We start from the raw sequence: 57,671 nt of genomic DNA on the forward strand, positions 1-57,671 counted from the left end.
AAAAGAAAGAATTAGTTTCTATGTGTCCAAATTTATGGGGTTAATCCGGATTATTCAATAATAAATAGTGCACTTGTTAGACCAGCTCCATTTGTAAATAAAATGATTCAACCTGCCATCCGGTTAACTTATGGGCTAATAAAAAATCGAACTTTCTCGAAGCTTCAAGCCAAACAGTTATACATTGGTGAGGAAATGTTTGAAACCTATTATAAAGAAACCAGTAACATGGATATGAACCTTCTTATTCAGATTTTAGAAGAAAACATGTCTTTTCGTATACCAACAGATTTCAGCAAGTCTACATCAAAGATTTTAATTACGGTTGGGGAAAAAGAGAAGAAAATGATGAGGAAATCCTTATTAGACATCGTAGATAACACAATCCATTGTAAAGGCGTTATCATACCTAATGTTGGTCATGGAGTATCTCTTGCCCAACCTGAGTTATTTAACAAGCTTGTTGAAGCCTGGATTCATGACCGAGAATTACCGTATGGACTTACCCTCGTAAGGTAATGGATTGACATCCGGAGAAAGGTTTGCTTACTCAAAGAAAGGTTGGCGCTAAAATTGCGGATATGGTTTTTATCAGGCTTTTATTACAGTAACGAGTTAATCTTTACGAGTGTATATAAGGAGAGACAAAATTGATAATTTGTTTTTACGATAATTCCGAGATTAAGGACGAACCAATTATTAATATTGATCGTGTATATTGTTTGGATTTTGAGAAATTCACTAACGATTCATGGGATAGATTGGCTGAAATTTATTCTTTGCTCCCATCTCAAATAATTATGAATCATATTGGTCAGCCATGTTGGTTTGGTGAAGAAGGTAAAACTGACTTCTTTCTATGGGCATCAGTAGAACCATCAGGGCTGCAGATTGCAGGGACTCTGAGATCAGGTGATTGGAACGAATGGGAAGGTAAATTTAATAAGTACATAGCTGTGTTTCCCTTTTTTGAATGTTAGCGATTACAGGAATCGATAGGAACTCGAAGAGAGTCATGGCCTCATCTAACACCATAGAGAAGACTATTTTTCCTTGAATGTCAGATGTATAATCATGGAAGGCGCCAACCACTTATAACACCATCTACGCAGCGAAATTTTCCAAGAACGTCATATCTATTATCAAGTAACGAATAAGGGGACGAGCGGATATGAAAGGAATTACGAATGAAAGATTCGCTGTTATAAGACGTTCCTTTCCATTTTATTTATGTGCTTTATATCTAATTTTAGAGGTCGTTACGATATGGCACTTAAGTAAAGGCGATCATCCAAAAGAAGTGAACTACTTTCAAATAACTGCTGATAACGGTGTTGTTCTTCATGTGCTGAAGACGGAGCCGAGTCGTATTTCGCTTCATAGCATAAACGACAACGTCGTGAAATCGGGAACCAATGGGATAAATGGTGGATTCTTTTGGGGAAATCAGTTGTTAAGCATCGCGGCTATGGATGGTATGCCCGTAAGCGGAAGTCCGAAAGAATACGGATCAGGCTGGTTTAATGTCAAATATGCTCGGGGAACCATCGTTTATGATCGGGTCACAAAAATAGTCGACGTGCAACGAGCTACAAGCGTCGATGATCTACATATCTCAGATGCTGCGAACTTCTGGGCTCAGGGTGGAATCAGTATGAATATAAAGGACGATAGCAACTGGTATAGAATTGCGGTTGAAGAAGAAGGGTTGCCGTTTCCCGATGACGAGCGCCTTCGCAGTGGTATGGTCTATGATAATTATGGGGAATTATACCTGGTTGTTACTTCTACCAAATGTACGGCAGAAAAATTTCGTACTGCGATTAAGGGAAGTATTGCCAATGGGGAGTTGAATGAGGCCATATTTCTAGACGGGGACGGGTCTTCACAACTACTCGCTGGTAACATCGAACTGAAGGGTGACGGCCGACCGGTGGTGCAGATGATCGCGGTAAATGGAGAATAACAAGAATAACACGATCAAGGCTATCGCCCTTTGATTGTAAGCTGTATAATCGTGGAAGGAATGATGACTTAGCCTAAGATAAGAGCATAGGCTGGGTCATTTCGTGTATATAAAAACATTAGACGAAAATTATCTGAAGCATGAAGGGAGATAAAGTGAAAATGAAATTGGATATTATATATGTACCATCGGTTTGGGGACTGAATTAAAACATAAACATTTCAGGAGATTCAAGTGGTTGGCATTTTGAGTCATTTTTGAATCGTTCTTGTATTCAGAATCTTAAAAGATGAAGGGATGACAATCCTATGGATTTTCTATGGTACGAGCTAGATGACATTTTACATGACAAGATTACGTTTGTTGTTATGATAGCAAAATATAAAAATGAACTAATTATAATTAGAAACAGGAATCGAGAAGTTTGGGAGCTTCCAGGAGGAAGAAGAGAAGAAGGAGAATTTATTATAGAAACAGCAAGCAGAGAATTGTATGAGGAAACAGGCTCCATAAAATTTGAATTATCACCATTAGGCATATATGCGTTTCATGATAGTTATGGGATGGCATTTTATGCAGAGGTAGAGGAAATAGATGAATTACCGGAATCAGAGATCGCTGAAATACGATTGATAAAATCATTACCCGAAGGACTGAACTATGGAGAAGTGTATTATAAGATGTATGAGAGACTAGATCTAGTAAGGAGAACAAATAAAGGATTGAAAACGTATAAAATCAATTACATGGATCGACCTGCTAAATATGAATTTTGAAAACAATTCAGAAAATATAATAATTCTTAAACACTTAGCTTCGTATTTCGAAGATCCATTTGGTGATATGTTGAATTTATTTGAGGGATTAGAAAAGCAAAAAATGCTTGTACATATTCATGGTGTTGTATATAGAAAGATTCTTCAGAATGAAGAATCATGTTGAATAATCAATCATTTGAAGGATGAATGCAGCATGGACACTTTAGGTATTTGGTCGTCAGGGAAATTTTTTTATGATTGTTTTGAGGACAGTGTAGTTGTTTTTACAGGGACGGATATTGGTTATATCGTGTTTTTCAACCTTATATGTGAGGATATTATCGTGTTTAAGCATCGAAAAGATGCTGATGGTGAGTATATAAGTACACGATTTGAATGTTCCTTCATGGACGGAGTACTTACGAAAATCGAAAGAGTGAAGCAAGAAGAGAAGTTTACATATAAGCAATATAAAGAAGAGATTTATACTGGGGAAGTTGTAGAAGTTATCGAATTTGATAAGCCAGTCATTATGGATGATTCTAGATTCGGTCTTGAAACCCGAGATTTAGAATCGTATCGTATATTACTAACAATTCAGCAAAGACTTCAGTTAATACCAGAAGAATATAGAGCTCTTTTATAGTAAAGTAAATGTAATCTAGGAACAGTGAGGACATAAAGATGACGAAGAAGCTATATTATGAATCCGCCTATATCCGGGAGTGGAAGACACAAATCACTCGCAGATTGGAGCGGGAGGATGGAACCTATCTGGTATTGAATGAGACAGCCTTTTATCCACACGGTGGGGGACAGCCCTGCGATCTGGGGTGGATCAATAAAATTCCAGTTCTTGATGTCGTTCTCGAGGAAGGGGAAATTCTGCACAAAGTCGAGCATTCTCCTGAGGTGGAAGAGGTCGACTGCCGCTTGCATTGGGATAGAAGGTTCGACCATATGCAGCAACATAGCGGTCAGCATCTGCTGTCAGCTATGTGTCTGGAAGCATGCCAGGCGGAGACGCTCAGCTTCCACCTAGGTGAGGATTATGCCACGATTGATGTTGCCCGACCTGATTTGCCGAAGGATCAGCTTATGATGTTGGAACTGGAGGTTAATGATCAGATTTACCTGAATCGCAAGGTCACGAATTATGTTGTGACTCAAGCGCAAGCTGCGGAGCTGCCGCTTGTGAAGCAGCCCAAGGTAACTGACGATATTCGGATCGTTGAAATCGAAGGTATCGAGTATAACGCTTGTGGCGGCACACACGTCTCAGCAACAGGTGAGATTGGAATGATCAAGCTGTTGAGAGCTGAGAAGCAGAAGGGGCATATGCGTATCTATTTTAAGTGTGGATACCGTGCGTTGAACGAATTTAATGCCGGTGTGGAGATTCTCGGTAGTCTAGCGGCCCGATTCAATACGGGAAAGGAAGAGATCTTGGATCGGATTGAAAAATGGGATCAGGAGCAGAAGCAGCTGCAAGCTGAATTGAATGCGGTGAAGGCTGAGAATGATGCTTATCTGGCTGAGAAGCTGTTGGCAGACCGTCAGGGGAGCTTAGTTAAGCATGTATTCACGGATAAGATGCTGAAGGACATGCAGAACTTGGCTGCTAAGCTCACCGAACAAGGTGACGTTATCGTGCTTTTCATGTCCAACTCTGATCATAAGGTACTGCTCGCCCGAGGAGGAGAGGATGGTCTTGCCTGCGGTGCCTTCTTCAAACAGCATTTGGCCGATTATCGGGGCAAAGGCGGAGGCAGCGACAAGATGGCACAGGCCGGATTTGCTACTCGAGAGGATGCAGAGGCATTTTATCAATTTGCAGCAGAGTCATTATAAGGGAAATAGATTTGTTTAAAACAGACAACACGCGGCCCAGCCTAAGATACCAGCTATCTAAAGCTGGGTTGCGACGTATTTACACCTGTCATCGAGGGCATTGACTAGCAAATACATAAAATGTTCAGGCCAATGAAAAGGGACGATCAAATTGAAAATAGTAAAATTAGAGATATTGTTGTTATCTATGCTTTTTCTGCTGGTTGGCTGTACGACAAATGTCGAGCAAGAATTAACGAAAGAAGAAGCGATTCGATTGGCCATAGAAGGCGAAAACCAGTTATCGACGATTGTTGTATTTGGCCAGATGGATCGTAACAAAGCGTTAGATCCCGGGTGTGATAGCTTTCAATCAGAAGATCACTACTTTACTTATATTTGTGATGCAACAACTGAAGTGGACATTAGAAACAAGCTTGATCCATTTTACACTCCGAAGTACATTGAAGAAATCATGGGAGATTTCCGTATACAACATGATACAAACGGAGTTCTGGCGGAATTATTCGACGGAGGTTACTCCCAACAATCAAAGGATTCTATACGCAATGTTACCATCGAACAGAATGGGAACAGAACAAAGGCAATTCTTGATATGTATGTAGGCTTAGACGGAGAAAGAGACGTTAAAACTTCAAAAGTAGAATATGAATATATACAAAACGCAGGCTGGAGGATTGCATCGAACGGTTTATTATTCTCAGAAATGAAGCAATAATAGGGCAGAAAACACCCATCATGTTTTTGATCATACAATCGAAAGCTCTAGTTAAGAGGATGGTTAATGTCTTAAAACCATTGTCCCCCAAGAGCTCTTCATTACGAACATGAGGTTTGCAAGTGGATGGCAGATCGATCGCCTAACACAATATTCGCATGCGGGCAATGCGGCCCTTGATCTCTAGCAGATGTTTCGTAGAAGCCTTCATCAAGAGATACGTACATTACCCTGTGCCGGTGATTTGAAGATTAAATATCGTTAAGCTTGAACATAAATGTCGGCGGCTCGTGCCTTTAAGGTACGGGCTTTCTTTGTGTTACTTTCGTTTTTCTGGAGTGAAGCTGTTCATAACTCATATTTTGGATTGGTGGATGCACATTTTGGGTATAGATCATAAACTTTACAATTATGTCAAAAAAACAACAATTCGTATTGTGTTACAAAAAATTAACGGATTTCGACATGATTCTTAATAATTCCTTTATATAATTACAAAAGGTACCATTTGTCGCCACGATTAGGGCGACAAGGTGCCAGCAAATTGAAGGGAAGGAAGTGGTGACGTCCGTCTTGAATAGAGCGTCATTGATTATGAATTCAATAACTGTACTGTACGGATGTGAGGAAACAGAGTATGGGAACATGTAAAAAATCATATTCGGAAAGGGATGGTTTACTTGTCAAGTAAAACGTTTATCAAAACAATTCCGTTGTCAAAGGGACAAATCCCGCTTTTATCGCATGATTCGATGTATCCAAACAACACTTGCTACAATGAATCGTTTGCGTGGCATATTTATTCAAAGCTGGATATAGAAACTGTACAAAATGCTTTTATTGAATTCGTAAAACGTCATGAATGTTACCGAACTGTCTTTATAATGGAAGAAGAGCATGTGCAAAAAGTGTATAGCGAACCAGTTCTCGATTTCAAGTCAATCGCAGTAGGGGATTGGGGAGAGTCGGCAGTTAACCAGTACCTGTTGGCAGAGTCTCAGGAGAGTTTTGACCTGAGCAATGGGCCATTGTTTAAAGTCAGGTTGCTGTGTTTTAGCGAGGAACATTATGTGCTGTACATCATACTCCATCATATTGTTTTTGACGGCTGGTCTTTATCTCTGATATTAGATGAGTTTGGTTTATTGTATAAACGTTTATATAACGGAGATCTGCAAGAGAATACCCAACTGCAATGCGTGGAGTTCTCGTATTCGGATTTTGTCAGTTGGCAGGAAAGCCTGTTACAGAGCGAAGCCGGGCAAACATCAGCGCAGTTCTGGAAACATAAACTATCAGGCGAACTTCCTGTGCTGGAACTGCCAGTTGATAAGAAGCGTCCGCCTGTTCCTGCTTTTGCCGGGGGATTGGCGCCTTTTGCCTTGCAGGCGAAAACGAGCGAGAAGCTGTCTGCATTTTGCAATAAAGAAGACAAGTCTTTGAATCGCGTGTTATTAGCTCTCTACTCTGCTTTTTTACATCGGTTATCGGGGCAAAACGAAATTATCGTTGGAACGCCCAGATACGGTAGAAAAAATCGAGATTTCCATCATTCTTGTGGTTACTTTGTGAATTTACTTCCGATTCGGATGCGTTTTAGTGAAAATGACTCTTTTAAACAATTGCTTCTGCAAGTACAAGAAGAATTAACGGATTGTACCAATCATCAGGATTATCCCTTCTCGCTTATGGTTAGCGAAAACAGTCTTCAGCGTGATATGAGTATTCCAGCAGTTTTCCAAGCGGGGTTTGTACTGCAAAAAGCTTGCAAACAAGATGCGGCTATTTTTCTGGGCAATGCTACAAATGTTTTCGATTTGCACGGGTTAAAGCTCGCTCCGTTTCCTTTGGAAAAGAAGGTCTCCAAATTCGATCTGACTTTATTTGTTGAACAGGAAAGTAATGGAACGATTGCAGCGAATTTTGAATATAATAAAGATATTTTTCATGAAGATTCAATTCAAAGATGGATTCGTCATTTTGATCATTTTATTCATACGGTGCTGGATAATGCTGAAGAAAGAATGGCTGACATTCGTCTTTTATCTCAGGATGAGGAGCAGCAGCAACTGGTGGCATGGAACCGGACGAAGACGGCGTATCCACGGGATCAGGTGATTCAGGAGCTGTTCGAGGAGCAGGCGGCGGCACGGCCGGAAGCGGTGGCAGTCGTTGACGAAGCCCGCCAGCTGACGTATGGGGAACTGAATGCGCGGGCCAACCAACTGGCGCACTGTTTGCGAAAGAAGGGTGTGAAGCCGGAGACGCTGGTTGGAATCTGCATGGAACGCTCGGCGGATCTAATCGTCGGGATCATGGGGATCTTGAAAGCCGGGGGCGCATATGTGCCGATGGATCCGTCGTATCCGCAGCAGCGCTTGACTTACATGACTCACGATGCGGGGATTGAGTTAATGGTAACCCTGAACGAGGCAAGCGGATGGGTGCCGGAGCCTATCACGCGCATCTGTCTGGACAGCGCTGCCGATCAGAAAATGCTGTCACAGGAGAGCGATCGGAATCCGCCGGTCATGACGACATCGCAAAATGCAGCTTACGTCATGTATACGTCAGGATCTACTGGAAACCCGAAAGGCGTCGTTGTGGAGCAGCGCAACGTGGTTCGTCTGGTGAAAGAAGCGGGCTACATCCCTTTCAGCGCCGAAGATAGAATGGCTCAAACCGGTGCGATCGGGTTCGATGCCAGCACGTTTGAAGTGTTCGGCGCGCTGCTGAACGGAGGATCGCTGTATCCTATCCCAAGGGAAACGTTGCTGGATGCGCCCGCGCTGGCGGCGTTTGTACATCGTCATCAGTTGACGACGATGTGGTTGACATCTCCATTGTTCAACCAGCTCGTTCAAAAAGACGCTGCTATGTTCGCGGGTCTTCAGCATCTCATCATCGGCGGGGATGCGCTGTCGCCGGTTCATGTCAATCAGGTGCTGCGTTCTTCTCCTGAATTGTCGCTGTGGAACGGGTACGGTCCGACCGAGAATACGACGTTCTCAACTTGTTTCTTGATTGACCGTGCGTATGAGGAACAGATCCCTATCGGTAAACCGATCGGCAACTCGACGGCGTATGTGGTCAATCAGCACAATCACTTAAATCCTGTCGGCGTACCGGGAGAGCTTTGTCTGGGCGGAGACGGCGTTGCGCGCGGGTATTTGAACCAGCCTGACATGACAGCGGACAAATTCGTGTCCAATCCGTTCGTTGCGGGAGAGCGCATGTACCGGACAGGGGATTGGGTGAAGCGGATGCCCGATGGAAATCTGGTTTATTTAGGGCGGATGGACAAACAGGTGAAAATCAGAGGATTCCGGATCGAAGTTGGTGAGATTGAGGCGATTCTCAACCAACATCCGACTCTGCGACAGGCGACCGTCGTCGTGCGGGAAGACAGGCCGGGGGAAAAGCAACTGGCGGCATATCTGGTCGGAGAAGGCAGCACGCAGGAATGGCGGGCATACTTGAGCGAGCGATTGCCAAGCTATATGGTGCCAACATTTTTTGTGCAACTTGATAGTTTACCGATAACGCCGAACGGGAAAATCGATACGAGGGCGCTGCCGATTCCGACAGTGTCGTCGCAAGAGGACTATGCGGCGCCGCAAACTCCGGCGGAGGAGCTTGTTTCCGCGGTATGGAGCCAACTGCTTGGCGTGGAGAGGATCGGTATCTATGATTCCTTCTTTGATTTGGGAGGCCACTCGCTGCTGGCGACGCAAGCGGTTTCGCGTCTGCGCGAGGTGTTCGGCGTGGAGGTGGCGGTGCGCGACCTGTTCCAACACCCGACGATCGAAGGCTTATCCCGCCGATTAACGCTGTTAGCTCAAGGGGGAGAAGGGGCGAAGCGACCGCCGATTCAAGCGGTGGAACGAGGCGTAAATATGCCAGCATCGTATGCCCAGCAGCGGCTCTGGTTCCTCGATCAACTGGAACCGAACAGTCCGCTGTACAATATTCCATGCGCATGGCGGTTACAGGGAGCCTGGAAGCTGGACGCGTTGGAACAAGCCTACCATGCGCTGATTCAGCGTCATGAAGCGCTTCGCACTGTCATTGGCGAGGCGAACGGCGAGCCGGTGCAGATCATTCGCGAACATCAGCCTGAGCGTCTGCCTGTGACGGATCTTCGTCATCTGGCAAGCGAGGACAGGGAGCGCGAGCTGAAATCGCATATGCAAGCGGAGGCAGACAAGCCGTTCCAACTGGCTGAGGGACCGTTAATCCGGGCGCAGGCCATCGCGATGGGAGAGAACGATTGGGTGCTGCTGTGCACGCTGCACCATATCATATTTGACGGATGGTCGCTGGACATATTCGTTCGGGAATGGCTTGCACTATATGAGGCGTTTGCAGGAGGGCAGCCAGCGGCATTGGCACCGCTATCGTTGCAATATGCCGACTACGCGCATTGGCAGCGGAGCTGGATGAGCGAAGACGTGATGAACCGTCAGTTGGCGTACTGGGAGGAAGAGCTGGGCGGGGAGCTGCCTGTGCTGCAGCTGCCGACGGATCGTCCGCGTCCGGCGCAGCAAAGCTACCGGGGAGAGCGGTATGAAACTGATCTTCCGGCCGCTTTGCTCGTCAAGCTAAAAGCGCTCAGCCGTCAAGAGGGAGCGACGTTATTCATGACGCTGCTCGCCGCCTACCAAGGATTCCTCTCCCGCTATACGGGACAGACGGATATCACCGTCGGCAGTCCGATTGCGAACCGGCATTACGGGGAAATCGAGGAGATGATCGGATTTTTTGTCAACACCCTTGTGTACCGTGCAGATGTGTCAGCCAATCCGAGCTTCCGGGAGTTGATATCGCAAGTGCGCGGGAAAGCATGGAAAGCGCAGGAGCATCAGGACATCCCGTTTGAGAAGATCGTGGCGGCGCTGCAGCCGGAGCGGTCGGCGAGCTATTCGCCATTGTTTCAGACGATGTTTACGCTGCAAAGCCGTCCGAGCGAGCTGCCGATGAACTCGGAACGCCGGATGGACACGATAAGCAGCTTTATGTCGGTCGCGAAGTTCGACTTGACGGTAGGTGTGCAAGAAGTCGAAGAGGGGATGCGCGTCAGCTTCGAATACAGCACGGACTTGTTCGACGCGTCAACCATCGAGCGGATGGCGGCACACTTCGAGCGATGGCTGCATGAAGTGGCGGAGTATCCGGAGCGATCGATAGGCCAGATGCAGTTGATTAGCGAAGCAGAAACGAAGCAGCAACTGGAGATATGGAACCGGACGGAGACGGCGTATCCACGGGATCAGGTGATTCAGGAGCTGTTCGAGGAGCAGGTGGCGGCAAGGCCGGAAGCGGTGGCTGTTGTTGACGGAGACCGCCAGCTGACGTATGGGGAACTGAATGCGCGGGCTAACCAACTGGCGCGCTGCTTGCAAAAAAAAGGCGTGAAGCCGGAGACGCTGGTTGGAATCTGCTTGGAACGCTCGGCGGATCTGATCGTCGGGATCCTGGGGATCCTGAAAGCCGGGGGCGCGTATGTGCCGATGGATCCGTCGTATCCGAAGCAGCGTCTGACTTACATGGCCCACGATGCAGGAATTGAGTTTCTGGTGACCCAGAGCGAGGCAAGCGGATGGGTGCCGGAGCCGATCACGCGCATCTGTCTGGACAGAGCTGCGGATCAAGAGATGCTGTCACAGGAGAGCGATTGGAATCCGCCGGCCATGACGACACCGCAAAACGCAGCTTACGTCATGTATACGTCAGGATCTACCGGAAACCCGAAAGGCGTCGTTGTGGAGCAGCGCAACGTGGTTCGTCTGGTGAAACAAGCGGGCTACATCCCTTTCAGCGCCGAAGATAGAATGGCTCAAACCGGTGCGATCGGGTTCGATGCCAGCACGTTTGAAGTGTTCGGCGCGCTGCTAAACGGAGGATCGCTGTATCCTATCCCAAGGGAAACGTTGCTGGATGCGCCCGCGCTGGCGGCGTTTGTACATCGTCATCAGTTGACGACGATGTGGCTGACATCTCCATTGTTCAACCAGCTTGTTCAAAAAGACGCTGCCCTGTTCGCAGGTCTTCAGCATCTCATCATCGGCGGGGACGCATTGTCGCCGGTTCATGTCAATCAGGTGCTGCGTTCTTCTCCTGAATTGTCGCTGTGGAACGGGTACGGTCCGACCGAGAATACGACGTTCTCCACGTGTTTCTTGATTGACCGTGACCGTGCGTATGAGGAACAGATCCCTATCGGTAAACCGATAGGCAACTCGACGGCGTATGTGGTCAATCAGCACAATCACTTGAATCCTGTCGGCGTGCCGGGGGAGCTTTGTCTGGGCGGAGACGGCGTGGCACGCGGGTATTTGAACCAGCCTGACCTGACAGCAGACAAATTCGTATCCAATCCGTTCGTTGCGGGAGAGCGCATGTACCGGACAGGGGATTGGGTAAAGTGGATGCCCGATGGGAATCTGGTTTATTTAGGGCGGATGGACAAACAGGTAAAAATCAGAGGATTCCGGATCGAAGTCGGGGAGATCGAAACGGTGCTCAGCCAGCACCCGACTCTGCGGCAGGCATCCGTCGTCGTGCGGGAAGACAGGCCCGGGGAAAAGCAGCTGGCGGCGTATCTGGTCGGCGAAGGCAGCGCGCAGGAATGGCGGACATACTTGACCGAGCGATTGCCAAGCTATATGGTGCCGACGTATTTTGTGCAACTGGACAGTTTGCCGTTAACGCCGAACGGGAAGATCGATACGAGGGCACTACCGATTCCGACAGTGTCGTCGTGGAATCAAGAGGGCTATGCAGCGCCACAAACGCCAGCGGAGGAGCTCGTTGCGGCGGTATGGAGCCAGCTGCTTGGTGTGGAGAGGATCGGTAGCTATGATTCCTTCTTTGATTTGGGAGGCCACTCGCTGCTGGCGACGCAGGCAGTTTCGCGTCTGCGCGAGGTGTTCGGCGTGGAGGTGGCAGTGCGCGACCTGTTCCAATACCCGACGATCGAGAGCTTATCCCGTCGATTAACGCTGTTAGCGCAAGGTGGAGAAGGGGAGAAGCGTCCGCCGATTCAAGCGGTGGAACGAGGCGTGCATATGCCGGCATCGTATGCCCAGCAGCGGCTCTGGTTCCTCGATCAACTGGAACCGAACAGTCCGCTGTACAATATTCCATGCGCATGGCGGTTGCAGGGAGCCTGGAAGCTGGATGCGTTGGAACAAGCCTACGATGCGCTGATCCAGCGTCATGAAGTGCTGCGTACTGTCATTGGCGAGGCGAACGGCGAGCCGGTGCAGATTATTCGTAAACACCAGCCCGAGCGTCTGCCTGTGACGAACCTTCGCCATCTGGCAAGCGAGGACAGAGAGCGCGAGATGAAGTCGCTCATGCAAGCGGAGGCAGACAAACCGTTCCAACTGGCTGAGGGGCCGTTAATCCGGGCACAGGCCATCGCGATGGGAGAGAACGATTGGGTGCTGATGTGCACGCTGCACCATATTATATTTGACGGATGGTCGTTGGACATTTTTGTACGGGAATGGCTCGCGCTGTATGAGGCGTTTGCGGAAGGGCAGCCAGCGGAGTTGGCACCGCTATCTTTGCAATATGCCGACTACGCGCATTGGCAGCGGAACTGGCTGAGCGAAGACGTGATGAACCGTCAGTTGGCGTACTGGGAGGAAGAACTGGGCGGGGAACTGCCTGTGCTGCAACTGCCGACGGATCGTCCGCGTCCAGCGCAGCAAAGCTACCGGGGAGAGCGGTATGAAGCGGATCTTCCGGCCGATTTGCTCATCAAGCTAAAAGCGCTCAGTCGTCAAGAGGGAGCAACGTTATTCATGACGCTGCTCGCCGCCTACCAAGGTTTCCTCTCCCGCTATACGGGACAGACGGATATCGCCGTCGGCAGTCCGATTGCGAACAGGCATTACGGGGAAATCGAGGGGATGATCGGATTCTTTGTCAACACCCTTGTGCACCGTGCGGATGTGTCGGCCAATCCGAGCTTCCGTGAGTTGGTGTCGCAAGTTCGCGGGAAATCATGGAAAGCGCAGGAGCATCAGGACATCCCGTTTGAGAAGATCGTGGCGGCACTGCAGCCGGAGCGGTCGGCGAGCTATGCGCCATTGTTTCAGACGATGTTTACGCTGCAAAACCGTCCGAGCGAGCTGCCGGTGGACTCGGAATGCCGGATGGATACGATAAGCAGCTTTATGTCGGTCGCGAAGTTCGACTTGACGGTAGGCGTGCAAGAAGTCGAAGAGGGGATGCGCGTCGGCTTCGAATACAGCACGGACTTGTTCGACGCGTCAACCATCGAGCGGATGGCGGCACACTTCGAGCGATGGCTGCATGAAGTGGCGGAGCATCCAGAGCGATCGATAGGCCAGATGCAGTTGATTAGCGAAGCAGAAACGAAGCAGCAACTGGAGATATGGAACCGGACGGAGACGGCGTATCCACGGGATCCGGTAATTCAGGAACTGTTCGAGGAGCAGGCGGCGGCACAGCCGGAGGCGGTGGCAGTCGTTGACGAGGATCGCCAGCTGACGTATGGGGAACTGAATGCGCGGGCGAACCAACTGGCGCACTACTTGCGGAAGAAAGGCGTGAAGCCAGAGACGCTGGTCGGGATCTGCATGGAACGCTCGGCGGATCTGATCGTCGGGATCCTGGGGATCTTAAAAGCCGGGGGTGCGTATGTGCCGATGGATCCGTCGTATCCGCAGCAGCGTCTGACTTACATGGTCCACGATGCAGGAATTGAGTTGATGGTGACCCAGAGCGAGGCAAGCGGATGGGTGCCGGAGCCGATTACGCGCATCTGTCTGGACAGCGCTGCGGATCAGGAGATGCTGTCACAGGAGAGCGACCGGAATCCGTCAATCGCCACGACGCCGCACAACATGGCCTATCTGATTTACACCTCAGGAACTACAGGGAATCCGAAAGGGGTTATGGTCGAACATCACACACTGATCAACATGGTGTTCTGGCATCAGCAATTTTATCAAGTAACGGAACAGGATCGTGTGAGTCAAATAGCAAGCATCGCATTTGATGCTGCAGTTGCAGAAATATGGCCCTGCTTGAGCAGAGGCGCCAGTTTGTATGTGTGCAAGGAAAGCGTAAGAACGGATCCTGAAGCGTTGCAGGATTGGGTCGTTGACCAGCAAATTACGATCAGTTTTATGCCAACGCAGATGGCCGAAATCATGATTCATCTGCCCTGGCCGTCGCATACATCGTTACGCTGTTTGCTGACGGGGGGGGATATGCTGCGGCAGTCTCCGCCAGCTTCATTGCCTTTTGCACTCATCAACAACTACGGTCCTACAGAGTGTACAGTCGTGGCTACAGCAACAGAGGTCAGCCCTTTGCAGGAGGGCGTACCGCCGATTGGAGGGCCAATAGCGAATACGAAGTTATACGTATTGGATCGCCATCAACAACCTGTACCAATCGGTGTCGTCGGGGAGCTGTACATTGGCGGGGCAGGGGTTACCCGTGGATACTTGAATCGTCCAGAGCTGACGGAGGAGCGATTCCTTCCGGATCCTTTCAGCGGTGAGTCTGGAGCGAGAATGTACAGAACGGGAGATGCTGTAAAGTATCAGCCGGACGGCAACCTGATCTATGTAAGCAGGATCGACGACCAGGTGAAAATCAGAGGATTCCGGATTGAGCTCGGAGAGATTGAAATGGTGCTAAGTCAGTTGCCGACGATCAAGCAAGCTGTCGTCATCGTGCGGGAAGATAGGCCAGGGGAAAAGCAACTGGCGGCGTATCTGGTCGGAGAAGGCAGCGCACAGGAATGGCGGACATACTTGAGCGAGCGCTTGCCAAGCTATATGGTGCCGACGTATTTTGTACAACTGGACAGTTTGCCGTTAACGCCGAACGGGAAGATAGATACGCGGGCACTGCCGATCCCGACAGTGTCGTCGCAAGAGGGCTATGCGGCGCCGCAAACGCCAGGAGAGGAGCTCGTATCGGCGGTATGGGGCCAACTGCTTGGTGTGGAGAGGTTCGGTATCTATGATTCCTTCTTTGATTTGGGAGGCCACTCGCTGCTGGCGGCGCAGGCGGTTTCGCGTCTGCGCGAGGTGTTCGGCGTGGAGGTGGCAGTGCGCGACCTGTTCCAATACCCGACGATCGAGAGCTTATCCCGCCAATTAACGCTGTTAGCGCAAGGTGGAGAAGGGGAGAAGCGTCCGCCGATTCAAGCGGTGGAACGAGGCGTGCATATGCCGGTATCGTATGCCCAGCAGCGGCTCTGGTTCCTCGATCAACTGGAACCGAACAGTCCGCTGTACAATATTCCATGCGCATGGCGATTGCAGGGAGCCTGGAAGCTGGATGCGTTGGAACAAGCCTACGATGCGCTGATCCAGCGTCATGAAGTGCTGCGCACCGTCATTGGCGAGGCGAACGGCGAGCCGGTACAGATCATTCGCGAACACCAGCCTGAGCGTCTGCCTATGACGGACCTTCGCCATCTGGCAAGCGAGGACAGAGAGCGCGAGATGAAGTCGCTCATGCAAGCGGAGGCAGACAAACCGTTCCAACTGGCTGAGGGGCCGTTAATCCGGACGCAGGCCATCGCGATGGGAGAGAACGATTGGGTGCTGCTGTGCACGCTGCACCATATCATCTTTGACGGATGGTCGCTGGACATTTTCGTCCGGGAGTGGCTCGCACTATATGAGGCGTTTGCGGGAGGGCAGCCAGCGGCATTGGCACCGCTATCTTTGCAATATGCCGACTACGCGCATTGGCAGCGGAACTGGCTGAGCGAAGACGTGATGAACCGTCAGTTGGCGTACTGGGAGGAAGAGCTAGGCGGGGAACTGCCAGTGCTGCAGCTGCCGACGGATCGTCCGCGTCCAGCGCAGCAAAGCTATCGGGGAGAGCTGTATGAAGTGGATCTTCCAGCCGCTTTGCTCGTCAAGTTAAAAGCGCTCAGTCGTCAAGAGGGAGCGACGTTATTCATGACACTGCTCGCCGCCTACCAAGGTTTCCTCTCCCGCTATACGGGACAGACAGATATCGCCGTCGGCAGTCCGATTGCGAACCGGCATTACGAGGAAATTGAGGGGATGATAGGATTCTTTGTCAACACCTTGGTGTACCGTGCGGATGTGTCGGCCAATCCGAGCTTCCGGGAGTTGGTGTCGCAAGTGCGCGGGAAAGCATGGAAAGCGCAGGAGCATCAGGACATCCCGTTCGAGAAGATCGTGGCGGCGCTGCAGCCGGAGCGGTCGGCGAGCTATGCGCCATTGTTTCAGACGGTATTTACGCTTCAAAGCCGTCCGAGCGAGCTGCCAATGGACTTGGAACGCCGGATGGATACGATAAGCAGCTTTATGTCGGTCTCGAAGTTCGACTTGACGGTAGGCGTGCAAGAAGCCGAAGAGGGTATGCGCGTCAGCTTCGAATACAGCACGGACTTATTCGACGCGTCAACCATCGAGCGGATGGCGGTACACTTCGAGCGATGGCTGCATGAAGTGGCGGAGCATCCAGAGCGATCGATAGGCCAGATGCAGTTGATTAGCGAAGCAGAAACGAAGCAGCAACTGGAGATATGGAACCGGACGGAGACGGCGTATCCACGGGATCCGGTAATTCAGGAGCTGTTCGAGGAGCAGGCGGCAGCACGGCCGGAAGCGGTGGCAGTCGTTGACGAAGACCGCCAGCTGACGTATGGGGAACTGAATGCGCGGGCGAACCAACTGGCGCACTACTTGCGGAAGAAAGGCGTGAAGCCGGAGACGCTGGTTGGGATCTGCATGGAACGCTCGGCGGACCTGATCGTCGGGATCCTGGGGATCTTAAAAGCTGGTGGCGCGTATGTGCCGATGGATCCGTCGTATCCGCAGCAGCGCTTGACTTACATGACCCAGGATGCGGGAATTGAGTTGATGGTGACCCAGAGTGAGACAAGCGGTTGGGTGCCGGAGCCGATCACGCGCATCTGTCTGGACAGCGCTGCCGATCAGGAGATGCTGTCACAGGAGAGCGACCGGAATCCGTCAATCGCCACGACGCCGCACAACATGGCCTATCTGATTTACACCTCAGGAACTACAGGGAATCCGAAAGGGGTTATGGTCGAGCATCACACACTGATCAATATGGTGTTCTGGCACCAGCAATTTTTCCAAGTTACGGAGCAAGATCGTGCGAGTCAAATAGCAAGCATCGCATTTGATGCCGCAGTGGCAGAAATATGGCCCTATCTGAGCAGAGGCGCTAGTTTGCATGTGTGCAAGGAAAGCGTAAGAACGGATCCTGCAGCGTTGCAGAATTGGGTCGTTGACCAGCAAATTACGATCGGTTTTATGCCAACGCAGATGGCCGAAATCATGATTCATCTGCCCTGGCCGTCGCATACATCGTTACGCTGTTTGCTGACGGCGGGGGATATGCTGCGGCAGTCGCCGCCAGCTTCATTGCCTTTTGTACTCATCAACAACTACGGCCCTACAGAGTGTACAGTCGTGGCTACAGCAACAGAGGTCAGCCCCTTGCAGGAGGGCATACCGCCAATTGGAGGACCAATAGCGAATACGAAGTTATACGTGTTGGATCCACATCAACAACCTGTACCAATCGGTGTCGTCGGGGAGCTGTACATTGGCGGGGCAGGGGTCACTCGTGGATACTTGAATCGTCCAGAGCTGACAGAGGAGCGATTCCTTCCGGATCCTTTCAGCGGTGAGTATGGAGCGAAAATGTACAGAACGGGAGATGCTGTAAAGTACCAGCCGGACGGCAACCTGATCTATGTAAGCAGGATCGACGACCAGGTGAAAATCAGAGGATTTCGGATTGAGCTCGGAGAGATTGAAATGGTGCTAAGTCAGTTGCCGGCGATCAAGCATGCTGTCGTCATCGTGCGGGAAGATAGGCCAGGGGAAAAGCAACTGGCGGCGTATCTGGTCGGAGAAGGCAGCGCACAGGAATGGCGGACATACTTGAGCGAGCGATTGCCAAGCTATATGGTTCCGACGTATTTTGTGCAACTGGACAGTTTGCCGTTAACGCCGAACGGGAAAATCGATACGAAATCTCTCCCGAAAATCGACAGTGTACTGCAAACATCTGCAAGTTATATCGCGCCTCGTCATGCAACAGAGAGAAAACTTGTACAGATTTGGTCAAGCGTGTTAGGGATGAAGGAAACTTCAATTGGCGTCCACGATTCCTTCTTTGACTTAGGCGGGCACTCCATGAAAATTATGGAGGCATTGGCAAAAGGGCTGACAGAAGGATGGCATGTAACGGTTAAGGATTACTACGATCTGCAAACCATACAAAAAATCGCGCAAAAGATTGACCATGGTTCAAAAAAATACTTGCATTCCGATACATCTAGGCTGCAATTTCTCAAGCCTCCGAAGAAAGACATCGCTCATGCAACCTACGACCCTATCGGTAATGTATTGCTTACAGGGGTCACGGGTTACCTGGGCATACATTTACTTGCGGAGCTGCTGGATGGAACCAATAGCAGAGTATATTGTTTGATTCGGGGAAGAGACCCACGGAATCGGTTGTTGGAACAGATTTCCTTTTACTTTCATGACAAGTTTGAAAAGTATAAAGTTATGCTAAGCAGCCGGGTTGTTATCGTAAAGGGGGATTTATCTGAGAAACAATTCGGCCTAAGCGATGCTGAATATGCTCAACTTGACAGTACGATCAGTAGTGTCATCCATTCTGCCGCGTTGACCAAACACTTCGGTAATTACGCTGATTTTGAAAAAGCGAATGTAACAACGCTTGAAGAGCTTATATCGTTCGTAGGGCGTAATAAAAGACTGCATTATATGTCCACGATGAGCGTATCAGGTCATATTACATTTGGGGAAGAGCAGCATGTATTTACCGAAAATGATTTTTACGTTCAACAAAATTATGAGGATAATGTGTATGTGAAAAGTAAATTTTGGGCGGAACATGCACTGTTCCAAGCGATCTCGAATGGGGTGGACGCTGCCATTTACCGGGTGGGCAATCTGACCAACCGGCACAGTGATGGGCAACATCAACATAATATCGCGGACAATGCATTTATGAGCCGCTTCAAATTTATGTTGCAACATGGGGTTGCATCGAACCAATTCATATCTAATGATATAGAGTTTACTCCTGTTGATGCGTGCAGCAGAGCCGTCGTTGCCTTAATAAAAGCAGATGCAAGCGCTGGGGAAAACTACGTTTTCCATGTGTACAATCATCACAAAGTTGGACTTGGCGAGGTCGTGCAATTGCTACACAAGTCGGGGCATGAGATTGCTTTGTTGGATGGTGCGGCGTTCCAGGATCTTATGCTTCGATTATCTCAGGATGATAAGCACATTCATGACATTCAAATGTTAATGGCAGCAGGAGAACAGCTTGAAGGCGATTATGCCATTGTCAAGCATGATTCGTTACAAACACAAATCGCCTTAAGCAAGGCCGGATTTTATTGGCCGAAAATTGATGCACTGTATATGCAAAAAATCGTGACCTACTTGCAAAATTCCGGATACTTACCAGTGAATGAGATGAGAAGCTTGATCCAGCACGTGTAGTGCTATGGCTGTGTAACTTGGTTTCGATCTCACATGATTCCAGGATTGACATCTAAACTGAGCATATATTTAACCTCGCAGCAGCTCCCTTGTGATTGGAGCCTTGCTAAACTCTCGTCAAGTAGACATCACTAAAGAAGCAGCCTTTAAGCAACCTTAGTTCGGTATTGAACCGGACTAAGGTTGTTTAGTCTCTTTGAAAAGCGCTCGTTGTTATAGAACTCTTAAAACCTCTATCATTTACGTATGGCTTATTGTCTTTTCCATATAAATGCTTACAATAGGTCTTGTACCATTTGCTATTTCGAGGAACATTTTGTCAACGAAATTCATCTAAGGAAAAATAAAAATGAAAATAACATTTCGAATTAGACTTCTATGATCGAGAACTCTGGAAAAGATGAAAATCGCCTAAAAACTATCTACGCTACGCATCGGGCAAGAAAGGTTGAAAGAGATGGAAAAAATCAAAGCTATAAAAACCGAATTGGGTGAAATTCATGGAAGAGACGCGATTTTCCTTGATGATATTCAATTCAATTATCAAAAGAAAGAAGTTACATTAATTGGCGAGATAAGCGGAGGATTATGTACAGAATCAGATGATGATGAATTTATTAAATACGAATTACTATTTAAGAAAGTTTATTACTTTAATATGGTCGAGTTAGATGTAAGTTTACAGATGTTTGATCATCCATATCATGAAAGTAGTAGCTTCGTAGAAATAGGTAATACAAAAATACTTAGAGATATAAAGAATGCAAGAGGTCTGGAGTTAAAGCAATATGTAATATATACATATGACGACGTTTTCGTTATCGCATGTCAAGAATTTGAATTACGTTTAAAGAAATAAAAGCAGGAAGCAACATTACACGAAAGATTGGGTATACGTTTTGTCGTAATATATGTTTGGCTAAGCACTTGGTTCGCAAATAGTATGAAGAAGATGAGATTTCCTGAGGAGGTATAGATCGATATGTCTGATCATTGGGATATTTATTTTTGTGAGATTGAAGGTAAGTTTGCATCAGTTGTATTGGATATGGATATCTGGAAGGAGATTGAGAAATCTGAGTATCCACATCCGATGGTTTTAAGAATACGAATCAAAAACCCTGGAGAAAGCGGTACTCCAATTAATGAAGAGGCTGAATTAATCAATGACCTAGAAGATAAAATCAATGATGAAAGTGCAGGTTTTGGATTCCATGTTGGCAGGGTGACTACTGATGGGATACGGGATGTATTTTATTATTTTTCTAAACCTTACGAGCTAGAAAAAGCAGCAGAGACATATTTCTTGGAACATGGATATGAGATAGAGGTTCTTCATCTTGAAGAGGAAAATCCTTGGGATTTTTATTTTGAGTACCTTTACCCCGACAAATATCAAATTCAACATATGGGGAATCGAAAAGTTGTCGATCAGTTACGAGAGTCAGGGGATACATTTGAAGATGTGAGACAGGTAGACCATTGGGTCTATTTTCAATCTATTGAAGATAAAGAGTATTTCGATGCTAAGGTTAAACTTTTGGGATTCGAAATCGATTCAGATGCTCCTAATGACGATAAAATTTATTCTCATATCTATCGTTCTGATTACGTCGACTTCCATTCGATAAATGAAGTTACGGATATTCTTGTTGATTTAGCAGGTGAATGTCATGGTGAATATGATGGATGGGGAACTACAGTAGTTAAGTAGATTTAGGAAGTGGAAATGAACGGTAGATATCATGTATATGTCAGATCAAATCTTTACAAATTGCCAGGGGGAAGGAATCGAAGATAAAGAAACAGAAGTTTAACATTTTTAAGAGAGATTAGAGAAGAGACAGGTTATGAAGCTGTTACGATGTATTATTAAGGAGAAGTAAGTAAATGAAACAGTTTGGTTGGTTTATAATAAATTTGATGATTCTCTCCATTATTATATATATATCTTCTATTTCATATGGGATCTATACTTCTGCTGAAATTGACATAGCAACGTTGGGTTTTGAGAAACACTATGAGGTATATCCAAAGAAAGATGCTTATTGGTTTTCGTTTCTTTTTGCAGTAGCGGGGATATTATGTATAATGCTATCCCAATTTCAAAGAGGCTCAGAGAAAAGTAAGATTTTGATTTCATTCTTAATAATCCTTATACACATCCTTTTTATTCTTAACACACTGCTATCTTTTGCGGTTAATGACGAATACCCGCCGCTAACCATTATGACAAGAGTTGCGAACATAATAAGTATAATAGTTATATTATTAGCAGGAATTGATTTAATAGGTAACTTTAATAAGGCAGCAGACAATAGAATAAGAAAAATGGAAGAGCTGACTTGAAAGATGCTAAAAGAGGACTGTAACTTCTAGAAGTCGGAGGAAGGGAAGAGAAAATTTATGAACTAGGCTGGAGTGTCCTGTCACAATATCAGGGGGTAAAGGGATAGCGGCACTTGCTGTTGCGGAAGCCGTTGTCTATGCCAGGGAAACAATGATGAACAAGTTTATTCATGCCGTTCCTTCCATTCTTAATCCAGCATCGAACGCGATTTTCCGATAGCTCAACTTTTCGGTCAGGAGTGAATGAGCTTTCGGAATATTCCCTTGGAAATAGCATGCGATGCAATGACTGGGTGACCGGCGATTAGAACCCCTTGGGACAGTATAAAAGGAACTTTTGGGTAGGAGTGATCTCGAACTTAACCATAAAGTATGTTTCATTATGATTGGACATGATGTGAAGGCGAGTAAGAAGCCGCATCTCTGCTATATGTACATAAAATAACTGCAAAAGCGAGTGCGGTGCTCGGAAATCACGAAATATGCATGAATAAGGACACACACCTCACTTTCATCTCCTCTAAAGAGTGGTATAATAGTGCGTCACTATGTGAGGTCAAGGGGATCCTTGGCACAATACACGAAGAAGAGATGATACGGTGAGTACAATTGTTCCCAGTATAAAGAGAAGAACGACCTTCCTGTTGAATAAATATTTCACAGGAGAAACGCTTGATTATAAGCAAATTATCGCGATTATTATTCCGATATTTGTGGATCAAGCTTTTATTATTTTGATGAGCTTACTGAATACGGCCATGATCAGCTCCTCGGGAGTAGCGGCGGTTAGTGCGGTCAGCATGGTGGATTCGTTGAACATCTTCTTGGTCAACGTGTTTGTAGCTGTGGCGACGGGGGGAACCGTCATCGTCGCACAGTATAAAGGCAGGGGCAATGCGGATATGGTTTCGAAATCAGCTGCTCAAGCCATATCGGCAGTTGCACTGCTGTCGATCTTGATCAGCGCGGTCGTTATTATTTTTCATAACCCCACACTAGACTTATTGTTCGGCCGTGCGGAAGCGGATGTGCTGGATAACGCAAGGATCTTTTTGATCGGGAGCTGCCTCACATACCCGTTCATCGCGATTTTCCAAGCTGTGACGGGGGCGTTGCGCGGCGTGGCAGAGACGAAGGCCTGCTTGGGTTTATCGTTCATTATGAACTTGACCTACCTGTTTCTGAATATATTATTTATTACGGTACTCGATATGGGCGTTGTAGGATTGATCATTGCCATGCTTACGGCTCGTGTGTTGGGGATGGTGATATCGTTAATTTATTTATTGAAAATAAATCAGACGCTGCAGTTTCGGATTCAGAATGCACTGAAGTTAGATTTTTCGATTTTGAAAAAAATTATGATTATCGGCGTTCCTTTTGCAGCGGAGCAGATGTTCTTTAACGGCGGGAAGCTGCTTACACAGACGTTTATCGTTCAGCTCGGTACGCTTGCGATCACGGTCAATGCCATAAGCGGCTCCATATCGCTTGTGTTCCAGATCGGAGCGAATGCCTTAAGCATCGCGATCGTCACGGTCGTAGGCCAATGCATCGGACGACGCAATATTGAGGATGCGAGGAAGTTTATCAAGTCTTTCCTGTGGCTGTCCTCCATCATATTCGTTATTGCGGCAGTGATTCTCATGCCTTTATTCCCTTGGATCGTGAGATTGTTCTCTCCTCCGGCAGAGATCATTCCGGAGATCTTTAAACTTACGGTGCTGATTGCGATTACCCAGCCATTCTTATGGTCGATCAGCTTTATTATGCCATCGGCTCTTCGTGCAGCGGGTGATTCCAACTTTACTTCGATTACTGCTATGCTCACGATGTGGTTGTTCCGTGTCATTCTGGGCTATGTACTCGGGATACCACTTGGCCTTGGTATCATGGGGGTATGGATTGCAATGGTCATAGAGTGGGGGATCCGCGGCTCCGTCTTCCTCTGGCGCTTCCGCGGGGAGAAGTGGTACAGCCGGAAGTTGATTTGATAGTTTCATGAGCCATTACGTTAGCTCTTAAACAAAGAGAAAAGACAGCGAAATCCTATTTAAGGAGGAGTCACGCTGTCTTTTTTTTGCTCTCGTACACTGGATGACTCCCGGAGAGGAAGGAACAGGAGGGCATTTTGCAGAATATTCTAAATGAAATGTATTTACATATGATAGTAGCAGCCCAGTCATACATCAGCAGTTTCGTTTATCCGCATTGTGCAGCCCCATCTATTGTGCAATTTTACACCCACCTGACAACCACTTCGTAATGTTCTAACCGTTTCATCACAACAAGTAATGAAAGGGAGGTTTCTATGGAACTGGAAGAAATCAAGCAAAACTTAAAGGAAACAAGAGACAAACTGTTCGGAATTCTGAAAGGATTAAATGGAGATCAATTAAACGAACGAAAAGATGAGGATAGTTGGAGTATTGGTCAGATATGTCAGCACCTTGCCAAGGTAGAAGAAATATATGTCGTAGCCATTAAGAGGGGGTTACAGAATACAGAAGAATCATCCGTAGAACACAAATCAATCGATTCTTTACTGGACAGAAAAATAAAGCTAGCGGCTCCGGACATTGTAAAGCCAACGGATGAACGTTACGAATATGAAGACATCATTGCAAAACTAAACAGTTCCAGACAACAGTTTGTTGAAATGCTAAACGCCTTAGAGGATCCATCGATACTGAGTAGAAGACATTTTGTTCACCCTGCCTTTAAAGAGATGTTATTGATTGATTGGGTGAAATCGACGTACCTACATGAAGAAAGGCACATTCAACAAATTCAAGACATAATAAATGGGGTTAGATAAAGACTGGCATGCGGAAGATGCGGTCATTTAATTCCGAACTATACAGGTGAAGTCAATTTACTAGCGAATAATAATTTCATACGAGCAACAGCCGGTAATTGAAAGCAACTTTACGCTTGCATTCGATTGCCGGCTTTTTTAGCTTTTCTCATAAAAAGGGGGATGTCCATGTACAAATTAATACTCGTTGATGATGAAGAAGATGTACGAGAAGGTGTGCTGCATGAAATGGACTGGGAGTCATTAGGGTTTACGGTCGTGGAGACGGCAGAGAATGGTCAAGAGGCAATGGAGTACATAGAAAGATTGCAGCCGGATATTGTGGTGACCGATATTCATATGCCTTTCATGAATGGATTGCAGCTCGCGGAGTGGATTCGTAGTCATGATCCTTCGATGAAAATCATGATATTAACAGGCTACGATGAGTTTGAATATGCGCAGAAGGCGATCAAGCTCCATATAGACGAATACGTGCTCAAGCCATTTTCCGCTGCGGAATTGCAAGCCGCACTGGTGAAGGTCAAGCAGCAGATGGATCAGGAGGTTGCGGAGAAGAACAATCTACTAACGCTACAGGATCATTATCGAAAGAGCTTACCTGTATTGCAGCATGTATTTTTATCTTCTCTCCTTACAGGCAAGTGTTCATTGGAGGATATTCATGAGAAATGCGAGCGTTATGAGATGGATTTATCGGGTTCCGCTTATTTGGTCTCTGCGATTCAAATGGATCATAGCAAGGAAGAGAAGAACCGTTATTTATTGCAATTTGCAATATGCAATATTGCTGAGGAGCTCGTGCTGAAGCATATGCCGGGACGGGTATTTATTCACCATGATCATGTCATTGTGTTAACGATGAGCGCAAGCCGAGAGGGAGATAGGATGAGTCAGGAGACGATCGGGATCGTAGAAGAAATTCTTCAGAGTGTCCATCGATTTCTCAAAATAACGGTAACGATTGGCGTGGGAACTGTCGTGAATGATTTGTCCGAGTTGGCATCTTCTTATCAGGAAGCGGTACAAGCACTGCATTATCGATTGATTCACGGAAATCATCGCGTCATCTGGATTGAAGATGTAGAGGCGAAGCGGGTGAATCCACTTGTATTCGACGACATGAAGGAGCAGGCCTTAATCCGCTGTATGAAGGTAGGGACGATAGAAGAAGCGCAAGCGATGATGGGCGAGTTTTTTGATGTCGTGGAATCCTGCACGGTTTCGCTGCAAGATTTTCAAATCTATTGGATCGAAATTTGGACAGCCATGATGAAAGTGGCGAAAGATATGGACGTCAACTTCGAGCAGTTCCTCGGGGGTGCCGTACATCCATTGATGGAAATCTATCATTGCAATAATGCGTCAGAGGCAAAGAATTGGATGCTTCATCAATGTATGAAAATTATGAATTGCATCGCCGTCGAGCGGCAGACTGGCTACAAGAAGCTGGTGGATGACGCAAAAGCGTATATGAAGCTTCATTATGCGGATCTGGATATTTCGATTCATACGGTGTGCAGGCATTTGCACATCAGCACAGGTTACTTCAGCCATATTTTTAAGAAGGAAGCCAAAACCACCTTCGTAAGCTACCTACTGGAGCTAAGAATGGAAGCGGCGAAGGAGCTGCTGCGGTCAACGGATCTCAAAGCGTTCGAGATCGGTGAGAAGGTAGGGTATGCGGATCCGAATTATTTCAGCTTCAGCTTCCGCAAGCGCTACGGATTGTCGCCCAAGGAATACCGCAATCGGGATCGAGGGTGAAGGTCGCATGATCAACGTCAGGAGCATTCAGTTTATTATCGCAAAAACATTTATTTTCATAACCGTTGCTGCGGTGTGTATGGTCAGCGTCATGCTGTATAACAAATTTTCCAGTACGGCAGAGACAAATGCGGACTTGAATATTCAGCAGGTCGTAGAGCAGGTCAATTATAATTTGGAGATATATGTGAACAACATTACAAGTATCTTCGACGTCGTTCAAGACCTGATTCGTAGGAGTCCTTCCGTGACGAATCCTATTTTAGTAGAGCAGCTGAAATCTATTATGAAAACAAGAGAAGATTTGATTTCGATCGCCTTGTTTACCAAGCAAGGAAAGCTGGTCTTCAACACTCCTCAACTGACCATGCGGAGCAATACACAATTAGAGCGGCAAAGCTGGTTCGAGGCCGCTATGGCGCGCCCAGATCAATTATCGTTCTCCTCGCCTCATATTCAGAATTTATTTAAAACCACTTACAAATGGGCCGTCTCCATCAGTAAGCAAGCTGGGTATCGTACAGGGCGGGGGCAGCCCGATCAGGGTGTGCTGGTTATCGATATGAACTTCAAGACGATCAACGAATTAAGCAAGCAAGTATCTTTTGGCAAGAGGGGCTATATCTATATTATCGATTCTTTCGGCAACATCGTCTACCATCCGCAGCAGCAACTGATTTATGCAGGGTTAAAGTATGAGAACTTAGAACGCGTCCTTACCTACGCATATGGAAGCTTCCAAGATAACAGCAATGACGAGAGCAAGCTGATTACCGTCAAAACGGTAAATCCGATCGGCTGGAAAGTTGTAGGCGTTGCCTACAAAGATGAGATCGTAACAACCAAGTCTGAACTAAATACCTTTATACTGTGGTTTCTCGTAATCGTCATTCTGATTGTTCTATTCGTGTCGATCGTTGTATCTGCGAGAATCTCACTGCCCATTCAGAATCTAGCTAAATCGGTAAAGAGCGCGGGGGAAGGGGATTTTACAGTACCGATCTCGACGATGGGCATCTATGAAGTGGATCAATTGTCCAGCCGGTTCAACATGATGCTTCGGCAAATTCGGCAGTTAATGGATCAGATTATTGTGGAGCAAGAGGCGAAGCGCAAGAGTGAGCTTGATGTGCTGCAAGCACAGATCAATCCACACTTCCTATACAACACCTTGAATTCGGTCATCCGGCTTGCGGAACGGGGAGAAACAAGGGAGGTCGTTACGGCAATTACATCTTTATCGCGATTTTTTCGGATTAGCTTGAGTAAAGGGAAGAACATCATCACCGTACAAGAAGAGATTGAACATGTCAGACATTACTTAATCATTCAGACCATCCGTTATAAACGCAAATTTCAATATGCAATAGATATCCAGGATGAGGCATTGGATTGCATGACCATGAAGCTTATTTTGCAGCCAATCGTCGAAAATGCGATCGTGCATGGGATTGAGATGATGCAGGAGGAAGGGATGATCACCATAACAGCCGCTATTGTAGAAGATAAGTTGATGCTGCAAGTAACGGATAACGGCTTAGGCATGAGTCCTCAGATTGTGAACAGTCTTCTAACGAAGAAGGTAAGAAGTGAAAGTGGGTCAGGCGTTGGCGTGAAAAATGTACATGATCGTATCCAGCTATGCTTCGGTCAAGGCTATGGACTGGAGTTCGAGAGCGAGCTGGAAGAAGGCACGACGGTCAAAATCTGGCTTCCCATTGTCCGGGATGAAAGGGAGGCAGAGTCGTGAATCGAAGAATGAATCTATTGTTAATCGTGATTTTGTCACTCTCCTTCTCGCTGTCGTCTTGTTCCATTCAGACCAATATGATGTCGGATAATATGCTCGCTATAGACCTAATCGTCAAGATGAATCAGGGCGATTACTGGAACACGCTGAAGAGCGGGGCTGAGGCTGCGGCCAAGGAATTCAATGTGAAGCTTCATTTTCTGGCTCCAAATCATGAAGATGATATTCCAGGTCAGATTGAATTAGTGAATCAATCCATTCAGAATCGTCCGGATGCCATCATTCTTGCGGCAAGTGATTATATGGGGTTAGCACAAGCGACCGATCGAATTGCCTATGAAAACATACCGATCATATCCATCGACTCAGAGGTTGGATCCGCACGTGTGAAGACGTATGTCGGTACGAACAATTATGAAGCAGGGCAGCTGGCCGCGAAGCGAATGATCGAATTGATTCATGAATCGGGTCAAATTGCGGTCATGAACTTTGTAGAGGCAGCCAAAAATGCGAATCAACGGGAAGAAGGGTTTCAAGATTATGTGGCCAGATTTCCGAATGTTCGTGTAGTGGATATTCAATATTCACAGTCCAATCAACGAAATGCGGAGGAGATTACACGCAGATGGCTCGCCCAATATCCAAGCCTGGACGGGATTGTTGCATTAAATGCAGAATCTTCAATCGGCGTAGGGCGTGAGGTTCAACGATCCGGCCATGGTGGAAGAGTGAAGGTGATCGCATTCGATAGTCCGCCTGAAACAATGGGGTTGTTGCAGGATGGAGTTGTTCAGGCGCTGGTCTTGCAGAATCCATTTAATAACGGATATCTCGCCGTGAAGTACGCCGTCGACATTATTGAGGGGCGGAACGTACCTGAAAGAATAGATACAGGCGTTAAGCTAATTGATCTGGACAATATGCTGTGGCCAGAAAACCAGAAGCTGTTGTTTCCGTTTGTAAAATAACTCAGTGCGCAAGGTGATGAGAATTTCGATAGAACTCAGGAGGATTTTCGATACCGGATCCCATGAGAATCCATCATAATGAAAGCGTATTCTTTTCTAGGGTATTCAGGAATGATGTTGAGGAGGTCTGGATCAAATGAAGAAAGTATCAGCTTTGATTCTGGTGAGTGCATTAATTGCGACAGTTGTTAGCGGCTGCGCAAACGGGAAAAGTTCAGGCGGTGACGGCGGCAGTGAGCCCCTAGTAGGTGTTGCGATTTATAAGTTCGACGATACGTTCATGACAGGCGTACGGAATGCGATTTCGGATTCAGCGAAAGGGATTGCCCAAGCCGATATCGTGGACAGTCAGAATTCACAGCCGACCCAAAACGATAAAGTGGATTTGTTCATCACGAAAGGGGTTAAAGCCTTGGTCGTTAACCCTGTTGACCGTACGGCAGCGGGTGTCATTATCGATAAGGCGATGGCCAAAGACATTCCGGTCGTATTCCTGAATCGCGAGCCGCTGCCGGAAGATATGAAGAAATGGGATAAAGTCTATTATGTCGGTGCGAAGGCGGAAGAATCCGGTACGATGTCCGGTCAGCTCATTGCGGATTATTGGAAGTCGCATCCAGATGCGGATAAGAACAAGGATGGCGTATTGCAATATGTCATGTTAAAAGGGGAGCCTGGTCATCAGGATGCTGAACTCCGTACGAAGTACTCGATCCAAGCGATCGAAGACGCGGGGATTAAAGTTGAGAAGCTGCAGGAAGATACCGGGATGTGGGATCGCGTAAAAGGTCAAGAGAAGATGGCGGCGTTCTTGGCTGCACATGGCGATAAGATTGAAGCCGTCTTTGCGAACAATGATGATATGGCCTTGGGCGCCATTGAGGCATTGAAGGCGAATGGCTATTTCAAGGATAACAAATTCATTCCTGTGGTAGGTGTAGATGCGACAGCACCGGCGCTGCAGGCATTGGAAGAAGGCACATTGCTTGGAACCGTTCTGAATGATGCAAAGAACCAAGGAAAGGCTGCGATCACGCTTGCAAGCGTGCTGGCGAAAGGCGAGAAGCCTTCGAAAGATAATGTTGGTTATGAGATCACGGATAATCATTATATCTGGATTTCTTATAAGAAAATTACGAAAGACAATATGGCTGACGCGAAGTAATGTGAACCGTTGAACTATTGGCTTCAAGTTGGGGAGGTAGAATGATTCGTTATTCGTACCTCCTCTTTTTACGAAGAGACTTAGGGGGCGAAAGGGATGGGACAGCATGAATTCGTGCTCGAAATGAACAACATTTCCAAGGAATTTCCCGGAGTTAAGGCGTTGGATCAAGTGACGCTGCAAGTGCGGCCTGGAACCGTACATGCACTGATGGGCGAAAATGGAGCGGGCAAATCAACGTTAATGAAATGCCTCTTCGGGATTTATACCCCTGATGAAGGCGAGATTATGGTGAATGGCGAAGCTGTGCAGATTCCGAACTCCAAAACGGCATTGAATATCGGGATATCGATGATTCATCAGGAGCTTCACCCTGTACCTTACCGAAATGTGATGGAGAATATTTGGCTGGGACGATTCCCGACGAGAGGGATTGGCCCTCTACGATTTATCGATCATAAGCGCATGGCGCGAGATACGCGTGATTTATTTAAACAGCTGGACATCGATTTGCATCCCGAGACGATGGTTCATACGTTATCGGTTTCTAAAATCCAATCCATCGAAATTGCCAAGGCTGTATCTTTTCATTCCCGAATCATTGTGATGGATGAACCGACGTCATCGCTTACTGATGTCGAGGTTGAGCAGCTGTTCCGAATCATTCGAGAATTGAAAAAAAATGGCGTCGCCATTATTTATATATCGCACAAAATGGAAGAAATCCTTCAGATATCAGATGAAGTGACGATTATGAGAGACGGGAAGAAAATCGGGACGTGGCCGGCATCCGAATTAACAACGGACCTGATTATTTCCCGTATGGTCGGACGAGATTTGACGAACCGATTCCCGCCACGGAACAACGTGCCTGGCGAGGTTGTAATGCGCGTTCAAGGGCTGACCTCGCCTCTACCGAAGTCCTTCAAGCAAGTGAGTTTCGACTTGCACCGTGGTGAAATCGTTGGGATCGGCGGATTGGTAGGCGCACAGCGCACCGAATTGATGGAAGCCTTATTCGGACTCCGGGACGTCCAATCGGGAACCATCTCGATTCAAGGCAAGGAGGTAAGGATCGACTCTCCCGTCATTGCGAAGAAACATGGTATGGCATTGTTAACGGAGGAACGACGCGTGACAGGCATTTTCCCGGTGTTATCGGTTCATGAGAATGCGGCAATCGCGAATTTGGATCACTATCGCAAGCCTTATTTCCTGTTAGACGGGAAAAAGAAGAAGGCGGAAGTAGATGCGATGGTTCAGAAATTGCGGACGAAAACACCATCTACGCGCGAGTTGATTATGAACTTATCTGGCGGTAATCAGCAAAAGGTGCTGTTTGCACGCTGGCTCCTGACGGAACCGGACATATTGCTGTTGGATGAGCCTACCCGCGGCATTGACGTTGGGGCTAAGTATGAAATTTACTCAATCATTGCTGAACTGGCCTTGCAGGGCAAGAGCATTATTATGATCTCTTCGGAAATGCCGGAGCTCATCGGGATGTCAGATCGCATTATGGTCATGTCCGAAGGGCGGTTGACCGGGATTTTGAGCGGGAAGGAAGCGACGGAAGAGGAAATTATGCGGCTAGCGGCGCAGCATTAAGCGGCAGAGAAAGGTGAGATCTACGATGAACGCGAAGCGAATTCAATCTTTTATTTCCCAAAATGTCATCTATTTGGTTCTGGCTGTTCTTATCATAGGAATTGCGATTTACGACCCTTCATTTATAGGATTAAATCCACTCCGGGATATCCTGAATCAGTCATCTACACGTGTCATTATTGCCCTTGGCGTTGCTTTTGTTCTCATTACAGGCGGTACGGACTTGTCAGCAGGTAGAATTGTGGGTTTATCCGCGGTCGTATCGGCGTCCATGCTGCAGACAACCGATTATGCACGCAGGTTTTTCCCCGATCTGGAGGAACTGCCGTTATTCGTGCCGATTCTACTAGCAGTCATTGTAGGCCTAATATTTGGACTCATTAACGGTATAATCGTCGCGAAGTTCAAGGTGCCTCCATTCATAGCGACTTTAGGTACGATGGTTGCAGTGTATGGCGTCAACTCCCTATACTTTGACACGGCTCCGAATCATTCGCAGCCGATCGGCGGCTTGCGGCCTGATTTTAAAGAATATTTCGGTACAGGAAGCATAGGATATGGCGGCGTATCCATTCCGATTATTGTGGTAATCGCAATCGTAGTTGCGTTTATCGTATGGGTTGTGTTCAACAAAACGAGATTGGGCAAGAACATGTATGCGATCGGCGGGAATCAGCAGGCAGCAAGGGTATCAGGCATTAACGTGGGCAAAAACCTTGTGTATATCTATGCCATTGCTGGCGCGCTGTATGGCCTGGCCGGGGTTCTCGAAGCGGCAAGAACCGGGGGAGCGACGAATAACTACGGGAATATGTACGAATTGGATGCGATTGCCGCCTGCGTTGTCGGTGGCGTGTCGACCACTGGGGGCATCGGAACGGTTCCTGGTGTAGTGACGGGAGTACTTATTTTTACCGTCATTAACTACGGTCTGACCTTCATCGGTGTAAGCCCGTATTGGCAGTTGATTATTAAAGGATCGATTATCGTAGCAGCTGTCGCCTTCGATATGCGGAAATATGCAGCTAAGAAATAAAGGATTTGATTAGGTTGAGGCCTTCCTTACGGAGATCCCTGCAAAACGAATACAGTTTGTGTAAAAAGCAGCGGCTGTCCCAAAAGTGTTCGCATGAAATGAGAACATCCCAATTCATGAACGAAAGAACCTCAAACTCCACCGCTAAGTTGAGGATGAGGTCCTTTGTGAAATTCAACTCTTAGTGGGGCTTGAAAATCGTAAAATGACTTCTGGGACAGCCACAATGTTTTTACTCCTTCTGTTTCAGTTGGCGGCTAATCAGAAGGGTGCTTAAATAATTATTCAAAGCACCGCGGGGAAATCCCCAGCAGTCTATTCATGAGACCTTCGTTACGCCAATAACGATGGCCTTTTTTTTATTTGTAGTTATTTCTTACTCTTATGATACATATTGGTATATTCACATATATATAGATAAGTCGATATAGCTCAATAGACACTAATATATGCAAGTTATATCAAGATCACACCACAAATATACATAATTTCAATTAGATTAGCATTACATAGCCTCCTCTTTGGACATCTAAATTAAAGTCAAAAGATCACTATATAAAGTAATCATTGTCTACTATTTCCTTCCTTTAGCGCATCATATAATAAAGGCAGAGGAGCAACTATCAAACAAAAGGAGACTATTAAAATGAAAAAAGTAACGATGGGCTTATTAAGTGTCGTGCTTTTGTTTTCGGTAGCAAGTTCTGCATTGGCTGCTCCATCAGTAAGCAGTCAAGGTAACATCAGCGCTATGAGAGCAGAATGTCCTTCTGCTGGCGCAGTGCAACCTATTGAAGTAGGAGTAAAATGGTTAATACCTACGAAAGGCGCAAGCTACTCGATTGCTTCTAAAGAGAATATTGAAATTGTTAATGGTCGTTATGTGCTTGCCCACGAACGAGGAAATGCAGACGTAAAAGTTTTTGACAAAAACGATAGATGTATTGCTCGCTATTATATAGCTGCGAGCAACTAATCAAATGGTGCTCCTCTAATTGAAGCAAGGAATGGACTGTAACCTGTAACCGTACTTGTAACCCTAATAAATGGGTCATAGAAAGGTGAAAACCACCAATTCTATGACCCATTTTAAAAATAATGCCTTATTATCTTATCTAGCCAGTAAGCCTTCGTCTCGTGCTTTTTTAACGGCCTCTTCGCGATTTTTAACACCCATTTTTGCAATCACTGTAGTGCAATTGCGTACCGTTCCTTCAGAAAGAAAGATTTTCTCCGCGATTGTTTTCATGTGAAGACCCTCTACTAACGAGGCCAATATGCCTCTTTCTCGTATATCATCCCATAAGGACACTCGCGTCCTTGCTTTGACGAAATCCATTCAAATCATATGCAAACGCAGAGTTTATCTAAGGCTACCCGGCAGATACTGCATATTCCGGTAAGGATAATTTGGCAGAATGAAAAAGGAGAACATATTACCTGTCGTACCGCTAAACCCCGTCGTTCACGAGGGAGGCCAGCGTCGGGAAGGATTTGAATATAACAAGGACGCCAATTTCTTCGTCTGTCCGGCCGGTGAGCAAAGTAAGCGCAAGGCGGTTCAAGGTAGCAAGACCAGTGGAGATAGTCGCTCTCTTGTGTATTACTTTGACGTCGAGAAGTGCAAGACGTGTCCGATGCATGAAGGATGTCACAAGCCAGGCTCCAAGAGCAAAACTTACTCGATTCGAATCATCGCCGAACATTTCAAGGAACAGATCGAGTTCGAATTAAGCGACACGTTCAAAGAACGAATCAAACGCAGACCGATCATTGAACATAAAAATGCAGAAATGAAAAGATCCCATGGTATGGACACTGAACTATGACCCGAGAGATGGACATTTTAAAAAAAGTGCCTCTCTCGGGTTCTTTACGTTTATGATTGAATTTATTTATTGAGAATGGAGTATGAGCATGCGGTATAGCGAGTTACAAATCAAAAAACTTGAGGGAAATCCAAACGTATTGCGTGTATCAGAGTCGAATATACCCTTCACTCCTGCCTTTGATTTAGATATGTTTAGTTCACGTAAACCAAAGGAGAGTTTGAAGCGTTGGAGATCTATTTACGCCGCTCATGGCGAAGCAGGTCTTCTTGAGGAACGGCGAGGCAAAGGAAGCTCTGGAAGACCCTCCAGTAAAGAGCTTTCAGTCGAGGAGAAATTAAGACGAGCTGAGGCCAAGATCAAGCTTCTGGAGATAGAAAATGAGTTTCTAAAAAAGCTGAAGGCACTAGAAAGGCAGGCGAAGCAAGACAAACATTAAGCACATCATTGCGCTTCGAGCTTGTTAATCGAACTGTTCGTCAATTTAGTATAAAAGGTTTGACTCGCCATCTCTGCTCACTTGCTAAGGTAAGTGTTAGCGGTTATTATCGGTGGCTTTCAGCCGAAGATACCCGTCAACAAAAGAGGAGGCCGATGAGCGTGATCTGTTGCTCATTAAGACCCACTTTGATCGTTTAAACAGAAAAGCCGGTGCGCTCGTAATTAAAATGAATCTCGAGAACGTGGATAACGTGGTGATGAACCATAAAAAAATCCGTCGACTCATGCGTAAATATAATCTCATAGCAAAAGTACGTCGAGCTAACCCTTATCGGAAAATAGCTCAAGCTACTCAAGAACATAAAACGTGCGCTAATTTGCTAAAGCGTCATTTTGATCAGGCAGAGCCGGAAAAAATACTGCTCACAGATATAACATATCTCAAGTACAACCATGGGCAGCAATGGGGATATCTCTCTTGCGTGAAAGACGGTTCTACGAATGAGATCTTAGCACATCATTTGTCGACTTCGCTGGAACTGTCTCTTGTGAATCGAACGCTAGACAAGCTACTGGAACGACTGGTTGGAAATATTCATCCTGAAGCCATTCTTCACTCGGATCAGGGCATGCATTATACACATCCTGAGTTCCAAAAACGTGTAAGTGAAACTGGATTTAGACAATCCATGTCCCGAAGAGGAAATTGTTATGATAACGCACCAATGGAATCATTTTTCGGTCATATGAAAGACGAATTAGAGTACAAAGATTGTACAAGTATTGACGAACTTCGGAATCGAATTAATGAGTATATTCACTTTTACAATACCGAGCGATATCAATGGACATTAAAGAAGATGACTCCTAACGAATATAGGAATCATCTTCTGGCAGCGTAGTGCTTTCTTTATCCTGTCCACATTAAGGGTTATAGTTCACACAGCTAAATACCAGGGACTCTTTCGTATGCGAATACAAGGCTACCTCACCGCGTTCGAAACGCAAAGTGGATGGTAAAGCTAATAGAGCAAAAGCAGCCCATACCTCGGTGAGGATGGACTGCTTTTTTTCTCTCAGGGGACTCTATTTTCCATTTTTGGGCTTTCACCTCGATGAAATTGGGGCTTTTGCAGTAGTCTCCTTACGGGAGGGCTTTTTTTGTTAGTTCGTGGAAACTTTTATGGAGAATGGAATGTATAGTTAGTAATGGGAGGGGCATGAACACTGCTTGTTTTCATTATGTGTTACATATTACTGAATCCCAAGTAAGAGCCATCATTTCAAGTGAAGAATCAATGAGAAGTAGAGATGTCGATTCATTGTTGTTTCCCGTCGTTAGGATTGGAACCGATAATTTTATTAGTACGGATGGATTACAGGAAAGGTTAAGGGAGTCTCTAAAACGTCGATTGAATTATCAATGAACGTGAACATCGAAGATGGATGAAAATCAGACAACATTTATTTATTCTGAGATTGCATTTGTCCGATATTTATCATAAATAATGATGTTGCTACAGAATCCAAAGATGAAGTATGGTATGAGAACACCTGAAGTGCAAAGGAGATATTTATAAAATGACATGGAGTTTGGACAGTGTTGTAGAAAGACATAAGGAAGCGCCCTATACGTTTTATGTGCCTAGTGAGTATGTATTGAGCAAGATTGAGGTTGGAGAGTTGGTCAAGCTTAGCTTTCTTAGTGACGAAGAAGATGCAGAATATTGTGGAGAGAGAATGTGGGTTGAAATCATCCATCGATCAGGTGATGAACTGATTGGAACATTACGGAATGAGCCGGTATCTATTAAGGATCTGGTTTTCGGTCAAGAAATCCATTTTAAAATCGAACATATTTGCGACACGATGCATCATGATCCTAGCGCTGTAAATTGGGATTATTATTTTGAGAAGAAGGTTGTTGTAACGAACGATGTACTGGAGCGAAATGAATTTAATTTTATGGTAAGGGACTTTCCTAATGAAGGCTCGGAATCGGATACCGGATGGAGTTTCTTTACGGGGTATGAAGAAGAAAACGATCCTGATGATATCAATAATTATCAATTTATTTCGATAGGGAAGGTATTGAATATAGATGATTCGATTCTAGCTTTTATAGATCGGGAGCCTCAATGTGCCTTTGAGAGGAATCTTGCGACGAAAGAGTTTTATGAGGTATTTGATTATGAGTGGGAAGAATAGTTGAAAGGATTGCAAAAGATTGATGCATCAGCTAATCAAATTTTCTTGCTCTAATATTTTTTTAAAAGGGAAGAAACAGAGGATGTCACCTAAATGTTATCGAAATAACATGGAGCTGGAGGGGCGAGAGTCACATGGACGATATAAAACAGTTATTAACTTATCTGCAGGGGGATACTTCATCCGACAAACTTCAAGAAGCAAAGATTCAATTCAAAAAATTGAAGGATGAGGAGCTCAAAATTCTAGTTCAACCGATTAATAAGATGCATTGGGATCATGCTGCTGATGTATTAATAGAAATTGGATATCCGAGAGTACATAAAATACTTCCTGATCTTTTAGAATGGCTTATGGATATAAATTGGCCAGGAGCTAATAGAATATCTGAATTTTTGGTCTCAATAAGAGAACCATTGATACCGTCTATTAAAGAAGCGCTGATAAGTAATGATATGATGTGGAAGTATTGGATTATAGACTGCGTATTAGTAAAATGGTCAGTAGATTTGGTGGAACAAATAACTGATGAATTAATATTCGTAGCTTCTGAATTTGATGATGAAGAAGTACATCTATCTGCATTAAAGTTATTGGTTCAATATAAAATGTTAGAATCTAAAGAATCTTTGAATTTAATTAACAGCAAATTACAGGACATTCGAAACCGCGATATTTTTGATGAGCTTAATGAATTGAAAACGATGGTACTAAATGGAAACACAACAGTAGATTGAAATCTTAGAGGTAGGGATGATCATGAGTATCAAATAAGTAATTCCTTGAGTGTTGATGGAGAATACATTAGGAATGTTTCTATATTAGTAGAGAATGAAGCAGCTCAATTATATTTATATCGCAATGATGAGAATTTGTTCAAGTATCTGTTTCATAATGTTGATGAAAACAAAGATAAACTAAAAAAGTGAACTAGCAAGACTTGTTTAAGAAAATAAGAAAAGATGAGGTGAAGAGAAACTGAGGTAGCAAACAAAAGTAAAAGTTTATTACAGTCTGTTCGGAGATGATTTTGATGTAGACGAAGTAACAAGACGAATAGGGATAAATCCCAGCTCTGTATCACTAAAAGGTGAAAGAATAAATGAAAATCGGACTAGAAAAGAAACATCGTGGACAATTAGTACTGATTATGAGGAATCACTAGATGTAAGTGGTCAATTAAATCAGATCATTATACAGCTTCGCGATAAGTGCGAAATAATTAATACAATTCAAAAAACGTTTCAAGCTACCAACAAGCTTTTTATCGTGATAATCATTGAGGAGGGAATGACTCCAGCATTATACTTAGATTCAGAACAGATTAAATTTGCAAACGATATTAATGCCGAGTTCGATATTGATATCTATGCTAATAATTCGGATTGGGATTGATCAGTCTAGAATAGGATATTGCAAAAATTTTCAGAGCTATTCCGTTAGTTAAAGGAGAAAAAATGAAGAAAATCATCTTTATATTAATTGCTGCCTTGATTATTTCTAATGTTATTTGGGGGTACTTATACTTTAAGGTAGATCATCCTGCTGTCCATGTATATAACCTCAAAGGTATCGGAGAAATGTGGGACATTTCGGATTACAAAATAATTGTGACTCCTAGTAATATACTGCGCGGACATGGAAAGTTAGCGTACAAAGGTGATCCAAAGAATTTTGAGAAGATTACTTCTTATCAAATGAAATTTGAAGAATTGAATTTGGATGGGAATTATGACATCGTTTATATGACTGAAGCAAGTTCTAAAGAAGGGACTGTAGCTATTCCCGCCAATCTAAATGATATAGGTTCTATAACCAGAGAATATTCTTACGATGAACCAAAGAAGGATATACATAACTATAATAGCACTACGTTAACGATTACATGGAATGATAATGATGGTAAGCTTCACTCTGAATCCATACGTCTTTCCATTGAAAATGAGATTAATCTTGATTAATGCATATTATGTTGCGAATGAACGTAAATTTCATTCTACTTCCAGGTTCGGCATCTTGTACTCCTCTTTCGATAGATGTATAATCATGGATAAATTTCGTAAATATACGACCCAGCCTAAGAGGTAAGCTATCTAGGGTTGATTCGCAACGGGGGGACGATATATGAAGCAATTGCCGACGATTGAATTAGAAAGATTGCTATTGCGACCGTTTCGTTTAGATGATGCGAAAATTGTTCAAGAATTAGCAGGTGATAAATATATTGCAGAGATGACGCTGTATATCCCGCATCCCTATGAGGATGGAATGGCAGAACAATGGATCAATACACATGCCGTTAATTTTGATGGAAATCGTTCACTCGAACTAGCAATTGTACATAAGGAAGATCAATATGTAATCGGAGCCATCTGTATCGGACTGAATCCCAAGTTTGAACATGGTGAATTGGCCTATTGGATAGGGAAAGCGCATAAGAACAACGGATATTGTACAGAGGCAGCGAAGGGAATTGTCAAATATGCATTTGAAGAAATGAATGTGAATCGAGTTTATGCACGTTTTTTAGGGAAAAATCCTGCATCGGGACGAGTAATGGAAAAGCTGGGTATGAAATACGAAGGAACACTGAGACAACATGTGAAAAAATGGGGTGAATATGAAGACCTCATTTATTACGGGCTTTTAAAGGATGAGTATCTTACTTAATGAAAATATGCAATAGATTGAAATCTTAGAGATAAGGATGATCCTGTGATGGATATCCCGTTTATCTCGAGATAAGCATTTCGAATTGTTAAGAAAGACATGTCAAGTTTTCAACGTAAAAACACCTCCAAGCTTGACGCCCGTATCTTACGATATAAGGGCATTTACTTGAAGGTGTTTTAATTTGTCTCACGTTACTTATTTTTTATTTGCACTAAAACTCTTGATATTGCCATCCATAAATTGAAAAACATCAAAGTTCCGAAAATATTAGCCACAACTACATTATATCCTGTAAATAGGTTTTCAAAGCGAAATAATGGCGTGTTATAAATGGCTATGAATAAAGATATGATCATTGATAACAGAAACAGTTTTTTCTTGGTTATCATATAAATGCAATACAGGAACGTATAGTAAGCCCAAAATTGCGCGGCAAACCATGCATGAGAGAGTCGAATACTCCGATTAGGTGGGGATGCATTGAAGTATGTAATGAGTTTTCTGATTACAGGTTCTCTACTTGTATTGCTGTTTCTTTCATACGATGATCCGGTTGCCACGACAGCTTCTTATATTCACTACCTACGAGTATACCGATATAAACAAGAGGGTGGAACTAGTCTCTATAAAATATCCATCATAACCCCAAAAACAGTCATAATGATGTGAATGTCTGTTGTTTGCAATGCGATTGGCGAAATAACGTATTTGATTATGATTGGGAAGTATAGTTGAACATTTGGAGGTTAGAAAATGACAGATGTAACCTTTTACCGTGATGAAGCGCTCCCTTTCCTGGAAGCGAAGCGCTGCCATAAGAGTGACCTGGCATATCAGAAGCATTTTCACGAAGAGTATTCCATCGGTTTAATCGATGAAGGCGAAACGCAGGCATGGTGTGATGGCGACTTGTGGCGCGTTGAGAAGGGGAGAATAATCAGCTTTCCGCCGCTTATCCTACATGCCTGTCAGCCTGCGGAAGATGAAGAATGGAAATACAAAATGCTGTTCATTAAGGCGAAATGGTTCGCTCATCTTGAAATGCCTGATATTAATCGTCTTCAAATCCCTTTCTTGCTCGAAACTGGGAGGAATAAAGCTTGCAGCATGCTGCTCAATCGCACCATGGAGGCACTGACTCGCAGTGCTACTCCACTAGAAATTGAAACATCGTTAATCGAACTGGTGCACAAGCTTGTAGATAAGCATGCATACGATCTGACGCTTGAGCCATATGGAATAATGGAAACGAAGTACGTCAATTTGATCAAGGAATATATCCATGCGCATTATACGGATCGGATCACGCTCGACACGTTGGAGCATGAAGCCGGGATCAGCAGATATCATCTTATCCGCATGTTCAAAAAAGGAACGCATTTGCCGCCTCATGCGTATCAAAATCTACTTCGTATCAATCATGCCAAGAAGGAACTGAAGAAACGGCGCTCTATTGCCGAAATTGCCGTAGATGCCGGCTACTATGATCAAAGCCATTTTATAAAAGCCTTTGCCAAAATAGTAGGGGCAACACCTCAAGCTTATGCTATCTCCGTTTAGATAAGCGCAATTTTTTACAATCGTAACCTCCTCTTATCCTGTAGATTGAACCTATAGATAAGAGGAGGTATCATTTGATGATAACAACGACTAATGTGGAAGAGCAATTTTCTAAAACGATGAAATCTATTGCCCGTCGAGCTGATTTGAAGGCTTTTGTTGAACAGACACCCGCCATTTATCAGCTTTTGCAGCGCGCGGCAGCAAAGTATGTGACAGGGGAGAATCGCCAGGATGGCCTTGAGGTAGGACGAAAGCTAGCCGATAAAGGGTACGCTATATCGCTTGAATATATCGGTGAAAATACGACGGATATCCAAGACTGCGAACATGCGGCTCTGGAGCTTACGCTGCTTATTCATACGTTGGCTCAACATGGAATACCAGCTCGCGTATCGTTCGATCTATCTCACATCGGCTTATCGATAGATAGCGAATTGGCCTATAAGAATTTGACAGCAATGGCCGCACTAGCTCGACAGGCCGACGTCGAGCTGTTTGTCAGTATGGAGGAATCAGCTAAGACAGACGCCATACTTTCGATTTATACAAAAGCAGCAGCCGTATATGCGAACCTCGGCATCACACTTCAGGCACAATTGAACCGTACGGCACAGGATTTAAACGATATCTCAGGACGGATTCGCATTGTGAAAGGTGCGTACCAAGAAACGGAGAAGATCGCCATGCCGCGTTCATCTGCCTTAAATGAGCGATATATACAGCTTATAGAGCAGGGCATCCGTAAAGGGCATCGTCTGTCGATCGCTACTCATGACGAGTCTATCATTGATCAAGTTATTAAGCGGGGATGGATCCATGAGCCAGGCGTTGAATTCGAGATGTTATATGGGATTCGGACTGATTTGAGCAGTCGATTGAAGAAGGCAGGTTATCCTGTTCGGATTTATCTGACGTTTGGTCGTGAATGGTATTTGTATCTATGCCACCGGATTGCGGAATACCCGCCAAATGTATTTCAAGCAATTCTAGATATGACGGAGGCTGGAGCAGCAGATCCCGTACAGAATTATGAATAAATCCGAATCCGTGTGTAGCTTCCACTGCATGTTAGCTACTATACATCCATACGAAATTTGAGAGTAGATAGAGAAATATTCAATAGGTGGAGATATACAAGTAAGTCGGAAGGCGGTATCTAATGATGCCACCTTTTTTGCATTTATTTTAAATGAAATAGCAGAAAAATAACTGAATTATGACGAAAGTTCGTTGAGAATTCCTTTAATCATGCATGCCAATTTCCAACGGTTTTCTATATGCTTAGACCCGAAGCATGAAATCCATCGATAAAGGAGACTTGGCATGATTATAAAAACAAGAACGAGGGTTGCAGCCCAGAACGGCTCTAACGCTATGCCTGCAAACCGTCTTCCGATCGTTAGTTTGTTAGCGCTGGCTATGGCGGCCTTCATATGCATTCTGACGGAAAGCCTGCCAGCAGGTCTTTTGCCACAAATCGCACAAGATCTCCTGATCACGGAGTCACTTGCTGGACAGCTAGTTACGGTATATGCGATCGGTTCGCTGATTGCCGCCATTCCGTTAACAACGGCTACTCGCGGATGGAGACGTCGACCGCTGCTGCTGTTCTGTCTTATTGGCTTTCTTCTATTTAATTCAATAACTACATTCTCTACTTCCTATGGTCTGACCCTTGTGGCTCGTTTCTTGGCTGGGGTATCAGCTGGCGTGTTATGGGGGATGACCGCGGGCTACGCCCGTCGTATGGTGCCTGATTCACAGAAGGGGAAAGCAATCGCCATAGCCATGGTTGGAACGCCATTAGCATTAGCGCTAGGTGTGCCTATCGGAACCTTTTTGGGTACTCACATCGGATGGCGATTGATTTTCGGTTCCCTATCTATATTGACCGCCTTCTTACTTGTCTGGGTACAGTGGAGGCTGCCCGATTACGAAGGGGAACAAACTAGCAATCAACTTCCACTCTTCCAGATCTTTAAACTTCCTGGTGTGAGATCAACCCTGTTTCTTGTGTTCACTTGGGTGTTGGCGCACAACATACTTTACACCTATATTGCTCCTTATCTAGCCGGAACTTTACTTGCAAATCGAACTGATCTGGTGTTGCTGGTGTTCGGCATTGCTTCGGTGCTCGGCTTATGGATGGTAGGGATGCTGATAGACCGTATTCTGAGAACGCTCGTGATCATCAGCGTTGCAGGATTCGCGTTGGCTTCGATCGCCATGGGCATTGGCAGCGAACAATCGATCATTATTCTGTCAGCTGTTGCGGTGTGGGGACTTACGTTTGGTGGAGCGGCCACACTGCTGCAGACCGCAATTGCTCAAGCAGGGGGCGAAAGTTCTGATGTTGCTCAATCCATGCTTGTAACCGTGTGGAATCTTGCCATTGGTGGAGGAGGAGTGGGCGGTGCGCTCCTGCTTGAGTTGCTGGGGTCAAATTTTCTCCCAGGATCCCTGTTTATCCTCTTACTTCCTGCTCTAATTGTCGCCTGGTTGGTTCAAAGTCCCGCGTTCTCCAAAGAAAAAGCATAAAAATACGAAAACGAATACTGAAAAAGGAATCCGATATGAGGATTCCTTTTGTGTGTTCTGCCTCAATTGAAATACCGAAACGAACTACGCAAGCAAATTCGTCCCCTCAATGAGATTTTTATATGCAATAGGGGATGACATCACAATTAGGGTCGTATAGGTGCCATAAGGATCGCACTTATTTTCAAACGCTTCTAAACCATGCGTGGAGCCTGTCGATACTTTTAATAAATAGTTGTGTTCGCCACTGATTCGATAACACTCTACGACTTCAGGAGCTGCACGGCAAAAATCTAAGAAGGCAAAGCAATCCCTCGTTCGAAAAAGCATGTAGGCCGTACAAGCTCTGCCCACTTTAGGTGGGGATACTACGGTACGATACGCTTCGATAACCCCTTTTTCCTCCATTCTCTTCACGCGCTCCGTTACCGCTGGCTGAGACAGGCCTACTAATTTGCCCAAGTCGGTCATTGATAATCTCGCTTGATTTTGCAATTGAAACAGAATGTGATGATCAATTTCGTCCACGGGAAGATCCTCCTTAGAGTTCAACGATATTCTTGAGAATTACCTTTATAATCATCGTATTTCGAAGTAAGAAGCTTTAACATCCTATGTCCAAAGAAGGAGGTTGTTTTTATAATAAACGCACAAGCTTGAATGAATCAACAACAACATCTGGAGAGGGATGAGAATATGCGCAGCATCGAGACAAATCATTTGCAGTCATTCGTAAATAATGTCATTGACCACACACTTTCGGAGAAAAGAATTGTGGGTACTGTGGTTCAAATTGCATGGAAAGGAAAACTGGTATTCAATAGGGCAGCAGGGTTTGCTGATCGAGAGCAGCAGCGGGTGATGCAAGAAGACGCTTTATTTAGGTATGCGTCGGTAACAAAACCAGTCGTTTCTGTAGCGGCTTTAGTTTTGATTTCACAGGGGAAATTACAGCTTAGCGATTTGGTGGAAACGTGGCTTCCGTTTTTTCGTCCCATCTTGCCAAATGGGGGGCATGCTTCTATAACAGTTCATCAGTTGCTGACACATACGGCCGGGCTAACCTATCGGTTCTTTCAAGAGGATAACGGAACCTATGAATTAGCTGGTGTATCCGATGGTATGGATGCAGCAAGAATCACATTAGAGGAAAATCTGAGGAGGATCGCATCGGTGCCCCTTCTATATGAACCAGGAACAATGTGGAGATATTCGATAGCAACGGACGTACTAGGTGCTGTTATTGAAAAAGTGATGGGCATGCCTCTCAGTGAAGCCGTTCAAAGACTCGTTACACAACCGCTTGGGATGACTGATACGGCTTTTGTAGCCGTAGATGAAGCGAGACTTACAGCTGCTTATGCAGATCATCCTGGGGAACCTCGCCGCTTGCTCGAAATGGATGCCATACCTTTTGTAGAAGGGACAGCTGGTTTTCAGCTTGCTCCTAATCGGGCACTCGATAAGTCCGCTTATCCTTCCGGCGGGGCTGGTATGATTGGCAGCGCAGGAGACTTCCTTAAGCTGCTGGAAACATTGCGACTAGGCGGTGCACCTATTCTTCCAGAAGCGCTGGTTGCTGAAATGACAACCAATCAAATTGGTGACCTGAATATGCCGTTTTGGCCTGGGAGAGGATTTGGATTAGGTTTTACATTGCTGAAGGATCCGCTAGCTGCGAACACGCCTGAATCACCAGGATCGTGGAGGATGGGCGGTACGTACGGTCATTCTTGGTTTGTTGATCCACAGGAAGAGCTAAGTGTTGTGGCCTTTACGAATACTGCACTGGAGGGGATGTCCGGTAGATTCACGACGGATATCTGCGAGGCGGTCTATGCCGGTATTCAGCAGGAGAAAAATAATCTTGCTGATTAACGCATTGAACAAATAGTTTATTTCTCTAAATCATTTTCAGTCATTCTACTTCCCGATTCGACACCTTGTGCTCCTATTCTACTAGATGTATAATCATGGAAAAAGCTGTGTAAATACATGACCCGACCTAAGAGGTAAGCTATCTAGGGTCGGGTTTATTTACAAAGGGGGACTATTAGTCGGAAGCTTAACTATTCACTTATTAATGAGTGTGCTTTTGAATATCCTCCTGGTCACATCATGCGATGTAATGACTGGCGTTAGATATTTGATGTTGAAGCCGAAAAGAGATCATAAAATGTTCGAGTATAACCAAACTATTCGATGAGAGTCTTTGTCTAATAAAGATACGGAGGGGAAATATAAATTGAAATACGTAAATATATTTGCTGAGATTATATCTATCATGCATCAGGATTATGCAGGGTATGAGGAGAAAAAAGGCTGGGATAATCCTGATTATTTTACAGAAAAAATAGAGCGCCTTGAATCCAGTGAATTAATGACACCACAACAGTTTGCTGAAATTGTGAATGAATATCTTATTAGCTTCCAAGATCGCCATATGTATTTTCACTTACATCATTCAGAAAAGGTAGAAGTTAAAACATGTGGTTTTTTTGTAAGGAATTACGAAGACACCTTATACGTAACAGAGGTTTATGAAGAGAACAGATTTGGAAAAGGGGCAAGAATTGTTTCTATTGACGGACAATCGATTTCTTCGATAAGAAAACAGCAACGTGCAATGCTTAGAGAATCTCATCCGGAGAGAGAGGAATGGGATGAAATCCTAAACAAAGCTACGTATTTTGAGCTTATTAACGAAAATGAAGATGTAGTTAAACTGAAATTGAATTTATATCGACGAACTCCTAAAAAGTCAACTTATGATATTCGTTCTATTAACGAAGACACTTTATTAATAACCCTTTCTGATTTTGGAGATACCGATCGTATCGTGAATCTAATTGAAAGGCATAAGGATGACCTCCTTGCAAGCAAAAATGTAATTGTTGATGTCCGACATAATAGCGGAGGGAATTCTCATGCTGGCAATTCTTTAGTGAGATATTTTTATAAAAAAGGAGAAAGACCAAGTTTTGATCTGAAAGTACGAGAATTTAATTGTTCTGACCGTAATGTGGAACTATTTTTAAAATTCGCCGAGAAAGTTCGAAGCTCAACAGATGATGAAGATACGCTTAAAATGCTAGAGTTTGGTGAAAATCAATTTAATACCTACCGAAATCAAGGATTTGTTGCTTTTGATTTTTCAGAATTTATAGCTGACAGAGTAGACGAATTTGAAGGGGAAGACAACCCAGAACATGTAATTATATTATCGGACTATTATTGTGCAAGTGCCGGAGAGGAATTTGTGGGGACTAGTAAAGGATCATCCAAAGTAACAATAGTAGGACGTGCTACTATGGGACTAAATGATTATAGTGACTTAGTTAGTATCAATTGGGACAATCAGTTTACTCTATATTATCCCATATCAAGACTTGAACAGAAAACCGAAGTACACCCAATACACGGAAAAGGAATTCAGCCAGATATCTATATCAAATGGACACCTAAACATATTGAAGAAGATATAGATTTACAGCAAGCCTTGAAATTAATTAATAGAAGCTAAGGGGTGTACGATAGACTTTCGAGTCACGTAAAATGCCCGAAAACATCATTATTTTGCCCTTCGAGCGACACTTTGCATATATATGATTAAGAGAGGAGGGACAACGTTGTATCTATCTGAGTTAGAAGAAGGAGAGGTATCCAAGGAGCTCGCACATCAGATTTTGTTTCAGGGAATACGAGATGATGACGCTAAGTGCGATTGTATTGTTGTGCCGTCTAGCAGAACGAGCAATAAATATAGAACGCCCGCTGCAGTGGAGCTCTATTTCCAGGGACGTTCGTCTAGATTGCTCTTCTCGGGCGGATATAATGGGGAATTTATCGAGTCTGAATCCATGCGATCGTTTGCGTTAGAAAAAGGTATTCCGGAGAATGCGATCATTATAGAGACGTTTTCAACCAATACGAAGGAGAATGTGATTGAATCCTTAGCTGCATTGGATAAACATATCGGGCTGAACAATATGAAGCGAATTTTGATCTGTACAGCCTTTTATCACATGCGAAGATGTCATTTAACATTTTTAAGATATGCGCCTTCATGGTTTGAATATAGTTTTCATCCAGTATTAGATCAAACAACTAGGCCAGATAATTGGTGGAAGTATGAAAATGGAACGAAAAGAGTTCAAAAAGAAGTCAATGGATTGATACACTACGCGAAGCATGGAGATATTATGGACTTTAATATTGATGAATTGAGATGAACGAAAGCTTTGATCCAGGTAGATTGTTTAAGCTAAAGGGCCGCGATAGTTGAATACGTTACATTGTTGAGCAGACTACCGCAGTCTGCTCATTTTATTATGCTGATAGGCAGGATAGTTTGACCGATCTTCAAAAATTGGCTCGTGGTCTGAGAGAGGCTAAAATCAGCTTCGTGGATTGTTACTTGAACACATATGTTTTTGAAGAGCGGCAATTATCGCACATAGAGTCAGCTTAAGAAATTCGTAAGAGTATAGTAAGAAAAAAGAAGATTACGTCCTGTAGGATATTGTTATGAGAGAGAGTGGAGAAAAGAGTATGGAGCATATAGTACGAACGATTCAATTGACCAATGCGCAAAATTGATCAAATCGATATTCGTTAAGCAGAGAGGGGAAACTTAAATCATGAATGCAAGAAAAAAAAGACTAGTCTCCACAGCGATTGCGACTATTATGGCCGTATCCGTTCCCATGTCAGTCATGGCACAGGATGGAGCGAAACAAGCAGCACCATGGTATCAAGATGGAGTACAGACGCTCATAACGAAGGGGATTGTTGACAAAGGGGTACAACAAAATCAAGCGATTTCTGTTAAAGATTTTATCCGCTATGCGGTAGTATCGCTTACCTATCAACATGGCATTGATCCGATGAAGGTTGCTTCCGAGAAAGGGTGGTTGAAGGAAGGAGAATTCACTTCCGTTGACGCTCCAATCAAACGCGGTGAGATGGCACGCATGATGGTGCGGGCACTCGGCAAGGAACAGGGAGAAACGAGCTTGGCCGAATATGCAACAAGCGCCAAGGCACTTGGGCTCATTCAAGGGAATGCAGATGGAAGCTTACACGAAGATCAGCCAGTGACTGTAGCTCAAGCGGCTGTTGTGCTTAAAAATCACATAAATAAAATGCTAGCAACGATGGACGACAGAGGTGTGTCACAAATTTCCGTGGAAGACTTCATGCGGAATCCGAGCAGCTTTGGGTATGAGCTTTCTCCAGATGGCAAGTATCTTTCTTATGCGGGTACTTGGGAGAACCGTTCCAATGTGTTTGTAGAGAAAATCGGTGAGAAAAGCAAGCCTATTCGCGTGACAAGCTCAAAAGATCGCGATATCGCCGGCTTCTTCTGGAAAGGCGATAACATTCTATATCGCAAAGATAAGGGCGGAGACGAGAATTTCCATGTGTATTCTTCCACTTTTAATGGCAATAAGGAAGTGGATTTGACGCCTTACGATAAGGTCAGTGTTCAACTCGTGAGCGAATTATCTGGTGTGAAAGACGAAATTCTGATCTCGATGAATAAAGAAGATGCGACCATCTTCGATGTATATAAATTGAATGTAAAGACAGGGGAAACGAAGCTGATCGCCAAAAACCCAGGGAACATTACGGCATGGGTAGCTGATCGCCAAGGTAAGATTCGGCTCGCTTCTGAAAGCGACGGTGTCGTAAGTACATTGTTGTACCGCGATACGGAGGAAGAGGCGTTCAAACCGCTGGTTACGTTAAATAACGGGGATGCGATGAATCCGCTTGGTTTCTCGGCAGACGGTAAATCGATCTATGCGGTCTCCAATAACGGTCGGGACAAGATGGCGCTCGTCAAGCTGAATGTAAAGGGTGAGGAAGAAGTTCTGTATCAGCATCCGGAAGTTGACGTAACTGAAGCATATTACGATAAAAATCAAGATAAAATGCTGGCGGCTGTCTATGTGACAGATAAAGCGCATTTGGAGTTTTTCGATGATAAATTCGAGGCGATGTACCGCAATCTGCAGCAGAAGCTTGGCATCAGTGAAAGTGAAATCGGGCTAAACGATTATAACGAGGATATGACGAAGCTGATCGTTAGTGTTTCGAATGACAAGACTTACGGGATGTATTATTTTTACGATAGCGTATCCGGTGAGTTAACATCCTTAGGTAATCTGAGTCCGTGGCTTAAACCAGATCAGATGGCTGATATGTATCCGATCTCTTACAAGAGCAGAGACGGATTGACGATTCACGGTTACTTAACATTACCGAAAAATAAAAAGCCCCAAAACCTGCCGATGATCGTAAATCCGCATGGTGGGCCGTGGACACGTGATACGTGGGGCTTCAATCCGGAAGCACAATTGCTCGCGAACCGCGGGTATGCCGTACTTCAAGTAAATTTCCGTGCATCAATGGGGTATGGGAAGTCCTTTAGGGATGCAGGAAATAAACAATGGGGATTGAAAATTCAAGATGATATTACTGACGGTGTGAAGTGGGCGATTCAGCAAGGGATTGCTGATCCGAAACGAGTTGGTATTTATGGCCAATCGTTTGGCGGATACTCAACCTTGACGGGCATTACGAAAACGCCGGAATTGTATGCTGCTGCTGTTGATTATGTAGGTGTATCGAATATGTTCACGTTCTTGGGATCGATCCCACCGTATTGGGAGACCATGAGAAATCTCTTAAACGAACGTGTCGGCGATGTCGAAAAGGACAAAGAAATGCTGAAGCAAGTTTCGCCGATGTTCCACGTCGATAAGATCGTAACTCCATTATTCGTGGCTCAAGGGGCGAATGATCCGCGGGTGAACAAAGCAGAATCCGACCAACTTGTCGAAGCACTCAAAAAACGCGGCGTGCAAGTGGAGTATATGGTCAAGGATAATGAAGGACATGGCTTCACTAACGAAGAGAACTTGATCGATTTCTTCAGTACAATGATCAAGTTTTTGGATAAAAATTTGAAGCTGCAGAGCAAATAAGGACCCATAGGCGCTGACTACCTTTCGACATGGCGTAGCCACGAAGCTGAGAGAAGGCTATAAGCGTATAGCAATTCGAGTTGCTGAACGAGGTGTTTATGTAGAACATACTTTGTAAACGCCGAAATCAATGGAGAGCGCCCGCCAGGTTGTGGGCGTCCCTTTATGGACATTTTCTCGAACGGAAATGATGAATTTACATCCTTTGTGATATGGAGTCGATTAAGAGGTTTATTATTTTTCCATCTATGTAACATATTTCAGCACATTCACGTCTAGGGGAATAATAAAGATATGCGGAGGGAAACAAGATGAGACATGTAATGAAAAAGCCACTGATTCTTCTCATGTTAATCGCCGTCTTCAGCATGGGCATTAGCGGTTCCGCTTTTGCTCATAAAGAGAACAATCAGAGTAAGGAAGACGGGAAAGAAAGCTTGAACGCGGCAACAGCAGTGACGATGATCGTAAAAGGCTTGGATTTAAGCATCGATAATATTAAATTTATCAAGAAACCGGAGGCAACCGACTATTATACGAAGGTTAAAAACAACTCTTCATACGCGGAAGACTTCATCATCGCTCAATATAACGGGCTAGGCATTGCGAAAGACATTAATCCTTCTGCTAAAGTCACAAGGGAGCAGTTCGCCAAATGGCTATTTGGGCAAGTAAGCCATAAAGGAAATTATGCATGGATCGAAATTATCCAAAGCGTTTCGGATGCCGACCAGGTGACAGACGGATACATGGACAGTATTCAGAAGCTGCTCATTGCCAAGATCGTATCCCTAGACAGCAAGCAACGCTTCTATCCTAAGAGCTATATCACCCGCGCAGAAGCTGCCGATATGATCCGCAAAACGTTAACATTCATTAAAAACACAAAACCGGAAACACCTGATACTTCCAATCTCAACCAAGTAAAAATCACTTCGGAAAAAGAAACGGATTCTGTCACCCGAGTTATATTATCCACCATAGTTCCTCACTCTGGATATGGACTCGAGATCACGGGCATCCAATTTTCGAAAGGCGTGGCCACTATTCAATATAGAGTCGTGCAGCCTGATCCTGACAAAATGTACATGCAAGTCATCACGGAGTTAAAAGCTGTGACCTATATACCTTCGGAATACAAAGCTGTACTTGGGCTAGTAAAACCCACTGTTCCATTCCAAGGCTAATATTGTTGAGCAGGCTGCCGAAGCCTGCTCATTTTGCTAAGCTACCGGGTAGGAAAGTTGAATAATACCCCGAATATAGTATGGAGAGTTTAAAAGCGTATCTTTAGGCACTACGAGGGGGGTATTAATGGAAATGAATGAAAAAACATATCTAAGTATAGAAGAGATTATTTCATTACCAACCATATCAGGTACAAATATAAGTGAAAATGGCAAAAACGTAGCATTTGTCAAGAAGACAGCTAACTGGAAAGACAATATATATAGGAATCATGTATGGATATATGAAAAAGATAAGGGGCAGAGTTATCTATTAACAACTGGGGATATAGATAGTACATACCCATTATGGTCGCCAGATTCTAGAGATATCGCATACCTTAGCCCAGTCGGTGACGGGGATAATAAGAAAAATCAGATCTTTATTAAGTCGATAGATGGTCATAGTGGGGTTCAAATTACTAATGAGAAAGAAGGGGTCAGTAAATTCCAATGGGAGCCTACTGGCAAGGGTTTTTATTATGTTGCACAGTCAAAAGAATCAGAGACGTTAAAGAAACGTAAGCAACTATATGGAGATTTCCATCATGTAGGTAAGGAACACCAGAATAATTGTTTATATTACATTGAAATAGAAAACGAAAATAGCGTTGTTTATCAACTAACTAATGGTAAGGATTTTCATGTCCGTGAATTTGATATTTCAAATGATGGGAAAAAGGCTGTATTAATGGCTACACCAAGCCCAAATATGGGAGATTATTTTAATGGAGATCTATACATACTAGATATTAAAGCTGGCGAGCTGCAAAAGATGAATATAGATAAGTTGTTGGGAGGGAGCGTCTGTTTTTCTCCTGATGGCAGCAAAATATGCTACTCGGCAAGCATAAGGGAGAAGGAATACTATAAGACCCATATACAAGACAGTACGCTCGAGATATATGATATTAATAATGGAGAGCTAATTCAACCTTTAACAGATTTTGATAGTACGGTTGTTCCATTACGGTGGACAGCTAAAGGAATCTTAATTAGATGGCAGAATAAAACGAATTATCTTATTGGGTTGCTATCTGAGGATGGCACTGTGGAAAAGGTAAGCGAAAAAGTAGATGGCTTTATAATGGACGCTTCTATAACAATGGATGGCAATCATATATCCTATAATAAAGCTATAACAAATGAAACTTTTGAAATCTATGTAGACGATAAAAAAATAACGAATGAAAATAGCTTTTTCAAAGGAAAGCTTACAAGTAACAGGGAAATAATCTCATGGCAAAGTAGTGATGGTCTTGAAATAGAAGGAGTGTTATCAACCCCAGTAAGGTTTGACGCAAATAAAAAATATCCTTTATTAGTGGTAATCCATGGTGGCCCGGCTTGGGCATCCTTTCCGATATTTTCAGGCTGTTTTAATGAGAAATATCCGATTGAACAGTTTATTGAAAAAGGCTTTATCGTTTTAGAACCAAACTACAGGGGAAGTTCTGGTTATGGTAATGAATTTTTACAAGCAAGCTATAGAAAACTGGGAATTTCCGATTACGATGATGTTATATCTGGAGTGGATAGTCTAGTAGACAAAGGGATTGTAGATAAAGATAGAGTAGGAGTTATGGGATGGAGCAACGGGGGATATATATCAGCTTTCTGTTCTACATATAGTAGTAGATTTAAAGCTATTTCAGTTGGGGGTGGAATAACAAATTGGAGTACCCATTATGTAAATACAGATATACCTTACTTTATTAAGATGCATTTAGGAAATAATCCATGGAATGATCCAGAGATATATACGAAAACATCACCAATGACGTATATTAAATCAGCCTGTACGCCCACCTTAATCCAACATGGCGAAAAGGATGCAAGGATCCCAATTTCAAATGCATATGAGCTATATCAAGGATTAAGGGATATGGACGTTGATACAGAATTCATTATATTTAAAGGAATGGCATATAGTTCTGACCAGCCAGGAATTAATGTGGCTATTATGAAGCAGAATTTGATGTGGTTTTCACACTATATTCTTGGAGAAAGTATGAAAGATTTGTTTTAAGTCAAACACCGCGATAGTTGTGACACCCCCAATGGAAAAACGAGAACGGACCGCAGCGAATGCGGTGCCGTTCTTTTTTAGCTCTATGGATTTCCATACCGCTTCTTATAGTGGCTCAGCGCCAGAAGAGGCCAGATGTAGCGATAACTGTGATAATGAGAATAGAAGTAACCGGGGAGGCCGGCACCTGTAGGATAAGTGCTCTTCCAGTTGTCTTCATGGAGTAATGCGATAAGTCTATGAATTCCTTGATCGACCTCTGGTGTTGGCTGTGTCTGAACAGCGATTAAGGCGTCTAACGCCCATGCGGTTTGAGAAGGAGTGCTTTCCCCTAAGGGCACATAGTGCCTCAGCCGATCGCTTTGACAGGATTCGCCCCAACCGCCGTCCGGGTTTTGGATGTCCATAAGCCAACGGGCTCCTTGTTGTAAGGGTTCATGGCTAGCTGGAAAGCCGACCGCTGCCAATCCCGTCAGTGCCGCCCAGGTACCGTAAATATAACAAACGCCCCATCTCCCGTACCAGGATCCATCCTTCTCCTGGTGGCGAACTAGCCAATTTGTTCCCCGTTTGATGAATTCGTGCCGGCTATCGAGTTTGGCAAAGTTCCCGAGATACTCTAAGGTGCGCCCAGTAAGATCAGCCTCCGAGGGATCAATGGCCGCAGATTTGGAGCCGTCTATGGCGAGCCAGGTGAGCAATTCATTGTTAGTATTTTTCTCGAATGCGGGCCAGCCTCCGTCATTATTTTGCATGGATAGAGCCCAATTCAGTCCGCGATTCCAAGATTCCAGGTAAGTAGAATTGGTATTAGATAACCTCCTGATCGCCCGTAGAGCTGCGGTTGTATCATCCACATCGGGATTGATCGTATTGGTCTCCGAGAATCCCCAGCCCCCGGGAATGGTGTCCGGGTTATGAATGCTCCAATCGGCAGTCTTATCCTGCTGTTTGGATAGCAGATACGTGGCGGCACGCCGGATCGTTAGATGATCAGCGGCGATTCCGGCTTCCTGCAATGTGTAGGCAAGCAGAGCGGTATCCCATACGGTTGACGGGGAGTTCTGCATTGTAGTTGTCCCGTTATAATGGAACTGCATGTCGGTAAGTCCCTGAATGGCACGGGTGATGAGAGGATGCTGCTGATCATACCCTAGGGCAAGCAGGGCGAGAATCATGAGAATTGTACTGTTCGCATAGCTGTAGAGTGTACCATCGGCTTCAATCCTTTTTAACATGAACTGCTCGGCCTTGGTTGTAGCTGCTTCGTGGATATAACGGGGGGTGCCGATAAGCAGTTTTAGCCCTTCCTTTATCATGTTTTGTATCTCCTGGAAACTGCGGGGGAGAGGATCTTCCTCGTCCATCGTTCGAACATAAAGATTGGATAGATCTGGCGTATGAGCGGAGCTCATCGAGAACTGCTTGTCGCCCATAATGAGCATTGGGATAAGATGAACCCTTGAGTATCCTGAGAAATCATAAATAGTAATCGGAAAATAAGTTGGAAAAAGAACAACCTCGAGCGGAATGGACGAGATGGATGCAGGCCATTTCCTCTGACCTGTGGCGGCGAGGATGGCTGTGGTCATGATGTTGGACACTTTTCCGAGACCGCCTTTGGATAAAATATATCGCCTGGCTCGCTGAATAGGCTCATCTGCCGTCTGGCTGTACCCGGAATAAAGCAGGGCGTAATAGGATTCAACGGAAGCGGACAAGTTTCCTTCTTCTTCATCGGCAAACAGTCTCCAACAGCCATCTGGCTGCTGTGCGGCAAGAATCCGGTTATGCAGCTGCCTAATCAACTCTTCATTCGGAACGTTCAGCAATCGAAAGAGAATAATCACATAAGCATCAACTGACGTCCCGTTTTCAAAGCAAAAACGCCAGGATCCATCCTGACGCTGCTGTTCGATAAGTGTTTTCGTCAGCCGCTTTATTTCATCATCCACTGCACGTAGCACATTGCTCATTTGCTTGGTACCTCCGGGGTGGTTTTTTAGAATTATATGAGGGTGGGCAGGGGGACATATCCTTTAATCTCAATAAGTACAGGGAATCCGATGGCTCCGAATATGATCAAGATACTGGTCATATCACCAGACCCCATAAAATAGTTTTAGACTGACCTGAGAAATAAGAACAGCGACAGCTAAGGACGAGAGAATAAAGTCCTAGACTGTCGCTGTTCCATTGAAATAACGTTCTCATTAGCTTAGCGAGATGTTTATGATTTCAAATGTACAAAGCCTACTAAAATACTTGACGCAATTCAATCTGACCTTCCCCATGTCCTTGCGGGTCCGGCATCCGCATGGCCCACTCGATGGCTTCTTCTCTCGACTTCACATCAATCAGAATGAACCCGGCAATCAATTCTTTCGTTTCCGTAAATGGGCCATCCGTAACCACTGGCTTTTCCCCTGGTTTCGGAAACGAAAGGCGAATCCCATTTGAACTTGGATGAAGTCCTTTCGCCATAACCCGCACGCCTGCCTTAACTAATTCCTCATTGTACTTATCCATGGCTTCCATGAGCTCAGGGCTCGGGAGATTTCCATCTTCCGAATTCTTCGAGGCTTTGACAATCAACATAAACAGCATAAAAATATCCTCCTTCTTTTTAAAAGCAAAAATTGACCTCTTAATAAATACAACGAACCGGTATCTTCAAATCGACACTTTGAAAAAAATTTTTTTAAAAGACAGCTTGTAATATGAAATGCAGCAGTAAAAAAAGGCTCATGCGAGTTTTCGTGTAAAATGGGAGTTACGGAGCCCATCACCGTACTGAAATTGGATATGCTCTTAATAACCGAAGCAATGACACAAGTTCTTAATTTTGGCTTCAATGAGT

General features: G+C 44.8%; 38 protein-coding genes and 4 pseudogenes. 36 read left to right on the forward strand and 6 right to left on the reverse strand.

The annotated features are described in order from the left end of the window. Nucleotides 1–228: 228 nt before the first annotated feature. The 8 genes from PBN151_RS22320 to PBN151_RS32045 all read left to right on the forward strand — a co-directional run bounded on the left by PBN151_RS22320 (nt 229) and on the right by PBN151_RS32045 (nt 19,851). Nucleotides 229–519: an alpha/beta fold hydrolase gene (locus tag PBN151_RS22320; RefSeq protein WP_227774954.1), complete on the forward strand. Its 291-nt coding sequence runs from the start codon at nt 229–231 to the stop codon at nt 517–519. A 131-nt stretch (nt 520–650) separates the two neighbouring features. Continuing rightward, nucleotides 651–980: a hypothetical protein gene (locus PBN151_RS22325; protein WP_083545283.1), complete on the forward strand. Its 330-nt coding sequence runs from the start codon at nt 651–653 to the stop codon at nt 978–980. 191 nt (nt 981–1,171) lie between these two features. After that, a complete protein-coding gene (locus PBN151_RS22330) occupies nt 1,172–1,966 on the forward strand; it encodes a hypothetical protein (RefSeq protein ID WP_072730747.1) in 795 nt (264 codons plus the stop codon). A 308-nt stretch (nt 1,967–2,274) separates the two neighbouring features. Beyond that, nucleotides 2,275–2,742: an NUDIX hydrolase gene (locus PBN151_RS22335; protein WP_072730748.1), complete on the forward strand. Its 468-nt coding sequence runs from the start codon at nt 2,275–2,277 to the stop codon at nt 2,740–2,742. 196 nt (nt 2,743–2,938) lie between these two features. Further along, nucleotides 2,939–3,370 (forward strand): hypothetical protein, encoded by a 432-nt coding sequence (locus PBN151_RS22340; protein WP_072730749.1) that lies wholly within the window; start codon nt 2,939–2,941, stop codon nt 3,368–3,370. 38 nt (nt 3,371–3,408) lie between these two features. Continuing rightward, the gene (locus tag PBN151_RS22345; protein WP_072730750.1) at nt 3,409–4,575 is read left to right on the forward strand and encodes an alanyl-tRNA editing protein; all 1,167 of its coding nucleotides are present in this window, start codon (nt 3,409–3,411) and stop codon (nt 4,573–4,575) included. Between the two features lie 151 nt (nt 4,576–4,726). After that, a complete protein-coding gene (locus PBN151_RS22350; RefSeq protein WP_139295403.1) occupies nt 4,727–5,293 on the forward strand; it encodes a hypothetical protein in 567 nt (188 codons plus the stop codon). Nucleotides 5,294–6,045: 752 nt separating this feature from the next. After that, nucleotides 6,046–19,851, forward strand: coding sequence for an amino acid adenylation domain-containing protein (locus PBN151_RS32045; RefSeq protein ID WP_370510448.1), 13,806 nt, complete (start codon nt 6,046–6,048; stop codon nt 19,849–19,851). Nucleotides 19,852–19,997: 146 nt separating this feature from the next. Here PBN151_RS32045 and PBN151_RS32570 read toward each other — a convergent pair. Then, nucleotides 19,998–20,075: pseudogene (locus PBN151_RS32570) on the reverse strand (IS3 family transposase); the annotation flags it as partial. 233 nt (nt 20,076–20,308) lie between these two features. Here PBN151_RS32570 and PBN151_RS22365 point away from each other — a divergent pair. The 12 genes from PBN151_RS22365 to PBN151_RS22420 all read left to right on the forward strand — a co-directional run bounded on the left by PBN151_RS22365 (nt 20,309) and on the right by PBN151_RS22420 (nt 34,288). After that, entirely contained in the window at nt 20,309–20,710 is a 402-nt protein-coding gene (locus PBN151_RS22365; RefSeq protein ID WP_072730752.1) for a hypothetical protein, read from the forward strand. Nucleotides 20,711–20,833: 123 nt separating this feature from the next. Further along, complete coding sequence (locus PBN151_RS22370) at nt 20,834–21,565, forward strand: DUF695 domain-containing protein (protein WP_072730753.1); 732 nt, start codon at nt 20,834–20,836, stop codon at nt 21,563–21,565. 176 nt (nt 21,566–21,741) lie between these two features. After that, nucleotides 21,742–22,200 carry a hypothetical protein gene (locus PBN151_RS22375; protein WP_072730754.1) on the forward strand — a complete coding sequence of 153 codons (459 nt, stop codon included), beginning with the start codon at nt 21,742–21,744 and terminating at the stop codon, nt 22,198–22,200. A 599-nt stretch (nt 22,201–22,799) separates the two neighbouring features. Further along, complete coding sequence (locus PBN151_RS22380; protein ID WP_072730755.1) at nt 22,800–24,194, forward strand: MATE family efflux transporter; 1,395 nt, start codon at nt 22,800–22,802, stop codon at nt 24,192–24,194. 317 nt (nt 24,195–24,511) lie between these two features. Further along, nucleotides 24,512–25,018: a DinB family protein gene (locus PBN151_RS22385; protein ID WP_072730756.1), complete on the forward strand. Its 507-nt coding sequence runs from the start codon at nt 24,512–24,514 to the stop codon at nt 25,016–25,018. A gap of 168 nt (nt 25,019–25,186) precedes the next feature. After that, nucleotides 25,187–26,785 carry a response regulator gene (locus PBN151_RS22390; RefSeq protein WP_072730757.1) on the forward strand — a complete coding sequence of 533 codons (1,599 nt, stop codon included), beginning with the start codon at nt 25,187–25,189 and terminating at the stop codon, nt 26,783–26,785. 7 nt (nt 26,786–26,792) lie between these two features. Then, nucleotides 26,793–28,535, forward strand: coding sequence for a sensor histidine kinase (locus tag PBN151_RS22395; protein ID WP_072730758.1), 1,743 nt, complete (start codon nt 26,793–26,795; stop codon nt 28,533–28,535). Then, entirely contained in the window at nt 28,532–29,503 is a 972-nt protein-coding gene (locus tag PBN151_RS22400; RefSeq protein WP_227774958.1) for a substrate-binding domain-containing protein, read from the forward strand. Before PBN151_RS22395 ends, PBN151_RS22400 begins: the two co-directional genes overlap by 4 nt. Before the next feature lie 136 nt (nt 29,504–29,639). Then, complete coding sequence (locus tag PBN151_RS22405; RefSeq protein ID WP_072730759.1) at nt 29,640–30,668, forward strand: galactose ABC transporter substrate-binding protein; 1,029 nt, start codon at nt 29,640–29,642, stop codon at nt 30,666–30,668. A 96-nt stretch (nt 30,669–30,764) separates the two neighbouring features. Next, entirely contained in the window at nt 30,765–32,276 is a 1,512-nt protein-coding gene (locus tag PBN151_RS22410; protein ID WP_072730760.1) for a sugar ABC transporter ATP-binding protein, read from the forward strand. Nucleotides 32,277–32,301: 25 nt separating this feature from the next. Then, entirely contained in the window at nt 32,302–33,312 is a 1,011-nt protein-coding gene (mglC, locus tag PBN151_RS22415) for a galactose/methyl galactoside ABC transporter permease MglC (RefSeq protein ID WP_072730761.1), read from the forward strand. Between the two features lie 646 nt (nt 33,313–33,958). Further along, nucleotides 33,959–34,288: a BLB8/JUQZ-1 family protein gene (locus PBN151_RS22420; protein WP_072730762.1), complete on the forward strand. Its 330-nt coding sequence runs from the start codon at nt 33,959–33,961 to the stop codon at nt 34,286–34,288. 135 nt (nt 34,289–34,423) lie between these two features. On the opposite strand, the gene PBN151_RS32350 is transcribed toward PBN151_RS22420, so the two are convergent. Beyond that, a complete protein-coding gene (locus PBN151_RS32350) occupies nt 34,424–34,561 on the reverse strand; it encodes a LuxR C-terminal-related transcriptional regulator (protein WP_265332123.1) in 138 nt (45 codons plus the stop codon). Nucleotides 34,562–34,692: 131 nt separating this feature from the next. Here PBN151_RS32350 and PBN151_RS22430 point away from each other — a divergent pair. The 7 genes and pseudogenes from PBN151_RS22430 to PBN151_RS22465 form a co-directional block, all read left to right on the forward strand. Then, nucleotides 34,693–35,126: pseudogene (locus PBN151_RS22430) on the forward strand (transposase); the annotation flags it as partial. 97 nt (nt 35,127–35,223) lie between these two features. After that, nucleotides 35,224–36,484 (forward strand): annotated as a pseudogene (locus tag PBN151_RS22440) (IS3 family transposase). A 679-nt stretch (nt 36,485–37,163) separates the two neighbouring features. After that, entirely contained in the window at nt 37,164–37,790 is a 627-nt protein-coding gene (locus PBN151_RS22445; protein WP_072730765.1) for an immunity protein Imm33 domain-containing protein, read from the forward strand. Nucleotides 37,791–37,924: 134 nt separating this feature from the next. Then, nucleotides 37,925–38,527, forward strand: coding sequence for a DUF5071 domain-containing protein (locus PBN151_RS22450; protein WP_072730766.1), 603 nt, complete (start codon nt 37,925–37,927; stop codon nt 38,525–38,527). A 277-nt stretch (nt 38,528–38,804) separates the two neighbouring features. Next, entirely contained in the window at nt 38,805–39,185 is a 381-nt protein-coding gene (locus PBN151_RS22455; RefSeq protein ID WP_072730767.1) for a DUF4279 domain-containing protein, read from the forward strand. Between the two features lie 62 nt (nt 39,186–39,247). Next, nucleotides 39,248–39,751 (forward strand): hypothetical protein, encoded by a 504-nt coding sequence (locus tag PBN151_RS22460; protein ID WP_072730768.1) that lies wholly within the window; start codon nt 39,248–39,250, stop codon nt 39,749–39,751. A gap of 163 nt (nt 39,752–39,914) precedes the next feature. Then, on the forward strand, nt 39,915–40,460 hold the full coding sequence (locus PBN151_RS22465) for a GNAT family N-acetyltransferase (protein WP_072730769.1): 546 nt from the start codon (nt 39,915–39,917) through the stop codon (nt 40,458–40,460). A gap of 194 nt (nt 40,461–40,654) precedes the next feature. Here PBN151_RS22465 and PBN151_RS32050 read toward each other — a convergent pair. Next, nucleotides 40,655–40,924 (reverse strand): annotated as a pseudogene (locus tag PBN151_RS32050) (hypothetical protein); the annotation flags it as partial. Nucleotides 40,925–41,216: 292 nt separating this feature from the next. Here PBN151_RS32050 and PBN151_RS22475 point away from each other — a divergent pair. The 3 genes from PBN151_RS22475 (at nt 41,217) to PBN151_RS22485 (ending at nt 44,564) form a co-directional block, all read left to right on the forward strand. Next, nucleotides 41,217–42,023 (forward strand): AraC family transcriptional regulator, encoded by an 807-nt coding sequence (locus PBN151_RS22475; RefSeq protein WP_072730770.1) that lies wholly within the window; start codon nt 41,217–41,219, stop codon nt 42,021–42,023. Between the two features lie 77 nt (nt 42,024–42,100). Continuing rightward, nucleotides 42,101–43,063 carry a proline dehydrogenase family protein gene (locus PBN151_RS22480; protein ID WP_072730771.1) on the forward strand — a complete coding sequence of 321 codons (963 nt, stop codon included), beginning with the start codon at nt 42,101–42,103 and terminating at the stop codon, nt 43,061–43,063. Between the two features lie 286 nt (nt 43,064–43,349). Then, a complete protein-coding gene (locus tag PBN151_RS22485) occupies nt 43,350–44,564 on the forward strand; it encodes an MFS transporter (RefSeq protein WP_083545284.1) in 1,215 nt (404 codons plus the stop codon). A gap of 84 nt (nt 44,565–44,648) precedes the next feature. On the opposite strand, the gene PBN151_RS22490 is transcribed toward PBN151_RS22485, so the two are convergent. Further along, nucleotides 44,649–45,092 carry an Lrp/AsnC family transcriptional regulator gene (locus tag PBN151_RS22490; protein WP_072730772.1) on the reverse strand — a complete coding sequence of 148 codons (444 nt, stop codon included), beginning with the start codon at nt 45,090–45,092 and terminating at the stop codon, nt 44,649–44,651. Between the two features lie 168 nt (nt 45,093–45,260). Between PBN151_RS22490 and PBN151_RS22495 the strand changes: the two genes are divergently transcribed. The 6 genes from PBN151_RS22495 to PBN151_RS22520 all read left to right on the forward strand — a co-directional run bounded on the left by PBN151_RS22495 (nt 45,261) and on the right by PBN151_RS22520 (nt 54,811). After that, the gene (locus PBN151_RS22495; protein WP_072730812.1) at nt 45,261–46,442 is read left to right on the forward strand and encodes a serine hydrolase domain-containing protein; all 1,182 of its coding nucleotides are present in this window, start codon (nt 45,261–45,263) and stop codon (nt 46,440–46,442) included. Between the two features lie 367 nt (nt 46,443–46,809). Then, a complete protein-coding gene (locus PBN151_RS22500) occupies nt 46,810–48,087 on the forward strand; it encodes a S41 family peptidase (protein WP_083545285.1) in 1,278 nt (425 codons plus the stop codon). A gap of 106 nt (nt 48,088–48,193) precedes the next feature. Further along, a complete protein-coding gene (locus PBN151_RS22505; protein ID WP_072730773.1) occupies nt 48,194–48,796 on the forward strand; it encodes a YdcF family protein in 603 nt (200 codons plus the stop codon). Nucleotides 48,797–49,204: 408 nt separating this feature from the next. Further along, nucleotides 49,205–51,556 (forward strand): S9 family peptidase, encoded by a 2,352-nt coding sequence (locus PBN151_RS22510; RefSeq protein WP_072730774.1) that lies wholly within the window; start codon nt 49,205–49,207, stop codon nt 51,554–51,556. A 323-nt stretch (nt 51,557–51,879) separates the two neighbouring features. Continuing rightward, nucleotides 51,880–52,743, forward strand: coding sequence for an S-layer homology domain-containing protein (locus PBN151_RS22515; RefSeq protein WP_227774961.1), 864 nt, complete (start codon nt 51,880–51,882; stop codon nt 52,741–52,743). 127 nt (nt 52,744–52,870) lie between these two features. Continuing rightward, nucleotides 52,871–54,811 (forward strand): S9 family peptidase, encoded by a 1,941-nt coding sequence (locus tag PBN151_RS22520; RefSeq protein WP_072730776.1) that lies wholly within the window; start codon nt 52,871–52,873, stop codon nt 54,809–54,811. An 83-nt stretch (nt 54,812–54,894) separates the two neighbouring features. On the opposite strand, the gene shc is transcribed toward PBN151_RS22520, so the two are convergent. Further along, entirely contained in the window at nt 54,895–56,787 is a 1,893-nt protein-coding gene (gene shc / locus PBN151_RS22525) for a squalene--hopene cyclase (protein ID WP_072730777.1), read from the reverse strand. Nucleotides 56,788–57,067: 280 nt separating this feature from the next. Further along, entirely contained in the window at nt 57,068–57,418 is a 351-nt protein-coding gene (locus tag PBN151_RS22530; protein WP_072730778.1) for a YciI family protein, read from the reverse strand. Nucleotides 57,419–57,671: the final 253 nt, after the last annotated feature.

Origin of the sequence: Paenibacillus sp. NAIST15-1 (genome assembly GCF_001894745.1) — a bacterium.
GTDB lineage: Bacteria > Bacillota > Bacilli > Paenibacillales > Paenibacillaceae > Paenibacillus_B > Paenibacillus_B suaedae.

Bases quoted from the DNA above. Each gene is read 5' to 3' on its own strand.
- PBN151_RS22320 (WP_227774954.1), top strand. From the start codon at position 229: ATGGATATGAACCTTCTTATTCAGATTTTAGAAGAAAACATGTCTTTT.
- PBN151_RS22330 (WP_072730747.1), top strand. From the start codon at position 1,172: ATGAAAGGAATTACGAATGAAAGATTCGCTGTTATAAGACGTTCCTTT.
- PBN151_RS22335 (WP_072730748.1), top strand. From the start codon at position 2,275: ATGGATTTTCTATGGTACGAGCTAGATGACATTTTACATGACAAGATT.
- PBN151_RS22340 (WP_072730749.1), top strand. From the start codon at position 2,939: ATGGACACTTTAGGTATTTGGTCGTCAGGGAAATTTTTTTATGATTGT.
- PBN151_RS22345 (WP_072730750.1), top strand. From the start codon at position 3,409: ATGACGAAGAAGCTATATTATGAATCCGCCTATATCCGGGAGTGGAAG.
- PBN151_RS32045 (WP_370510448.1), top strand. From the start codon at position 6,046: ATGTATCCAAACAACACTTGCTACAATGAATCGTTTGCGTGGCATATT.
- PBN151_RS22365 (WP_072730752.1), top strand. From the start codon at position 20,309: ATGGAAAAAATCAAAGCTATAAAAACCGAATTGGGTGAAATTCATGGA.
- PBN151_RS22370 (WP_072730753.1), top strand. From the start codon at position 20,834: ATGTCTGATCATTGGGATATTTATTTTTGTGAGATTGAAGGTAAGTTT.
- PBN151_RS22375 (WP_072730754.1), top strand. From the start codon at position 21,742: ATGAAACAGTTTGGTTGGTTTATAATAAATTTGATGATTCTCTCCATT.
- PBN151_RS22385 (WP_072730756.1), top strand. From the start codon at position 24,512: ATGGAACTGGAAGAAATCAAGCAAAACTTAAAGGAAACAAGAGACAAA.
- PBN151_RS22390 (WP_072730757.1), top strand. From the start codon at position 25,187: ATGTACAAATTAATACTCGTTGATGATGAAGAAGATGTACGAGAAGGT.
- PBN151_RS22395 (WP_072730758.1), top strand. From the start codon at position 26,793: ATGATCAACGTCAGGAGCATTCAGTTTATTATCGCAAAAACATTTATT.
- PBN151_RS22405 (WP_072730759.1), top strand. From the start codon at position 29,640: ATGAAGAAAGTATCAGCTTTGATTCTGGTGAGTGCATTAATTGCGACA.
- PBN151_RS22410 (WP_072730760.1), top strand. From the start codon at position 30,765: ATGGGACAGCATGAATTCGTGCTCGAAATGAACAACATTTCCAAGGAA.
- mglC (WP_072730761.1), top strand. From the start codon at position 32,302: ATGAACGCGAAGCGAATTCAATCTTTTATTTCCCAAAATGTCATCTAT.
- PBN151_RS22420 (WP_072730762.1), top strand. From the start codon at position 33,959: ATGAAAAAAGTAACGATGGGCTTATTAAGTGTCGTGCTTTTGTTTTCG.
- PBN151_RS32350 (WP_265332123.1), bottom strand. From the start codon at position 34,561: ATGAAAACAATCGCGGAGAAAATCTTTCTTTCTGAAGGAACGGTACGC.
- PBN151_RS22445 (WP_072730765.1), top strand. From the start codon at position 37,164: ATGACATGGAGTTTGGACAGTGTTGTAGAAAGACATAAGGAAGCGCCC.
- PBN151_RS22450 (WP_072730766.1), top strand. From the start codon at position 37,925: ATGGACGATATAAAACAGTTATTAACTTATCTGCAGGGGGATACTTCA.
- PBN151_RS22460 (WP_072730768.1), top strand. From the start codon at position 39,248: ATGAAGAAAATCATCTTTATATTAATTGCTGCCTTGATTATTTCTAAT.
- PBN151_RS22465 (WP_072730769.1), top strand. From the start codon at position 39,915: ATGAAGCAATTGCCGACGATTGAATTAGAAAGATTGCTATTGCGACCG.
- PBN151_RS22475 (WP_072730770.1), top strand. From the start codon at position 41,217: ATGACAGATGTAACCTTTTACCGTGATGAAGCGCTCCCTTTCCTGGAA.
- PBN151_RS22480 (WP_072730771.1), top strand. From the start codon at position 42,101: ATGATAACAACGACTAATGTGGAAGAGCAATTTTCTAAAACGATGAAA.
- PBN151_RS22485 (WP_083545284.1), top strand. From the start codon at position 43,350: ATGATTATAAAAACAAGAACGAGGGTTGCAGCCCAGAACGGCTCTAAC.
- PBN151_RS22495 (WP_072730812.1), top strand. From the start codon at position 45,261: ATGCGCAGCATCGAGACAAATCATTTGCAGTCATTCGTAAATAATGTC.
- PBN151_RS22510 (WP_072730774.1), top strand. From the start codon at position 49,205: ATGAATGCAAGAAAAAAAAGACTAGTCTCCACAGCGATTGCGACTATT.
- PBN151_RS22515 (WP_227774961.1), top strand. From the start codon at position 51,880: ATGAAAAAGCCACTGATTCTTCTCATGTTAATCGCCGTCTTCAGCATG.
- PBN151_RS22520 (WP_072730776.1), top strand. From the start codon at position 52,871: ATGGAAATGAATGAAAAAACATATCTAAGTATAGAAGAGATTATTTCA.
- shc (WP_072730777.1), bottom strand. From the start codon at position 56,787: ATGAGCAATGTGCTACGTGCAGTGGATGATGAAATAAAGCGGCTGACG.
- PBN151_RS22530 (WP_072730778.1), bottom strand. From the start codon at position 57,418: ATGCTGTTTATGTTGATTGTCAAAGCCTCGAAGAATTCGGAAGATGGA.